Below are 54,668 nucleotides of genomic sequence, written 5' to 3'. Positions count from 1 at the left end.
AGCAGCACGCAGGCCATCATTGCCTCCCCCACCGGGACGGCGCGAATACCCACGCAGGGGTCATGCCGGCCCTTGGTTACGACATCGGTGGCATCGCCCGCGCGGGTGACCGAAGCGCGCGGCGTATGGATGGATGATGTCGGCTTCACCGCAAAGCGCACCACGATGTCCTGCCCTGTCGAAATCCCACCCAGAATGCCGCCCGCCTTGTTCGACCGGTAGCGCGGACCATCTGCGCCCATCTCTATTTCATCGGCATTCTCAACGCCGGTCAGCGCCGCAGCCCCCATGCCCGCGCCGATTTCCACCCCTTTTACCGCATTAATCGACATCATCGCAGCGGCAAGTTCCGTGTCCAGCTTCGCATAAACGGGCGCACCCAGACCCGCAGGCGCGCCTGCGGCGACCACCTCGACAACCGCGCCGACTGAATTGCCATCCTTGCGGATCTGGTCCAGCACCTGCGCCCAGTCCTGCGCGGCCTGCGCATCGGGCACCCAGAAGGGATTGCGCGCAATCTCGGCCAGATCAAAGCGCGCGCGATCAATTTCATGCGGGCCCATCTGCACCATATAGCCGGTAATCGACAGCCCCGGCACCAGCGCATCCAGCACGGCACGCGCCACGCCGCCCGCCGCCACCCGCGCCGCAGTTTCGCGTGCCGACGACCGCCCGCCACCGCGCGGGTCACGCAGCCCGTATTTCTGGAAATAGGTGATGTCGGCATGACCGGGACGGAAGGTATCAAGGATATTGCCGTAATCCTTCGACCGCTGATCGACATTGCGGATCATCAGTTGAATGGGCGTGCCGGTGGTCTGCCCTTCATAGACCCCTGACAGGATTTCAACCGCATCGGGTTCACGCCGCTGGGTTGTATGGCGGTTCTGTCCGGGTTTGCGCTTGTCCAGCCAGTGCTGCAACATCGCTGCATCCAGCGCCACGCCAGGGGGGCAGCCGTCAACCGTGGCCCCAAGGGCGGGACCGTGGCTTTCGCCCCATGTGGTCACGCGGAACAGATGGCCGAATGTGTTAAAGCTCATGCGCGGCACTCCTTTGGGGCAAACACTTAGCGCCAAGCCGCGCGAGGCTCAAGCACCGCACTTGCCGCGGCAGGCGAAAACCCCTAAGTGATGTGTCACCTCGGGGTGCCTGCTTGCAGGCTGAGATGCGACACGCGCGGACCCGTTGAACCTGAACCGGTTAAGACCGGCGGAGGGAAGGTTGCGGGCAAACCTCCCCGTTTCAATCTCCGCCCGTCGTGAATGAAGGAGATTGAACAGATGACACGTTTCCATTTCGCGGCAGTGGCAGCACTGGCAATGACTGGTACGGCGCAGGCCGACACATTGACCGTGCTTGCCCCCGATTATTTCGGGTCCAGCTGGGGGCCTGGCCCCTCGATCAAGCAAGGGTTTGAGGAGCGCTGCGATTGCACGCTGGAATTCCGCACAGGCGACGTTCTGCCCCGCCTGATGCTGGAGGGGGAACGCCTGCAGGCTGATGCGGTCATCGGGCTGGGCACAGATGAATTGCTGCGCGCACGGCAATCGGGCCTGTTTGCAGCGCATGGGCAGGATCTGGCCCCGCTGACGGTGCCGGTTGACTGGCAAGATGACCGTTTCATCCCGTTCAACTGGTCCTATGCGGCCTTTGTCTATGACCGCACACAGCTGGAAAACCCGCCTGCCAGTTTTGCCGAACTGATTGAACGCGACGACATTTCGCTGATCTGGCAAGACCCCCGTTCGTCAGGTGCGGGTCTGGCGCTGATGCTGTGGGTCGATCACCTGTATGGCGATGATGCGCGCGGGATCTGGCAGAACCTTGCAGAAAAAACAGTCACCGTAACCGCTGGCTGGTCCGAAGCCTATGGCATGTTCACCGATGGCGAAGCGGATATGGTGCTGAGCTACACCACATCCCCCGCCTATCACATTGCTGCCGAAGAAGATGACAGCAAGGCCGCCGCAATCTTTGACGAAGGGCATTATTTCATTGCCGAAGCGGCGGGCATTCTGGCGGGCGCGGCACGGCCTGAACTGGCGCAGGACTTCATGGCCTATATCCTGTCGCAGGATTTTCAGTCGATGATCGCAACCGCGAACTGGTCCTACCCGTCGGCCCTGCCGCACGCGGACTGGCCACAGGTATTCCGCGACCTGCCCCTGCCCGAACGGGCCATTTTCCTGACCGAAGACATGGCCGATGACCGCCGCACGCCAGCGCTTGCGCATTGGCTGGACGGCATGACGCGGTGACCCGCGACACGGCCCGGACCGCGCGCCTGTTCACCCTGATCGCAGGCGGCATGGTGGCTGCCTGGCTGGTGGTGCTGAATTTCGGCGCATTGGGGGCCGTGGCGTTCCGGGCCGAAGGGTTCAGCGCGCTGCGGGGCGCTGACTGGGCGGCAGTGCGCTTTACATTGGTGCAGGCCATGTTGTCGGCGGGCCTGTCGGTCCTGCTGGCCATACCGATTGCACGCGCGCTTGCGCGGCGGCAATTCAGGGGGCGCGGGCTGCTGATCACGCTGATGGGGGCGCCGTTCATCCTGCCGACCCTGGTTGCGGTACTGGGGTTGCTGGCGGTATTTGGCCGGTCCGGCCTGATAAATCAGGCGCTGGAATGGGTGGGGCTGGCGCGGTTCAACATTTTCGGGCTGCATGGTGTGGTGCTGGCGCATGTGTTCTATAACCTGCCGCTGGCCACGCGCATTCTGCTTCAGGGCTGGGCCGCCATCCCGGCAGAGCGTTTCCGGCTGGCGGCATCGCTTGGTTTCACCCCGCGCGACACATTTCGCCAGCTTGAAGCCCCGATGCTGCGTGCCCTGTTGCCCGGTGCGTTTCTGGTTATTTTCCTGATCTGCCTGACCAGCTTTTCAGTGGCACTGACCATGGGCGGGGGGCCGCGTGCAACGACCGTGGAACTGGCCATCTATCAGGCATTTCGCTTTGACTATGACATGGGCCGCGCCGCGCTTCTGGCGTTGGTGCAATTCGCGCTTTGCGCGGTGGCGGGGTTGATCGCGTGGCGCGTGGCACTGCCGCAGGCCCTGGGCGGGGGCATGGACCGCGCTGTGCAACGGTTTGACACGGGCGGTGCGGCGCTGCAGATATGGGACAATGCACTGATTGCCTGCGGGGCGCTGTTCCTGCTGATCCCGCTGGCAATGATCACTTTGCGCGGCCTGCCCCATGTCGTGGCCCTACCGGCCGAGGTTTGGCAGGCCGCAGGCCGGTCGCTTGTGGTCGCACTTGGCGCGACGGGCGTGACATTGGCCATGACGCTGGCGCTGGCCCATGCGGTGCTGGCATTCCGGGGCGGCGCATTTCTGGAATGGCTGGGGTTGGCGGCACTGGCGGCCTCGCCGCTGGTTATCGGGACCGGGTTGTTCCTGCTGATCCAGCCGCTTGCCAACCCGCGCGATTTCGCGCTTCTGGTCACAATGCTGGTCAATGCGGGCATGGCCATGCCCTTCGCACTGCGGCTGATCCTGCCTGCCTTGCGCGATATCAGGGCCGCACAAGGCAGGCTGGCTGATGTGCTGGGCCTGCATGGGCTGGCCCGGTTGCGCATTGTTACCCTGCCCCGCCTGCGCCGCCCGCTTGGGTTTGCTGCGGGGTTGACGGCGGCCTTGTCGATGGGGGATCTGGGCGTGATCATGCTGTTTGCCGAACGCGAAGGGGCAACACTTCCAATGCAGCTTTACCGTTTGATGAGCGCTTACCGGCAAGATGATGCAGCGGGTGCCGCGCTGGTCCTGTTGGGAACCAGCCTTGCGTTGTTCTGGGTGTTTGACCAATGGGGGCGCACCAATGCTGAGGCTTGAATCAGTATTCATCCGGCAGGACGATTTCAGCCTGACCATGGACATGTCCGTGCCAGCAGGCACGCGCGCCGCCGTGATCGGGCCTTCGGGGGCGGGCAAATCAACCTTTCTGGGGGCAATCGCGGGGTTTGTGCCCGTTACGGCGGGGCATGTCATATGGGATGGGCAGGACATGACAGGGCAAAACCCGTCGGACAGGCCCATATCGACGCTGTTTCAGGACAACAATCTGTTTCCGCATCTGACGGCCTTCCAGAATATCGCACTGGGTCTTAAACCGTCATTGCGGGTGACCGCGACCGAGCGTGAACAGATTGATCAGGCGTTGGCACGTGTGGGCCTGTCGGGATATGGCGCGCGCAAACCTGCGCAGCTTTCGGGCGGGCAACAAAGCCGCGTGGCGCTGGCGCGGGTGCTGTTACGCGCCCAACCCCTGTTGTTGCTGGACGAACCCTTTTCTGCACTTGGCCCGGCACTGAAATCCGAAATGCTGACACTTGTCAGCGATATTTGCGCGGAAACAAATGCCACACTGCTGATGGTGACCCATGATGTGGGCGATGCGCGGGCGATCGCGGACAAAACCATTCTGGTGGCCGACGGACATGCCAGCGGCCCCTTCCCGACAGCGGAGCTTCTGGACAACCCGCCCCCGGCGCTACGCGCCTATCTGGGGTAAGATTCTGCATTCATGGCAGGATCGGGTCAGACGGGAACATCGCGTTTTCCGGTGGTTCTGAAGTGAAGGGGACGCCCAAAAGCGCGGAATCAAGGCCGCAGGCCGCCGCGCTATCGGTGGGCCGTCCCGCGGCCTGCCGGTTCCGCCAGCGTCAATCCAAGCCGCTGATGTCGGGGTATTCCGCCTGCATAAAGTGAACTTCTCCGGGCGTGGGACCGGCAGTCCCCGGCCCACCGCTGGCGCGGGCTTCGTGCATGGGTCAACGCCCCCCCTTCAGGCCGGGAACCACCAGAAGCTACGTATCACCCCTTGATCTTGCGGCCCAGAAGTTCCAACCGGTGCCCCTGCAAATGATAGCCCAGGCGACGGGCAATCTTTTCCTGCAAGGCTTCGATTTCAGGGTCGCAGAACTCGATCACCTCGCCCGTGTCCATATCGATCAGATGATCATGATGGTCGCGCTGGCTGTCTTCAAACCGGGCGCGGCCATCGCCGAATTCCAGACGGTCCAGAATGCCCATCTCTTCCAGAAGTTTCACAGTGCGATACACTGTTGCCAGCGAAATTCTGGCATCGAGTGCGTTGGCGCGCGCATGCAGTTCTTCAACATCGGGGTGGTCCGATGCCTGTTCGATCACCTGCGCGATGGTGCGGCGCTGGTCGGTCATGCGCAGACCCTGCGCTTCAAGTCGGTCAAGGATTGTCTTGGTCACACTCGGATTCCTGCTTCGCCTGATTATCCGAGTTTAGCCGCAAGCTTGCGCGCTGAAAACCGCCAATCCTGTTACCGTTTGCCGTAATACAGGCCCACGACATGCTCTGCCTCTGCGAAAAACAGCCAGCGCTGAACAAGCATTCCTGCGATATGTGCCATAAGCGCCACCGCGACGGATATATAACTGACCGGCAGCAAAAGCAGCAGCGCGGGCAGCAGCGCGCCCAACGCCAATGCGATCAGACGCAGCTTATGCGCGTGTTTGCGCCCCACGACATGGACCATCTCGCGCAGCAGGTAGTTCCGACCCGAATGTGGCGGTTCCAGCAGGCGCACGCGGCCAAGGGAACCCAACCCTGTGGCAGTGCCGGTACTGGAACCCGATGCGCGAAACTGCCGGTCGCCAGCAACCCAATGCGCAACCATCGCCAGCGACAGGGCCAGCATGCCCCAAAGCGCCAGTGTGACCTGCCCTGCCAGCAGCGCGCCGCCCGCAAGCGCTGCCAGCAAAAAAACGACCGGGGTGCTGCTATGGTGCCAGCGCGGAACGGCCCTGATCTGGGCATAGATCATGGCGGTGGCAAATATCGTGGTCAGCGCCAGCACCGCGCCCGCCCACCCCAGAACCGGCACCCCGTTCCCCAGGAATACGGATGCGGCGGCATGCGGGGCCATAACCAGCAGAGTGGCCACAGCCAGCACCGCTTCGCGCGAAAGCCAGCTTGAACGCCATTGGGTGAATGCTTTCAGCGCGCGTTCAGGGTGGCCAAGATGGAACGCAGCGGCGATCAGCCCTGCACCTGTCAGCGCATATGCCAGCCCGAACAGAATGAATGCCGCCAACCCGGTGGGCGCGCGCAGGCCCAGCCCCAGCCAGACCAGAAGCCCGAATCCAAGTCCAGAAAGCACCGTAAACAGAATAAGCGACGGGGCCGGGTGCATGTCAGAGCTTCTCCAGCGCGCGGTCAAGCCAGCCAAGAAAGCCGGTGGCGGTTTCAGGCGTGGTGTCGCACAGGCTGGCAAGATCGGGGGCCTGCAACATGTCGCGTCCGCGCGGCGGCAAGTATTTGTTCACCGGCTGCGTGCCTTGCTCTGGCATCAGGTCAAACCCGCCCCGCTCAGTCACAAGGCGTGACACGGCGCTGCCGGGGTCACCCAGATCGCCGAAATGGCGCGCACCGGACGGACATGTGCGCACGCAGGCGGGTTCGCGGTCCTCGGGGGCAAGGTTTTCATTATAGATGCGGTCCACGCACAAGGTGCATTTCTTCATGACTTTTGCTGCTGCATCCATTTCCCGCGCGCCATAGGGACAAGCCCATGCGCAAAGCCCGCAGCCGATACAATCGGTTTCATTGACCAGCACAATCCCGTCTTCAGTGCGTTTATAGCTGGCCCCTGTGGGGCAGACAGTCACGCAAGGGGCATCATCGCAATGCAGGCAGGATTTGGGGAAATGCACCACCATGGGCGGGGCCGCGTCGCGTGTCACCTCAAACGTATGGACACGGTTGAGGAAGGTGCCTTCGGGGTTTGCGCCATAAGCGTCCATGTCCGACAAGGCCGCGCCATAGTTTTCGGTGTTCCAGCCCTTGCAGGAAATCACGCAGGCATGGCAGCCCACACAGGTGTCAAGGTCAATGACAAGGCCCAGCTTGCGGGTGGTTTTCGCAGGAAGACTGGTCATCAGGCGCGGCCCTTCACCTGACGCGCAATATCGCGCGGTGCGGGTGGGACCGGCGATATTTGCGCCGGATGGGCCGGGTGGCTGTGCGCCTGCCCTGCCGGGGCTTTTTCAATCCGCACACGCAGGTCATACCACGCCGCCTGCCCGGTAATGGGGTCCGAATTGCCCCAGCGCAGCCCATCCCCCTTCGGGGGTAGCAATTCATGGATCAGATGGTTCAGCAGGGTGGCTTGCGTGGCTTCCGGTGCGGCCGGGTTCAGCGCCCAGGCCCCGCGCCGTTTTGCAATTGCGTTCCATGTCCAGACCGTGTGCGGGTTCAGGGCATCCATACGCGCAACAGGCAATGTGACCTGCCCATGGGGCGAGGTCAGCGTGGCCCAGTCGCCCTGGGTGAACCCATGCTGCACCCATATATCGCGCGACACATAGAGCGGTGTAGTGCCATGGATCTGGCGCAGCCAAGCATTCTGGCTGCCCCATGAATGATAATGCGCCATCGGGCGTTGGGTCAGGGCGTGAAGGGGGTATTCTGCAGGGTCGGTCGCCGCATCTGTGAAGGTGGGATACCAGACAGGCAGCGGGTCCATTGCCCGGATCAGGCGCGCGCGCAAATGATCGGGCGGCTGGCGGTGGCCATACCCTTCGGCGGCAAGCTGGAACTTGCGCAAGGGTTCCAGATACAGGTTGAACAGATAGGGTTGCGGCCTGTCCTGAAGCCCGCGGGCGACCGCCCAGTCCTGATAGGTCGCGTTCCACGGCTTGAAAAATTGCGCCTGGGCGGGGACATGGCAGGTCCAGAAACCACCGTTTTCAATATAGCGCGCGATCTGGTCGGGATTGGGGGTCCCGCGCCCCTGTCCGGTGCCATCAGCATTGCGCCAGCCTGCCAGTGGGCCCACGCCGGGGCGGCGTTGATGATTGGTGATGTAATCGGCATAGTCGCTATATCTGGCGGTGCCATCTTCATTAACCATGCCCGGCAACCCAAGCCTCACGCCAAGATCCAACAGCACGGACTGGAAAGGCCGCACATCACGGTCAGGCGCGACAACGGGCCAGCGAATGGAATCCGCCATCGCATCAGCTTCGCAGATGGGGCGGTCAAGCAGGCTGATGCAATCATGGCGTTCCAGATAGGTGGTGTCGGGCAGAACCAGATCGGCGAAGGCCACCATTTCGGAACTATAGGCATCAGCGCAGATGATGCGGGGGATGCGATAGCTGCCATCGGCGTTCTGGTCCGTCAGCATATCCATCACGGCGCTGGTATTCATCGACGAATTCCACGCCATATTCGCCATGTATAAAAACAACGTGTCGATTTCATAGGGGTCACCCGCATGCGCGTTGGCGATGACCATATGCATCAGCCCATGCGCCGATAGCGGCGCATCCCATGAAAACGCCTTGTCGATGCGTATGGGGCTGTTGTCGTCGTTGATCAACAGGTGTTCAGGCCCCAGCGGATAGCCCAGATGCGGGCCATCCAGTGGTTGGCCGGGGGTGTGGCGTGCATGGGGCCTTGGATGGGCCTCTGGCGGTTTGGGATAGGGCGGCTTGAAGCGGAAACCGCCCGGGGTTTCCACGCTGCCGATCAGGATTTGCAGCAGATGCAGCGCGCGGGCGGTCTGAAAGCCGTTGGAATGGGCCGAAATACCACGCATGGCATGCATGGCGACAGGGCGGCCCACCATTGTTTCATGGCGCTGGCCACGAAAATCCGTCCAGGGCTGGTTCAGGGTGATTTCTTCTTCAAAGGCCACGCGCGCGATTTCGGCAGCGATGGCGCGGATACGCGCGGCGGGAATGCCGCAGCGCCCGGCCACTGCATCCGGCGCATAGTCAGGCGACAGGTAGCGTTCGCTCAGGTGGCGGAAGGCGGGCAGATGGGTCGTGCCGTCGATTTCGACCCCATGCGCCAGATCGGGGGCAATGCCCGGCATGTCCCAGGCCACGGCGCGGCCTGTGCGGCGGTCGCGCACCATGGGCTTGCCGGCCTTGTCGCGCAGAAACAGCCCCTTTTGTGCGCCCTCATCGGCATTTATCAGATAGGGCGCATTGGTATAGCGGATCAGGTAGTTCAGGTCGATCCTGCCTGCGCGCAGCAATTCATGTACCAGCGACAGGATGAACAGCCCGTCCGTGCCGGGTGTGATACCAACCCAGTCATCGGCAATCGCGTTATACCCTGACCGGATCGGGTTGATGCCGATCACCCGCGCGCCACGCGCCTTCAGCTTGCCAAGACCCATCTTGATGGGGTTGCTGTCATGGTCTTCGGCCACGCCGAACAGCAGGAACAGTTTTGTCCGGTCCCAGTCGGGCTGGCCGAATTCCCAGAATGACCCGCCCATGGTATAAATACCCGCCGCCGCCATGTTGACGCTGCAGAAACCGCCATGCGCGGCCCAGTTGGGGGTGCCGAACGCCTGCGCCCACCAGCCCGTCAAGGATTGCGACTGGTCGCGGCCGGTGAAAAAGGCGAATTTTTCGGGTGCGGTTTCGCGCAGGGGGGCCAGCCAGCCGGTGGCGATCTGCAGCGCTTCGTCCCAGCTGATTTCCTGAAATTCGCCCGACCCGCGCGGCCCGACACGCTTCAGCGGCGCGCGCAGACGCGCGGGCGACATGTGCTGCAGGATGCCTGCACTGCCCTTCGCGCACAGTACGCCACGATTGACCGGGTGGTCGCGGTTGCCTTCGATATAGGCGACACGCCCTGCCTTCATATGCACATTGATCCCGCAGCGACAGGCGCACATGTAGCACGTGGTCTTGCGCACTTCATCCGAAGGCGCTGGCGACAGGGGCACATCTGGCTGAACCGACATTCCGTTCCTCAATCCTGTTCCGCGATCATAGGTATTCGCGGAACATTGCTTTCCCTTCAGGAAGCAGGAACAGAACCTTTTTGTCCAGAGGGCAGACAGAACAGAATTTTACAACTCTATGCGGTGGAAGCGCGACACGCCGGTTGAATTGTCGAAAAAGGGAACAGAGGGGGGCATATCCTCGCCCATGATGCGGGCCTGCGCTTCTGCCAGAACCACCTCTGTTATGAAGGGCAGGTTCAGCTTGCGGGCCGTGGCGAAGGGAACCCAGTGCAAATGAGAAAGTTCTTCGCATGCAGCCGAAAAATCATCCAGATCGCCGACAACATGTCCGGCATCGGCCAGAAAGAACCGCGCATCGAATCGCCGCGGTCGCCCCGGTGGGGTGATCGCGCGAAAGATGTAGCGCAGGCCAGATGCATCGGGCAGAAGCCCATGCTCCGCGAAACGCTGCCAATCGGCAGGCGGGGACGGCCACGCCCCGGCAACGCCCAGCATCAGACCGGTTTCTTCCCACAACTCGCGGATGGCAGCAGCGGCCAGCGCCTGCGGTCCGGGGGGATCAAGTGACAGGCGCGCGGCGCATTCAGCGTCCAACGGGCGGGCCAGCGGCACCACGAAGTCGGACGCATCCACCGCGCCGCCGGGAAAGACAAATTTATCGGGCATGAAGGCCGCGCGCGACCCGCGCTGGCCCATCAGAACCTGCGGGCCATCGCTGCCTGCGCGCACCAGCAAAACAGTTGCCGCATGCCGGATGGCGGTCTTGTCAACTGCTGCGGTCATCCCTGTCCCCAAATCCATGCATCCGGCGGGACCATTGGATGGCCACGATCATGCCCTTGAAGCGTGGCAGCAGGAACAGCGACATCAGGACCAGCAACAACGAAAACGCGGTAAACAGCAGGATCGGGTTCGGATCCCAACGGAACATCACCGCCACCATCGCCGGGGTCAGCAATTTCAGCGTGACCAGCATGGTCAGATATGCCGGGCCATCATCGGCGCGTGCATGCGTCAGATCCTCGCCGCAGGCGGGGCAGGTATCGCGCACCTTCAGATAGCTGCGCAACAGCGGGGCAGCGCCGCAGGCAGGGCACTTGCACTGCAAACCGCGCAACACGGCTGGTCCCAAGGGCCTGTCATCAATGTCTTGTGAATGGGCGGCATACATCATCTGGCCTTTCGTTCGCTTGCACCTCACATAGGATGACACTGCAAATATTGCATCAGAAATACCGGATTTGCGACAGCATGTCGCAAGAAAATGCAGCGCTGCGCGACGGAAACCCGGCAATGCCCCGTTTCAGGGACATCAATCGGCACAAAACGCCGCATTCAACCGGAGATGACCCATGACACACCCCCTTATGCTGATGATCGGCGTGACAGCGCTGGGTTTCAGCACCCTGACCGCTGATGCCCGCAGCACCGGACGCCCGGCAATGCCCGGCTTTGAACAACTGGATCACAACCAGAGCGGCAGCATCACGCTTGAAGATTTCCAGACCCATCTGCAAACCATGCGCAGCGACCGGCAGGACCAGATTGTCACAAAGCTGATGGAACACGCGAATGACGATGGCCTGCTGAACGAGTCCGCACTGCGCGCCGGGCTTGATGCACTGGCCGAGGATCGCCGCACCGCGATGACCGGCCAACGCAGGGCACGCGATGCAAGTCCCCGCGGGGACAGTGCGGAATTCGCGGAACGCATGTTCGGGCGTATTGATGCCAATGGCGACGGCGTTGTCGATGCGCAGGAATATGACGCATTCACGGAACGCATGCAGGCGCGTATGATGCGCCATGACGAACACCGCCAGGGCGGGCGCTGGGGTGGTCCGGGTCGGCGCGGACAGGACTGATCACGAACACCCGGCATGCTGAGTGACAGCGGGGACAGACAGGGACAAGCATGGTGCCACGCGATATGGACGCGGCCAGCGAAGACGCCGATCTTCTTATGCAATTCGCGCAGGGTGACCGGCAGGCCGCGCAGATCCTGACAGACAGGCTGGCCCCGCGTATTCTGCGTTTCGCAGCCCGCATGCTGGGTGACAGAACAGAGGCAGAGGACGTCACCCAGGACACCATGCTGCGACTGTGGCGCATCGCGCCCGACTGGCAGGATACCGGCATTCCGCCTGCGGCATGGGTGTTCCGGGTTGCGGCGAATCTTTGCACCGACAGGCTGCGCCGCCGTCGTTCCGGCCCTTCGGAAATGCCCGACCTGCCGGACGGGACACCCGGCGCGGATACGCGCATGATGCAGACAACGCGGGCGGCGGCACTGGAAACGGCGCTGGCCGCCCTGCCCGAAAGACAGCGACAGGCCGTCATCCTGCGCCATCTGGAAGGGCTGTCAAACCCGGAAATCGCGGCCATTATGCTGGTCGGGACAGAAGCTGTCGAAAGCCTGACCGCGCGCGGCAAGCGCAATCTGGCCGCATTGCTGTCGGGGCACAAGGAAAGACTGGGGTATGAAGATGAGCACTGAAAAAGAACACGACACCGGGCGCGACCCGCTGGACGCATTCTTCGCAGCCGCACGCGACCAAGCCCCCGGTCTGTCGCCGGATTTACGGGCGCGTATTCTGACGGATGCGGCAAACACGCTTGAAGACATGAACAGGCCCGCGCAACCGCGACCGGCATTTCCGGGGCGGTTACGCGGCTGGTTCAGCGGCTGGGCAGCCCCGTCGCTGGCGGGCGGGCTGGCGGCGGCGGCGGCCGGTTTCTGGTTCGGGATTGCCGCCCCGATGCCAGTTTCGGCACTGGACGCGCCGCTGTGGTTGCACGACGCGCTGACTTACCTTGATGCGATCAGCACCCCGCTTGTCGGGCTGGATGATCCGCTATTGCTGGGATTTTGACATATGGCACAGCCTGATCCGAAACCGCGCATGCCCGTCTGGGGCAAGATTGTCCTGACGATTTCGCTTATCCTGAACCTTGCGTTCATCGGCCTGATCGGCGGTGTGGCGGCACGGGCCGGGCTGGACGGAACCCCCCTGCGCACGGCAATTTCGGCGCTTCCCTTCAGTGACCAGCGCGCCTTTCGTCGCGACAGCCGCAATGCATGGCGGGATTCCCATCAGCAACCGCGCAGCCCGCATGCGACACAGCAGATGATCGCAAGCCTGCAAGCGGATGAATTTGACGAAGCGCAATTTACCGCCGCCCTGATAGAAGCGCAGCAACACCTGATCAACATAAGCAACCGCATGCAAAGCCGCCTTGTTGCGCGCGTCGCCGCCATGACACCGCAGGAAAGACACGATTATGCCGCGCAGTTGCAACAGCGCATCGAGAACCGGCGCGGGCCGGGATGGTGGCGGTCGCGCCAGCGTGAATGATACCCGCCCGGACAAGCAGGTGGGTGATCGCGTCAGGCGCAACCATCAGGCTGGCCGGAAGCCCGCGCCGGCAATGTGCCGGGGACTGCCGGTTCCGTACCCGGAAACGTTCACCTTATGCAGGTGACACAATCCGCAGTTCCAAGGCCTGGTGCGACACTGGCGTAACCGGCAGGCCGCAGGACAACCGGGCCTATGGCACCGTCATCCATGTGCCGCGCCATCACGCGGCGGCGTTCTGACCGGATACCACACGGTTGCGCCCGCCTGCTTTCGCCGCTCGCAATGCGTCATCCGCCCTGCCGACAATCGTTTTCGCGAAATCCCCGCACCCGGCAAAACCCGCATGCTCTGCGGCAACACCGATTGACACCGACAATTGCAGCGCAGCATCACTGCCCCGGACATCATAGCCGCGGGAATGAACGGTCCTGCAGATCCGCTGCGCCACGCGCCGCGCCGCCCTTACATCTGCCCCCGGCATGACCACCACGAATTCCTCTCCGCCATAGCGGACCAGAATATCGCTGCTGCGCAAGGCCGCGCGTAACCGGCGGGCAACTTCGGTCAGGACATCATCCCCCGCGTTATGCCCGAAACGGTCATTGACCGATTTAAAATGATCCAGATCGATGACCAGAACCGCGCAATCCGACAAGGCCCCCGTTTGCATATCCGCAGCGATCCGGGCCATTTGCGCACAAAGATAGCGCCGGTTGAACAACCCCGTCAGGGGGTCACGGACCGCCTGATCAAGCTGGGTTTCAAATGCCTGCTGCAGCGCATCCCGCTGCTGTTTCTGCTGGAGTATCTTGGCAAGGCGCAGATTGGCTTCTTCCGCATCCAGAGGCAGATGTAGAACTTCCCTTGCGCCAAGATCAAGCGCCATTGCCCCCAGCAATTCCTGCCCTTCTGGTAAAATGATGCACAATTCTGCCTGCCGGGTCTGATTGCGTGACAGCAAGTCCGGAATGACCTGCAACCCCTTTTGCAGAATGACATCGGCGGAAACCAGAAACAGATCCGGCATCGCCGTACCGGTGTCCAGCCGCAGCGCCTGTTGCAGGCTAAGGCAGGTGCATGTCATCTCCGGCATAACCCCGCGCAGATCATTGCAGAACCCGTCACAGGCCGCACCGCCATTGCAAATGACCATCATGCGCGATTGCAGCGTAAAAGCTGCCGCGCCTTCGGCCATGCCGGTAACAGCGGGCATGGCGACAGGCATGGCATGCCGTGCCCGATGGTCCTGTGTGCGCAGCAAGCTGCGGATCCGCCCCATAAGATAGGATTCATCCAGTGGCTTGGACAGGAAATCATCTGCGCCCATGCGCAACGCCGTTAGCCGCTGCTGACGATCCGCTGTTGCGGAGAACAGCAGAATCGGAATGTCGCGGGTCGCGGGGTTGCCGCGCAGTCTCTGGCAAATGTCTATACCGTCGATATCGGGCAAACGATAATCCAGCAAAATCAGGTCGGGGTTTTCATCCTGCGCCAGCAGCAGCGCCTGTTCCCCGCAATCAGCCATCAGGCAATCATAGCACGCCGCCTGCAATTTAGCGCGCAGGATGGTCCGGTTAATTGAAAGATCATCGACAATAAGTATGAGTCCTGACATACGTGTCACCCTATGCATGGTTAATCACAGGTTAGCGTGCATTCGTTAACAAACCCTTTAACACCTCAATGCCCGGCAACCCGACAGGATGGCTTGCATGAACCACAGCGCCGCCGAACGAATTGCACTGGATGCATTTACATGGCTTTGCGCTGAGCAGGACTTGCTGCCGGTTTTCCTGAATGCAAGCGGCGCATCGGTCGGTGACCTGCGCGCCGCGCTGTCCAGTGCCGAGGGGCCGGACCAGGCGCTTCTGGGGGCGGTGCTGGATTTCATCCTGATGCGCGATGACACGGTTATTGCCTGCTGCGCCGCGCAAAACCTGCCAAATGACCGGCTGGCACAGGCGCAGGCGGTTCTTGCCGGTCATGCGGGAATGCACTGGACCTGACGCGCTATCAGGGCATATTCACCGACTTGCCCTTGACTTCCGCCCCGCCAGATTGTGTATCCGCGACAAGCCTTGCACCACTGCAACCAAGGGAACAGCCCATGCACGCCTATCGCAGCCATACCTGCGCAGACCTGACCGCCGCCCATGTGGGTGAAACCGTGCGCCTGTCCGGCTGGGTGCATCGCATCCGTGACCATGGCGGTGTGTTGTTCATTGACCTGCGCGACCATTTCGGCATCACGCAGGTTCTGGCCGACAGCGACAGCCCCGCATTCGCCGATATCGAAAAGCTGCGTGCGGAATTCTGTGTCCGCATCGAAGGCACGGTCAAAGCGCGCGATGCATCGCTGGTCAATACCAAGCTGAAAACCGGCGAGATCGAAGTCTATGCCCGTAGCATGGACATTCTGGGCGCCGCAGATGACCTGCCGCTGCCGGTCTTCGGCGAACCCGACTACCCGGAAGAAACCCGCCTGTCCTACCGGTTCCTTGACCTGCGGCGCGACGGTTTGCATGGCAACATGATGCTGCGCTCCAACGTGGTGCGGTCCATGCGCCAGCGGATGTGGGGCACAGGCTTCACCGAATTCCAGACGCCGATCATCACTGCGTCATCCCCCGAAGGCGCGCGCGATTTTCTGGTGCCGTCACGCCTGCACCCCGGCAAGTTCTATGCGCTTCCGCAAGCGCCCCAGCAGTTCAAGCAACTGATCATGGTGTCGGGCTTTGACAAATATTTCCAGATAGCACCCTGTTTCCGCGACGAAGACCCGCGCGCCGACCGCTCGCCCACCGATTTCTACCAGCTTGACGTGGAAATGAGCTTTGTCGAACAGGAAGACGTGTTTTCGGCTGTCGGGCCAGTGCTGCAGGGCGTGTTTGAGGAATTCGCGGATGGGAAAAAGGTTGATCCCTGCGGCGAGTGGCCGCGCATTCCCTATGCGGAATCGTTGTTGAAATACGGCACCGACAAGCCGGATTTGCGCAACCCGATTGAAATGCAGGTCGTGTCGGAGCATTTCCGCGGTTCCGGCTTTGCGATCTTTGCGAAATTGCTGGAAAATGACGGCACAGAAATCCGCGCCATTCCCGCGCCCACGGGCGGGTCGCGCAAGTTCTGCGACCGGATGAACGCTTTTGCCCAAGCGCAGGGGCTGCCGGGGATGGGGTATATTTTCTGGCGTGCAGGAGATGACGGACTGGAAGCCGCAGGCCCCCTTGCCAAGAATATCGGCCCAGAGCGCACCGAAGCCATCCGCCAGCAACTGAACCTTGGCGAGGGTGACGCCGCCTTCTTCCTCGGCGGCAAACCTGCGCAGTTCGAAGGCGTGGCCGCGAAAGCGCGCGATGAAATCGGCCGCGAACTGAAGCTGCTGGATGAAAACCGCTTCGCTTTCGCCTGGATCGTCGATTTCCCGATGTATGAGGCTGACGCAGAGTCCGGCAAGGTCGATTTCAGCCATAACCCGTTTTCCATGCCCCAGGGCGGTATGGACGCACTGTCGGGCGATCCGCTGAAGGTGCTGGGCTATCAGTATGATCTGGCCTGCAACGGCTATGAATTGCTGTCAGGGGCCATCCGCAACCACAAACCGGAAATCATGTATCGCGCGTTTGAAATCGCGGGCTACCCGAATTCCGAAGTGGACAAGCGCTTCGGTGGCATGGTCAAGGCGTTCAAATACGGCGCCCCCCCCCATGGTGGCTGCGCGGCAGGCATTGACCGTATCGTCATGCTGCTGGCAGGCGAGCAGAACATCCGGCAGGTCATCATGTTCCCGATGAACCAGCGCGCCGAAGACCTGTTACTGCACGCACCATCTGACCCCACGAATGATCAGTTGCGCGATCTGGGCCTGCGGCTGGCCCCAAAAACCTGATCTGTCACGCCCCCCCCGGTCATGGGGGGCGTGTAACATCCGGGGCGACTGCAGCGAACAGATCAGGGTAAGTCAATGCAAAGGACCGCACCCATGATCACCCGCCGCCACCTGATCCTGTCGGGGCTTTCACTGCCGCTGCTGCCTGCCACGCTGTCGGCGCAATCCGTCTTCACCGAAAACGGTGTGGCGCTGCGTGGCTATGACCCGGTTGCCTATTTCACCGAAGGGCAGCCCCGGCGCGGGGATGCCGCCCATGCTGCCGACTGGGGCGGGGCCATCTGGCATTTCGCAAATCCGGAAAACCGCGCTGCGTTTCTCGCCGATCCGGTGCGCTTTGCCCCGCAATATGGCGGGTACTGCGCCTGGGCCGTGGCCGAAGGCTACACTGCCCCCATCGACCCGCAGGCATGGCGCATTGTTGACGGGCAGTTGTATCTGAACTTCTCGCCCCGCGTGCAGCGCCAATGGGAACGCGACATTCCCGGCAATATCTTACGGGCCGACAGCAACTGGCCGGAACTGCGCGGCTGAATTGCCTGCCCGCTTTGCCTGGTGCAGCTTTCATTCTGGTCTAAATATCCAATAAGTCCTGCCTCAAGGGGGCTTGCCCCCCTGAGGCAGGACAGACTTGACCTGCATATCACAACGGCGTGCCGGTATAGTTTTCCGCAAACAGCTTGCGCGCAGTCGGGTCTGTGGCCAACATGTCCAGTTCCACGCGCTGCATCTGCCGGTCATACTCCGAATGTTCCGGGAAGCGGTGCATCATCGTCGTGACCGACCATGAAAACCGCATCGCCTTCCAGATACGCGCCAACGCCTTTTGCGAATAGCTGTCCAGCCCACTGGGGTCATTGTCGTTATAATGGGCCAGAAGCCCCTGTGACAGATAATGAACATCCGATGTTGCCAGATTCAGCCCCTTGGCCCCGGTCGGCGGCACAATATGGGCCGCGTCCCCGCACAGGAACAACGCGCCCCAGCGCAGCGGCTCGGACACGAAACTGCGCAATGGTGCGATGGATTTCTCGATCGACGCTCCGGTGACCAGATCGGCGGCAACATCCTGCGGAAGGCGCGCTTTCAGTTCCGTCCAGAATGCGTCGTCGGACCAGTCCTCTGCCTTGTCACTCAGGGGCACCTGAATATAGTAGCGCGACAACATCGGGTTGCGCATCGATGCCAGTGCAAATCCGCGCGGGTGGTTTGCATAGATCAGTTCATCGCGCACGGGCGGCGTTTCCGACAGGACACCCAGCCAGCCGAACGGATATACCTTTTCATATTCACGGCGCATATTATCCGGAATTGACCGGCGGCTGACACCGTGGAACCCGTCACAGCCTGCAATGAAATCACATTCCAGACGGAATGACTCGCCGTCCTTGTCCCAAGTGACACTGGGCGCAGCGCCTTTCAGGTCATGCAGGACCACGTTTTCCACACCATGAATATGGGTCGCGCCCAGTGCATCCTGCGCATCATACAGATCGCGCGTTACCTCTGTCTGGCCATAGACCATGACCGTGTGGCCGCAGGCTTCCTGAAAATCAACGCGGATCATTTTCTGATCGCTGCTCAGGTAACAGCCGTCATGCGGGTACCCTTCGCGCTGCATCCGCGCGCCTGCGCCGGCCTGATTGAGCAGATCAACCGTGCAGCGTTCCAGCACACCTGCGCGGATGCGCGACAACACATGGGCGCGGCTTTGGCGTTCCAGCACCACGGTTTCAATTCCCGCGCGGTTCAGCAATTGCGACAGCAACAACCCCGAGGGGCCACCCCCGATTATGGCGACCTGCGTGCGCATGGGTTTTCCTTCCCTGATTTTCTTCATCTGATGGTCATATTAAGGATGCAGCGCATCTGTGGAATGGATTCCGCAGGCCAATTATGGTACTATCCGGACATGATTCCGCAAAATCCCCCCCCTCCCGAAATTCCCGCCTGGCATCTTTATGGTGAACGCGCGCCATTTCCGGATATCGCGCATATGGAACGGATAGTCGACCGCGCCGCCGGGCTGGACTGGCAGATAAAGCCGCATCGCCACACACATCTTTTGCAGATATTTCTGTTGCTTTCCGGCCAGATCACCTTTCATCTGGAAGGGCAGCAGCGCTGCCTTACCCCCCCTGTGGCGCTATGTCTGCCGCCGACAGTGGTTCATGGCTTTGACTTTTCGGCCGAGACAGAGGGGTGGGTCCTCAGCCTGCCTGTGCAGAATTTTCCGGAATTTCTGGCGGATGGTGCGGAACTGGCATTCATTTTGCGGGGGCCAGAAATATTAGCCCCGGCCGCTGCAGTTCAGGATAATTTTAGCCGGTTGTTTGATGTCTGGTCCGAAAACCGACGCTTTCGCAGTACCGCCTTGCGCTGCCTGCTGGGACAGATTCTATGCGCATTATTCAGGGATCACGCCACATCACCCGCCGCACATCCGACAAGAACCGATCCCCGGATTGCCAGATTCCAGTCACTGATTGCGCAGCATTTCAGCGCGCATTGGCAGGTCTCGGATTATGCTGCAACGCTGGGTATGTCCGCGCGCAATCTGGGCCGGTTGTGCAAACACCAGACCGGGCTTTCCCCGCAGGCCATGATCGAAGCGCATCTGATGCGCGAAGCCGCGCGCTTGCTGGCCTATACCCGCATGAGTGCGCAATCCGTCGCGCACCGTCTGGGGTATGACGACCCCAGCTATTTCAATCGGCGTTTCCGGGCGTTTGCCAATATGTCACCGGGGGCATATCGTCGCCGGTTGGACCAATAGCATGATCAGCTCACATCGAACGAGGGTGGAAGATTTTTGGCCTGAAGCAGTCACCCAAAGGCGCGGAATCAAGGCCGCAGGCCGCCGCGCCATCGGCGGGCCGTCCCGCGGCCTGCCGGTTCCGCCAGCGTCATACCAAGCCTTTGATGCCGGAGTATTTCGCCTGCATAAAGTGAACTTCTAGAACGTGGGACCGGCAGTCCCCGGCCCACCGATGGCGCGGGCTTGTGCATAGGTCAACGTCCGCAATAGGCCAGAACCCAACGGCATCGGAAAATTTACGTGCGTTGCGCAAATATTCGGGTGCGCATCGCCTCGGACGCAGCAAGTTGGGATTGCGCCGACAGTGTTACGGCCCAGTCCGCCAGACCCTTGGCACCGTCCAGCCGGTCCAGTGCTTGTGGCAGTGAAATTCCGTCTGCCTGCGCCAGTGCCAGCGCGTTCTTGACCAGTTCCTGCGCTTTGGGGCGGGGCATATGGGCGGCCAGTGCGAAACTTGCGGCCTCTGCCAGGGCCGCGCCATGCCCTGCGTCCAGTTGCATGGACATGCTTGCGGGATCGGCCTTCAGGCTTGCCATTAACTCGGTCGCATGGCGCAACGCGGCCGCAGTTGCCATGCCCATTTGCGGCAGGGCCAGCCATTCCAGCGCCCATGCCGCGCCATCGCGTTCTTCCAGCGGGCTGGCCGCACGGGCAAGGGCGGGCTGCAGACAGGTGGTCCAGTCGGCCAGCGTGATGATTGCTTCCGCCCCGACGGGGTTTGATTTCTGCGGCATGGTGGATGACCCGCCGCCCTGGCCTGCGCGGGCTTCGGCTATTTCGGACCGGCCCATGATGACCAGATCGCGCGCGGCTTTCGCCAGCGCCGCCGACACTGCGGTCAGCCAACCCCCAAGGGCAATGATGGCAGAACGGTCAGTATGCCAGCACGGGGCGTCCGCCAGATGCAATTCCTGCGCCAATGCGGCGGACAGCGCCGCGCCATGCCCCCCCACAGCGCTGGCAGAACCGGACGCGCCACCAAACTGGACACGCAGCAAACGCGCGCGCAGGTCCGGCAAGGCCGCTTCCAGCGCGATCAGCGGCTGCGCCCATGTTGCGATGCGCAACCCGAAACTGATGGGGGTTGCCACCTGACTGCGCGTGCGCCCCGCCATCAGGGTTCGGGCATGCGCCGTGCTGGCGGTCTGCATCAGGTCCAGCACCTGCGTAACCCGTGTGGCCAACAACGTCAGCGCATCGCGCCATTGCAGAATATGTGCGCAATCAACGATATCCTGACTGGTTGCGCCCCAATGCAGGAACTGACCATCCGGCCCCAGTTCCGCCTGCAAACGCTTGACCAGCGCGGGCACCGGCACACCGGCAGCGGCGGTTCCTGCGCCCAGATCGCGCGGCGCGACATGGGTTTGCAACAGCGCGTCCGATATGCGCGCGGCACTGTCCTGCGGGATCAGCCCGACAGTGCCGCAGGCGCGGGCCAAGGCCCCCTCGACCGCGACCATATGCGCGGTGAAGCGGGTTTCAGACAGGATTTCAGCCATATCTGCGTCGCCCAGCAACGGACCCAGAAGCGCGCTGTCAAAAGGGCTGGGCGTCATGACCGCAGCGGCAGGTTCAGAATGTCGCGCGCCTGTTGCCATGTCGCCACTGGCCGGTCATATTTCGCGCATAAATCGGCCGCGCGCGCCACAAGGGCCGCATTGGACGGGGCCAGCCGGTCGCGGTCCAGCCGCACATTGTCTTCCAGTCCGGTGCGGGTATGGCCGCCGCGCGCAATGGCCCATTCATTGACCACAATCTGGTTCGGGCCAATGCCCGCCGCGCACCAGTTCGCATCGGGGGCAAAACGTTTCAGGGTTTCGATATAGATATCCAGAATACGCTCATCCGCGATCATGGCGTTTTTCACGCCCATAACGAACTGAACATAAAGCGGCTGTTTCAATCGCCCGTCACCCGCCATTTTCGCGGCCTGAATGATATGCGACAGATCAAAGGCCTCTATCTCTGGCATGACGTCGTATTTCAGCATTTCGGATGCCAGCCAATCCACCAGATCCGGCGGGTTTTCATAAACCCTCGTCGGGAAGTTATTCGACCCCACCGAAAGCGACGCCATGTCAGGGCGCAGCGGCAGCATTCCGCCGCGTGCCTGCCCGGCACCGGAACGCCCACCCGTGGAAAGCTGGATAATCATTCCAGGGCAGTGTTTTTCCAGCCCCTCCTTCAGGCGCGCGAATTTTTCGGGGTCCGATGACGGGGTTTCATCATCATTGCGCACATGGCAATGCGCGATCGTGGCACCTGCTTCGAATGCTTCCTGCGTGCTTTCAATCTGTTCCGGAATGGTGACCGGCACAGCGGGATTATTGGCCTTGGTCGGCACCGAGCCGGTGATCGCCACAGCGATGATGCAAGGATTTGTCATGACGGGTATGGTCCTTCTCGCGCGCGTTGTGCCCCCCTACCTGCCCGGCTGAGAGATCAGCGCGGGCGGGGGGGGCGGTCTGTATCACATGTCCAGAAACACGGTTTCACCCGCGCCCTGCAAGCGAATATCGAACCGGTATTGCCCCGGACCGGTCTTTTTCGCGATCAGCGTGTCGACGCGCGGGCGCTGTTCGATACGCGCCAGAACGGGGTCGTTGCTGTTATCCTCATCTTCAAAATAGATGCGGGTCTGCAGGCCGATATTGATACCACGCGCCACGATCCACAGCGCGATATGGGGGGCCTGCAAGGTGCCACCGGCTGTTGCGACCGCGCCGGGTTTCACTGTGCGCAGGCAGAACTCGCCCGATTCCGCATCCGCCGCGAACCGGCAGAACCCCGACACGTTGGGGTCCGCACCATCCTGCCCTGCGAATTTGCCCTGCGCATCCGGTTGCCAGCTTTCGATCAGGGCATCGCGCATGGCCCAGCCCGTGCCATCATAGACCGAGCCTGTAATCTCGATCACGTCGCCTTGCGCACCGTCGGAAATGGGGCTTGTGCCGATTTCATCATCAAAAGTTCCGGCATTGCCTGCATAGGTTGGCATCATTCCTATATGGACATAGGGACCGGCAGTCTGCGACGGGGTTTCCTGCAGCATGTCAAGTTTCTGCACCATGATCACATCCCCTCAGGTTTGTTTTCGAACATGCTCTGGCGGCGGCCCCGCAGCACAATGTCGAATTTATAGGCCAGATAATCCAGCGGTTTGGAGGCCGCCATGTCCAGCGGTGCCACCAAACGGTCAAGCTGCGCGCGGTTCTTGATGGTTGCGGCAATCGGGCAAAGCGGGATCAGCGGGTCACCTTCGAAATACATCTGGGTGATCAGGCGCTGCCCGAAGCTATGGCCGAAAACCGAGATGTGAATATGCATGGGCCGCCAGTCATTCGCGCGATTGGGCCATGGATAGGCACCGGGGCGAATGGTCAGGAACTGATACCGCCCGTATTCGTCGGTCAAGGTACGGCCAGCGCCGCCAAAATTGGGGTCAAGGGGCGCAAGATAGCCGTCCTTCTTGTGGCGGTAACGCCCGCCCGCATTGGCCTGCCAGATTTCAACCAACGTGTTGGGCACCGGGCGGCCATGTTCGTCCAGAACGCGCCCATGCATCAGGATACGTTCGCCGACAGCAGGTGCCGCGCCGCGTGTCCAGTTCAGAATCAGGTTGTTGTCCAGCGCGCCCAGACGGCTGTGGCCGAAAGTTGGGCCGGTTTCTTCGGACGGGGTTGAATCCAGCGACAGAAGCGGCAGGTTGGGGGACCGGGGCACGCTGGTCTTGTAGCCCGGATCATATGGGTCGGGGTGTATCGCGCGGTTGCGCGGGATCAATGGTCCATCAAGCATTGTCTGCCGCCTCCATCTCGGCAAAGGTGGCTTTCGCCAGTTTTATCGCATGATTTGCACGCGGAACGCCTGCATAAATCGCAACATGTTGAAAGGCTTCCATCACATCGCGCTGGCTTGCACCGGTATGCGCGGTTGCCCGGATATGCATCGGGATTTCCTCGAAATTGCCAGTTGCGGCCAGCAGGGCCAGCGTCAGCATGGACCGTTCGCGGCGGCTGATCGCATCTGATGCCCAGACAGTGCCCCAGGCCCCTTCGGTGATCAATGTCTGAAAGGGTGTGTCCAAATCGCTGCGCGCGGCTTCTGCACGGTCCACATGGGCATCGCCCAGAACGCTGCGCCGCACAGCCATTCCGGTGTCAAAACGGTTGGTCATGCTGTCTCCTTCAGGAATGCCGTGATCAGGTCTGCCACGCGCGCGGGGGATTCGACGCAGGGCAGATGCCCTGCCCCGTCAATCAGATGGAACTGTGCCCCCAGAAGGCTGGCGGTTGCCCGCACCAGTTCAGGCGGGGTCGCGCCATCCTCGCTTCCGGCCATGGCGATCGCGGGCAGGTCCAGCGCACGGGTTGTGTCAGTCAGGTCCGCGCCCGCAATGGCGGCGCAGCAGCCTGCATACCCGTCGCGCGTTGTACGACACAGCATGTTGCGCCACAGTGCCAGTTCAGCCGCGTTGTCACGGTGAAAGGCGGGGGCGAACCAGCGCGCCATGACTCCATCAGCAAGGGGCGCGATGCCATGCTCCTGCACGGCCTTGATACGGTCCTGCCACATCTGCGCAGGGCCAATCCGCGCCGCCGTATCCATCAGCACAATGCCGCGCACCAGATCGGGGCGCGCATGCGCCAGCCCCTGTGCGATCATCCCGCCGATGGACAGACCGACAACAACCGCTTTCGTGACCTGCAATGCATCCAGAACCGCTGCCGCATCGGCAATCAGATCATCCATCGCATAGGGCGCGGGCGGCGCATCGGACAGCCCATGCCCCCGTTTGTCATAGCGGATCAGACGCAGCCCGTCCGGCAGCAGCGGCAAAACCGCGTCCCACACCCGCAAATCTGTTCCCAATGAATTGGCGAACAGCACAGGCGCGCCATCGCGCGGACCTTCATCGCGGATATGCAGGACAGTACCATTATGTATGACTGTTTTCATGGGCCCATCTTACATAGCACAGGCGACGGAATAAATTATAATCTTGTGCAAAATTCATAACCATGGGGTTAATTATCGCCCGAACGCCCGCCCATATACGGGCGGCGCCGTGCGGAGCGTCCCGAAGCCGGACGTAGCGCTTGACTATTCCGATTATTTTGCTAGGTTTTGGCCAGCAACCAAGCCAACCAACAGGTCAGCCCGGTATACGCATGAATTCGGTATCACTGCCGATCTGTTTCGGACCAAGCACATGACCTTTTCTGCATTGTCGGCACCAGAAAACCCGACACCGCGCAGGGCCACAAACCCCCAGGCCGGGTGCGCTGACGCCACATGCCGTTCGGAATTGCTTGAACGGGTCTGCGAAACCCCTTGCACGTGTCTGACGGAACACGCCGCCCTGACAGATTTTCTGTTGTTCCAGCGTTCAGACCCGTCGCAGCCATCATGACTGAAAAGCACCTGCATTCCAACGGCCCCTTGCACCATGACGCGCAGAACTTCCCCGTCGCCGCGCACATGGACACGGATTTGCCCTGCCATGACGCCGCGATACTGACCAATGGGGGCGTAACTGCGCATATCGCACTTGACGGACAGGTCTATACGCTGCGCATTACCCGGACACGCAAACTAATCTTGACCAAATAACAGCCCAGCCAGTTGCCCTGCCACAGGGCCAGTCAGGACAACACAGCAATGAGCAAGATCCCCTCGCCCTGCATCGACGTGTGCAAATTCAAGCGCGAAGGTCATTGTATCGGATGTTCGATGACCAAAGCGCAGAAATCCATGTTCAAGAAACTGAAAAAAGAAAAACACCAGAAGGCCTTTCTGGACCTTCTGGTGCATCAACAAAACGATCTTGGCAGATATCGCCACTGGGCCGAAGCTTTTCGCAAACGCTGCGAGAAGAAAGGCGTCAAGCCACCGCTGTAGCGTGCATCAGCCCAGATGCGCGCGCAGAAGCCACGCGAATTTTTCATGCACCTGTCCACGCCCGATGGCCAGATCCTGCGTCAGCAGGTCGCCATGCTCTTCGGCAATCGCGGCAGCGCCCGCAAGGGTTGCCGCCAGCGTATCCTGCGCCTTGGCCATGGTTTCGATCATCGCTTCGGCAGTGGCGTGGCCGTCATGTTCCATCACCTTGGAGCGTTTCAGCATGCCCGCAAGCTGCCCTTCCGCGTGTCCGCCAAGTGCTTTCACACGTTCGGCCAGCTCATCCTGCGCGGTGAAGTGATCCTCATATATATTCTGGAACATCGCATGCAGCGGGCCGAAGGCCATGCCGGTGACATTCCAGTGAAAATTCTGTGCAAGCATGGTGGTCACGGCCGTTTCCGCCACGCATTGGTTCAGCGCCTCGCAAATGGCTTCCTGTGCGCTGGGGGTCAATTGTTGTGCTGTCTGGGTCATGAGAACCCTCCTGTCATCTAACAAATCATGGATTGTGCAACACGGGACTGGCTTGCGACACTGCTGGCTACCCGCTTGCAATGAAGATAGGCGAGGCCGGGGTGTGTTTCAAGCTTTTTTAGAAAGATTCTAAATCCTACGGATTCAATCGGATTTCAGACCGGGGCGGGTTTCAGACCGGGCAAGCGGTCTATCATCTGCGCGGTCAACCAGCCCACATGACGGCGCAAATGCAAGGGCAGCCGCGCACGCAACAGAAAGGCCGTGCTGGCGCGGTCATCATGCGAAATTGCATCCATCAGCGCCAACAGCCAGCTTTCATCAAACGAACATTCCTGCGCGCCGGCGCGGTGAATAACCGGACCATGGGCCAACCCCTGTGCCAGAACGCGCAGCAATGCATCAGCATAGGGTTGCGCGCCTTCATGCGGGGCATTTTGCAGGATTGCGCAGGCCTCGAACGGTTCCAGACGGGCCTTGGCGCGGCACTGGCGCATCAACACGCGCAGCAACGTCAATGCCGCCACATGTTTTTCATTCCTGACCCGCTGCTGTGGTGCATGCGGTGCAACGAACTGCTTTTGCAAACCCATCACGATACTCCATTTATTCCCGACTGATATAGTATGGAATAAAGCCTCTGACCAGAGGCTATGTGCATCACCCGCTTCGAAACAGTTGTTCAGGCCCGCTTGCCAAGCTGCGCAACACCCAGCACCGACAGAATCCTGGCTTCGATATCGGGCGCGTTCATTGCCGCAGACGCATACATGTCGTGGGGGTTCGCCTGATCAATGAACGTATCGGGCAGTACCATGGACCGGTATTTCAACCCTGTATCAAACACGCCTTCTTCTGCCAGAAGCTGCGCCACATGGCTGCCAAAGCCGCCAATGGCCCCTTCTTCGATGGTGATCAACGCTTCATGTTCTGCCGCCAATTGCAGGATCAGGTCACGGTCCAGCGGCTTGGCAAAACGCGCATCCGCAACTGTCGGGGTAATCCCCCTGGCCGCCAGGGATTCGCAGGCCAGCAACACCTCTGCAAGGCGCGTGCCAAAGGACAGGATCGCCACGCGCGCCCCTTTGCGGATCATGCGGCCCTTGCCGATTTCCAGCACCTGCCCACGTTCGGGCATTTCAACGCCGGTCCCTTCGCCGCGCGGAAAACGGAACGCAATCGGCCCGTCATCATGGGCGGCGGCGGTGGCAACCATATGCACCAGTTCGGCCTCGTCCGCGGCGGCCATCACCACCATGCCGGGCAGATTGGCCAGAAACGCCACGTCAAAACTGCCCGCATGGGTTGCGCCATCGGCGCCCACCAGCCCCGCGCGGTCAATTGCAAAACGCACCGGCAGGCGCTGAATCGCCACGTCATGCACGACCTGATCATACCCGCGTTGCAGAAACGTGGAGTACATGGCGCAAAACGGTTTCATTCCGCCAGCGGCCAGCCCTGCACAGAATGTCACGCCATGCTGTTCGGCAATGGCCACATCAAACATGCGATTGGGGAACTGGCGCGCAAACAGGTCCAGCCCAGTACCATCGGGCATGGCGGCGGTCACCGCGACGATCTTGTCGTCATGGCGGGCTTCGGTAATCAGCGCTTCGGCAAAGACCTTGGTATAACTTGGCGCATTGGACGGTGCTTTATGCTGCTTGCCAGACACCATGTCGAACTTGGCGCGCGCATGCCCGCGATCTGCCGCCCCTTCGGCGGGCGCATAGCCCTTGCCCTTCTTGGTCAGGACATGAATCAGCATGGGTTCATCCGCGCGGTCGCGCAGGGTGCGCAACACCCACAGCAACTGGTCCAGATCATGGCCATCGATCGGACCAAGATAGTTGAAGCCCAGTTCCTCGAACAAGGTGCCGCCGACGGTGACATGTTTCAGCAGATCCTTGGCGCGGCGCGCCCCTTCCTGAAATGGCCCCGGCAGCAGGCTGAAGGCATTTTTCACGGCATGTTTGATGTCCTGCACCGGCTTGTCGGCGTAAAGCCGTGACAGATAGCTGGACATCGCCCCTGTGGGGGGCGCAATCGACATTTCATTGTCGTTCAGAATGACAAACATGCGCCGCCCCAGATGGCCGGCATTGTTCAGCGCTTCATAAGCCATGCCCGCGCTGATGGCCCCGTCGCCGATAACGGCAATCGCGTCACCCAGCGCCGGGTCGGGCGCACCGCCCAGTTCGCGCGCCATGGTAAAGCCCAATGCGGCGGAAATGCTGGTCGAACTATGGGCCGCGCCGAACGGGTCATAGGGGGATTCCGATCGCTTGGTGAAGCCCGACAGCCCATCCTTCTGGCGCAGCGTCCGCATCCGGTCGCGCCGCCCCGTCAGAATTTTATGCGGATAGCTTTGATGCGACACGTCCCAGATCAGCCGGTCGCGGGGGGTGTCGAATACGGCATGCAGCGCCACGGTCAGTTCCACCACGCCCAGACCAGCGCCCAGATGACCGCCGGTTTCGGAAACAACCGCAATGGTTTCCGCGCGCAATTCATCCGCAAGCTGGCGCAATTCGCGGTCGCTCATCCTTTTCAGATCAGCGGGCGAGGTCACTTTATCCAGAAGCGGTGTCTGCGGCATGGTGATCCCTTTTCCTGCGCGGCGCATTCCCTGAAGAAACGCCCTTCAGGTTTGTCGTGCGATAACGAATTGCGCGGCCTGCCGCAACACATCACCCTGCGCACCATATGGGTCAAGGGCCGCTTGTGCCTGCGCGACAAGATCACGCGCACGCGCACGCGCCCCGTCCAGCCCCAGCAAGGACACGAACGTCGCCTTTCCCGCCGCAGCATCCTTTTGCAACCGTTTGCCCGCAAGGGCCGGGTCGCCTTCGACATCCAGAATATCATCGGCGATCTGAAAGGCCAGCCCCAGCGCACGGGCATAGGCGGTAAGTGGCCCGGTATCAGCGCCAGCCATACGCGGCCCCGCACAGGCCGACCATGCGATAAGCGCACCGGTCTTGCCCGCCTGCAAGGCGGTGATCTGGTCCAGCGTCAGGGGCACGGGCGCGGTTTCGGCCGCGATGTCCAGCGCCTGCCCCAGAACCATGCCCGCCGCCCCTGATGCATGCGCAAGAGTGGTCAGTAATTCCAGCCGCGCCTGCGCTGTCGGCGCGGCAGCGTCCCGCGCCAGCAACCCGAACGCCAGTGCCTGCAACGCATCACCCGCCAGAATCGCGGTCGCTTCGTCCCATTTCACATGCACTGTGGGCTGACCACGGCGCAGGCTGTCATCATCCATTGCGGGCAAATCATCATGCACCAGCGAATAGGCGTGAATCGCCTCTATCGCGGCGGCGGCATGAACTGCCGTTTCCGGTGCCAGCCCGTGCAGACGCGCACTTTCCAGCACCAGAAATGCACGCAGCTTCTTGCCGCCGCGCGTGGCATAGGCCATCGCATCGCGCACAGTGCTGGCAGGCTGGGCCGCGATTTCGGCCTGCAAGCATACATCTGTCAGTGCGGCGGCATCAGCCAGACGGGCGGCAAAGCCGGTCATGCGGTAAACGGCTCCGTCCCTTCGGGCGTCCCGTTTTCCGACAGGCGGATCGCTTCAACCCGCATCTGCGCTGCGTTCAGCCGTTCTTCGCATTGCTTCTTCAGCTTTGCGCCGGTTTCATAAAGCGTGATCGACTGTTCCAGCGGGACATCACCGCGTTCCAGCCGGGTGACGATATCTTCCAGCGCGCGCAGGGCTTCTTCAAAACTCATTTCGGAAACCGGTTTGTCTGTCGTCATGCCTGCTGCTCCATCAAGACTGCCACATGCGCCGCGACTGACGCGCCCAGCGCGGCCAGATCATAGCCCCCTTCCAGCACCGACACCACCCGCCCGTCACAGTGGCGCGCGGCAATATCGCACAGCGCCCCGGTCACCCAGGCAAAATCCTGTTCCACCAGATCAAGCTGGGCCAGCGGGTCATCGCGATGCGCATCAAACCCCGCCGAAATCAGCACCAGTTCAGGCGCGAAACGGTCAAGCTGCGGCAATACCATATCTTCATAAACACGCCGGAATGCCGCGCCGTCGGTGCCCGGCGGCAGTGGTACATTCATGACATTCCCATGTCCGCCACGTTCACCCGCAGCACCCGTGCCGGGCCATAGCGGCATCTGGTGGCTGGAAATGAACAATGCGCGGGGTTCGTCCCATAGCAGGTCTTGTGTGCCGTTGCCGTGATGAACATCGAAATCCACAACAGCCACGCGCGACAGACCGTGCTGTTCCATGGCGTGGCGCGCGGCAATTGCGGCAGTGCCAAACAGGCAAAACCCCATTGGCGTGGCCGTTTCGGCATGGTGCCCCGGCGGGCGCATCCCGACAAAGGCATTACGCGCATCACCGCGCAGCACCAGATCAACCCCCAGACAGGCCCCGCCCGCAGCCCGCAACGCGGCATTCAACGACCCGTTGGACACATGCGTATCCGCGTCCAGCTGGTAAATTCCCGCGGCCGGAATCGATTTGCGGATACGGTCCAGATAGGGTTCGGGGTGACAACGCAGCAATTGCGCGTCACTGGCCATGGGGGCATCATGGCGGACAAGGGCTGCAAATGCGGGGGTATCCAGCGCGGCTGCAATCGCGGCCATGCGGTCAACCTGTTCGGGGTGACCGGCGGGCGTCAGGTGCAAAAGCGCGGCGGAATGGGTAATATATGCTGTTGTCATGGCCAAAAGCTAGACGATTGCCCGCCCCGGGGAAAGAGCGATTTTGCCACCCGACACCGCTTGTCCACAGGCCACGTCAATGGCACTGTAACGAAAACCGACCACAGGCATAATGCAGGAAGGCAGACCACTGGCATGACCCGATCACCCGCTATCCTGACACCACCACAGCATGATCACCGTTTTTTCTCCGATCCGGAACAGGCGGTCGCCTTCCTTGAATATCTGTATACTGAAGCGCTGGATTTTCTGGTGCAGGGGTTCAATCATACCGCCAGCAGCCTGAGGGCGGAGACACGCTACCGCGCATTCTATCCCGAAATACGGCTTGTCACGACGCGCTTTGACCGCATCGATTCCCGGTTGAGTTTTGGGCATGTTGCGGAACCGGGCACCTATTCAACCACCGTGACACGCCCTGATCTGTTCCGCCATTACCTGAAGCAGCAGATCGGTTTGCTGATCCGCAACCATAATGTGCCTGTCAGCATCGGCCCTTCTGACACCCCGATCCCGCTGCATTTCGCCATGGCGGGGCGCGGTGACATCGTGCTGCCCGAAAACGGGGAGATGGCGCTTTCGCTGCGCGACATATTCGACGTGCCGGACCTGTCGACCACCAATGATGATATCGTCAGTGGCGACCGCGTTCTGAATCGTGACGGGTCGCGCCCGCTGGCAATGTTCACAGCCCAGCGGGTGGACTACTCGCTTGCGCGGCTTGCCCACTATACGGCCACCACGCCCGAGCATTTCCAGAACCATATCCTGTTCACCAACTACCAGTTCTATGTCGATGAATTCGAGGCATTTGCCCGCGCGCAACTGCGCGACCCCGACAGCGGCTACACATCCTTCATTGCCCCCGGCAATGTGGAACTCACTGACCCTGATGCGGAAATCCCCGCGCTTGCACGGCTGCCGCAAATGCCGACCTATCACCTGAAACGCCGGCACAGCGCGGGTATCACGCTGGTCAATATTGGGGTCGGCCCGTCCAACGCAAAAACCGCCACGGACCATATTGCCGTGCTGCGCCCGCATGCCTGGCTGATGGTCGGCCATTGCGCGGGCCTGCGCAACAGCCAGGCCCTGGGGGATTTCGTTCTGGCCCATGCCTATTTGCGCGAAGACAATGTGCTTGATGCGGATTTGCCCGTCTGGGTGCCCATTCCCGCGCTGGCCGAAATTCAGATCGCGCTTCAGGACGCGGTGGCAGAGATTACACAACTGGAAGGCTACGCGCTGAAGCAGATCATGCGCACCGGCACTGTCGCAACAATCGACAATCGCAACTGGGAGTTGCGCGACCAGTCCGGCCCTGTTCAGCGCCTGTCACAGTCGCGCGCCATCGGGCTGGATATGGAAAGTGCAACGATTGCCGCGAATGGATTCCGATTTCGTGTGCCCTATGGGACATTACTGTGTGTATCAGACAAGCCCCTGCACGGCGAACTGAAGCTGCCGGGCATGGCGTCCGACTTCTATAAGACGCAAGTGTCGCGCCATCTGCGCATCGGCATCCGGGCAATGGAGTTGCTGCGCGATATGCCGCTGGAGCGGATTCACAGCCGGAAACTGCGCAGTTTCAGCGAAACTGCCTTTCTGTAACCGGCAAATTTAAGCTTTTCCGCCACTAAGTTTGTTTTTTCTTGCCCATTGGTGATTGTCAGCGGGCGTAAACTCGGGCTAGATGCGCAGCGAAAACTGCCGTGCCAAGGCCATTCCCGCCAGGCACTCAATTATCAGGAGAGTAAGATGACGACCAAACCGATGACCAAGACCCAGCTTGTCGCAGCACTTGCAGAAGAAATGGGCGCCGACAAGAAAACCGCATCCGCAGCAATTGATGCTGTTTCGGCGGTTGTCCTGCGTGAGGTCGCGGCAGGCGGTGCAGTTACGCTGCCGGGGATCGGCAAAATCATGTGCCGCGCACGCCCCGAGCGTCAGGTGCGCAACCCGGCGACTGGCGAAACCATGACCAAGCCCGCCGACAAGGCCGTCAAGGTGACCGTGGCAAAAGCCCTGAAAGACGCCGTTAACGACTAAGGCCCCGCGCCAGAGATCGCATATCCGGGCGCGGCTGATGCATGGCGTCCGGATATGCCAAAACGGCTGAAGCTGTTTCAGGAAAAGCCGACAGGTTTTTCCGCGCATAAAATGCGACAAGACAATACCACACAGCTTTTTCGTGTTTCTGGCAAATTCCAAAAAGCTGCAGGCAGCCCCGGAAGCGGTTCAGCGCCATGTGACCGACAGTATACCCTTTATGTCCGGTCGGGGTTGGCCTTCGCGCGCGCTGTACGACCGCCGCGCCGTTTGCCGATCTGCACCTGACGAGCAGGCAGTTTTGCCATGATGTCCTGACGCTCTTGCGGTGACATCTGCGTCCATGCCGAAATTTCATCCAATGTCCGCAGGCACCCTGCGCATAAACCTGATTGCGGGTGAATGACGCAGATCTTGATGCAGGGGCTTTCAATTTCGTTGCGTTTCCAAACTGCGTCACTCATACGAATAGGCCTCTGGCAAAATCAGCTTCTGGCGCCATGTAACCCGGCAAGCGGCGCTGACCAGTGCGGCCGCACATGCCCGTCACACCCCCCGCCGCAAGACCGATAACCGGTCCAGCGCGCCTTGCAGGATAACGCCGGCCGCAACATGGTCAATCACCTCTGCGCGGCGACGGCGCGATGTGTCGGCTTCCAGCAACGCGCGCTCTGCCGCGACCGTTGACAGCCGTTCATCCCAGAACCCGATGGGCAAGTCCGTCAGCGCCGACAGGTTGCGGGCGAACGCACGGGTCGACTGGCAGCGCGGCCCCTCGGACCCGTCCATGTTGCGCGGCAAACCCAGCACCAGCCCGCCCAGATCGCGCCCTGCCGCAATTTCCAGCAATGCCTGCGCATCCAGCCCGAACTTGCGCCGCCGGATGGTCTGTAGCGGGCTTGCGACCGACAGCATCCTGTCTGACACGGCAACGCCAATGGTTTTCTCACCCAGATCAAGCCCCGCCACCGCCTGTCGCACCGGGAGTGCCGCCACGAACGCTTCAAAGTCGCTGAACACAGCCATTATGGTGCCTCCGCCGACAATCCGGCCTCCTCCGCGACACGGTTAAGCAGTGCCAGGTCTTCGGCCCGCGCGGCAAACACTGTGCGCGCTTCCTGCAGGATGGCCAGCGCCTGATCGCGCTGTTCCAGTACCGCCAGCGCGCGCACAAGCTGCGCCCAGTCCTCGGCGCTGCCCCCGTCATTGGCCAGCCGCGCTGATAATGACGCCACCATATCCTCAATCATCTGCGCGCGTTCCTCCGGACTCAGGTCCATCGCGGCATCAATATCCGCAGCCACCGGCCCGCGTGCCGATGCTGGCGCCGGGCGTGGTGGCAACTGATAACGCGGCTCGCCCGAAATTCGCGACAGTTCCGGCAACATCGCGCGGATTTCCGACATCCAGGGCGCATCGCCCACGCTTTGGTCATGCAGCCTGCGCCACACACGGAAGGTCAGATCAGGCCGCCCCGTCTGCACATACATCCGCCCCGTATAATAGAGTGCGACACCATTCATCGGATCACGCCGCAGGATATGCTCGATCACCTTTTCCGCCTCCGGGGAGACCATGCCCCCCGCGGCCAGCACCAGCAGGTCCAGCAGGAACGCATGGTCCTGCACGCCCGCATCATCCCCGCGAATCGCAATCACCCGCGCTTGCGCCTGTGCCGCAGCCGCAAAATTGCCCAGCCGCGATTCGTTCTGCGCCAACAAGGAAAAGCCGTGCGCATCATCGGGGCGGCTGACAAGCGCCGCGCGCAACTGCGCCACCATCGGTTCCAGTTCGGCGCGGTCCTCGAATTCCGGCGCATCAGGCATCACCGCGGCAAACTCCGCTTCGAACTCTGCTTGTGCCGGGCGGTTTGCGCGCGTGGCCGCGGCTTCAGCATGGCGCGCGGCCAGCGGCTGATCAGGATAGCCGAAGGCTCCATACTGCATATACAGCACTGCGCCCCCCGACAGCAGCACCGCAATCACCCCCACCATCACAGCATGCGCCCGCGTGGATGACGGCACACCGGCACTGCGCCCGCCCTTGTCCAGATCCAGCACCCGGCGCTGGATTTCCAGACGCAGGCGTTCTGCCTCATTCTCCGACAGGGTGCCGCGCGCAATGTCGCGTTCCACTTCGCGCAACTGGTCGCGGTACACCCGCATCGCGCGTTCGGTGCCATCTGCCGCGCGGCCCACCCGCGCGCGCATCACCGCCCGCAGCAGCACAGCCGCCACCATAACCCCGATGACGACGAATCCTGCAATCTGGCCGATGCCTGCCATATGGCCCCCTATATATAAACGCATGCGCGCGCCCCTGTCATAACGTCAACCCTGCGGTGGAAAAAGGGCTAAACCCGGCCATTCGCCCCCGTATGCCATCAAAACAGGGTCATCGCGGCACTTGGTCGCAAACACTGCGCGCGCCGCGATTCGCAAACACGGCCAGCGCCCGCACATGCAAAACGGCATGCCACGGCGCAGCATCCCGCAAAACGCCGGTCAGCAACGCTTTTTTCGCTATGTTACAAAGGGGTTACATGCGCCCCGGCCGCCCCGATGCAGATTGGGCGACATCCCGCCACGGCCCCAAGGCGTGGCAAAACTGCACCATTTTCGCGGGCATGGCAGGGGGGGCATTCGCTTTGGCTTGAATTACAGGGGCAAAAGTCAGAAACAGGCTCAGACCTTGCCTGAGTGGTAAGGCGAGGAACTCCTTAGACAACGAGGGAAAAACAAATGAAAAAGCTTCTTCTTGCTTCGACCGCTCTGGTCATGACAGCAGGCGCAGCCGCCGCACAAGTCAACATGACCGGTTCGGCACGCATGGGTATCATCTATGACAACCTTACCGTAAATGATGGCGTGACAAACAACGCAAAACTGCAATTCACCAGCCGTATCCGCGTAGCCTTCTCCATGTCGGGTGAAACCGATTCCGGTCTGGCATTCGGTGCAAGCATCCGTGGCGACCAGTTCGGCGTAGGTAACGCTGGCAACAGCACCATGACCGGTGGTACCGTGTATATCAGCGGCGAATTTGGTAAACTGACATTCGGTGACGTTGCTGGCGCTGCACGCGCAGCCGTTGGTGACCTGTATGCTGTTGGCCTGACCGGCATCGGCGACCTGAACGAAATGGGCTACCTGGACCGTACGTTCTCGGTTGGCCTTGCAACCAACCTGAACCGCCGCACCGCCGTTCTGTATGAGTACAGCCTGGAAGGCTTCACCTTCTACGCATCGCTGGGCCAAAACCGTCGCACTGACGACCTGGTCAACGGCCGCGATACAGACCAGTTGGCAGCAATTGGTGCGAAGTACACCTTCGACGGGTTCACCGTTTCGGCTGGTTACGAAATGGGCGAAGCAAAAAATGTTCTTGGTGGTGTGACCACAAAACTTGATGCGAACCACCTGATCATCGGCGCTGAATACGCCATGGACAACTTCAAGGTCAAAGCAATCGCTGGCCGCGTTGGTGGCGATCTGGGCACCGCGCTGTCCGCAGCGCCGGGCTTTAGCCGCAGCCAGTACGGTCTGTCGGTTGAAGGCGAATTCGACGCAACCACCGTCACCGCTTTCGTTAACCGTAACTTCGAAACCACTGACTACGGTATCGGCGCAAGCTACGATCTGGGCGGCGGCGCAGCACTGGTTGGCGGCATCAGCCGCAGCGGTTCGAACTCGACCACCGGTGCGACCAACCGTACCCGTGCAGACCTGGGTCTGAACTTCAGCTTCTGATCTGATACAGATCATTGGTTACGGAAAGAGCGGGCTTTTGCCCGCTCTTTTCTTTTTGATTGGTTTTTGGTTCAGTTCACCGGGGTATTTCTGTTATCATCCGCAGCAACAGCAAAAAACCAATTGAGGTGAGCAACATGACACGCAGAAAAACCGCCCTGATCGGGGCGCTGATGGGGGCAATCATGCTGACAGGGTGCGAAACCACTTCCGCCGCATTGGATGGCGTTGGCGGGGTGTTCATGGGCGCAGGTCAGGACGTGCGCCGTGTCAGCGGGCGCTGAATGCGGGCACTCCCTATCATATCGCTGATTCTGGCGGGCACCCTGCTCGCCGCCCCCGCCATGGCGCAAAACCGTGACTGGCGCGAAAACCCCGGCCTGCAGATTTCCGGCGACGCGCGCATGGGCGTTATCTGGACCGACCGCCCCGACACCCCCAATACCAGCCGCGCAAAACTCATCAGCCGCGCAAGGGTGAAGTTCCGCTTTGCCGCGGAAACCGATGGCGGGACGCAATTCGGGTTCGGGTTCGACGCCGAGAAAGCAGACGCGCGCCCGCGCGGGCAACATGTATTCATTGGCAATTAGCACAGGCGCGCCATGTCCCTGACTGACATCACCACCCGCGTCGCGCGGGCCGAAGCAGCCGCTGGACGGCCGGGCGGCAGCGTCCGGCTGATTGCCGTGTCCAAGGAACAGCCCCATGACCGCGTTCTGCCCGTGCTGCGCGCCGGGCATCGGTTGTTCGGGGAAAACCGTGTGCAGGAAGCGGCAGATAAATGGCCCGGATGGCGCGACGAATTCGGACCGGTGGATGTGCATCTGCTTGGCCCCCTGCAAAGCAACAAGGCCCGCACCGCGATGGAGTTGTTTCAGGCCATCCACTCACTGGACCGCCCGAAACTGGCCCGCACGCTGGCCCGGCTGGCGCAGGAACTGGGCCAATGCCCCGCCCTGTTCATACAGGTCAACACCGGGGCCGAACCGCAAAAGGCGGGTATACTGCCCGATGATGCCGACAATTTCATTGCCGAATGCCGCGCGCTGGACCTGCCGGTGATTGGCCTGATGTGCATCCCCCCTGTCGATGAAGACCCCGCCACGCATTTCACCGCCCTTGCGCAGATCGGCGCACGTAACGGGCTGGACGCGCTGTCCATGGGCATGAGCGATGATTTCGAAACCGCGATCGCGATGGGGGCAACCCATGTGCGTGTCGGCTCCGCACTGTTCGGGGCGCGGCGCTAGGGCCTGCCTGCATTCTGTCGCATTCACACGCCCGGCCTGATCTTTTGACAACGCCCGGCCGGCGGGCATAACCCAACATCACCCCGGATCGTTACAGCTGGCTGTGCTGGTACGGTTGCGCCCTTGATCCTTGGCCAGATACAGCGCCTGATCCGCGGCTTTCAAAACCTCCTCCAGCGTGCGGCCATTTTCCGGGAACATGGCCACCCCCGCCGATGCGGTCACTTCCGGCAGACCGACCCCGCCATGCGACAGGCGCAGCACCTGCAGCGCCGCGCGTATCTGGTCCGCCTGCGCGGCGACGTCCTGCGCGGGCATATTTGGGCACAGGACAACAAACTCTTCGCCGCCAAGGCGACAGGGGTACATCATTTCCGTTGCGGTTCGTGTCAGTATGCCTGCTGCTTCGCGCAAGACCAGATCACCCGCATCATGGCCAAACTTGTCGTTGAATGCCTTGAAATGATCAATATCCAGCATGATCAGGCCAATTTCACGCCCCTCGCGTTCGGCCATGGTGAATTCCCGCATCGCGCGTTCCACAAACCAACGCCGGTTCCAGAGATCCGTCAGCGCGTCACGCATGGATTTGTCATGCAATTCCTGACGCAAACGGACATTCGCAATCGCAAGGCTTATCTGTTCCGCGCAGATCAGGGAAACATCCCAGCGGTTGCGCAGAACGTCTTCGCGCATGTGGCGCATCAACCCTTCTTCTTCGAAACCGTCAAAAATGATGTGCAGCAACCCAATGGTTTCACCATGCGCGATGATCGGCAGGCAAAAGAACGGCGTCCCCGGTTTGGCTACATGGTCGCAGGCGAACTGAATAGGCTTCAGTCCATAGGCATAGGCCCGCCCGCGCCGCAATGCCCAGCATTCATCCGGCAACATATGCGCCGGGAATTCCGGAATCGTGCCCCAACTGGTCGCCAGATCCAGCGTGCTGCGCGACGCACCATAGATATACAGCGCCCCGTCCGCTTCGGGGATCAGGGTGTGCATGGCCCGCTGCACCACCATCAGCAATTCATCGAAGGATTTGGCCGAATACAGCCATTCACTTGTCAGCGCCAATAAATGGCGTTCGGACTGCCGCAATTCTTCGGCCTGGCGCATCTGATCATTCTGATCTTCGAGTTTCTTGCGCGCGGTAATATCGCGCATGTTCAATATGAAATGCGTATGCACGCCAGCGCCGTCGAATATTGGCGTGACTTTCAGATCCACCCAGAAAACCCGCCCGTCGCGCGCCTGAAGCTGAAGTTCGGTCTGGGTTTCGCGCCGCTGTGCGCAGGCGGAACTGATGGTCTGCACATGATGGCGGCAGGTTTCGGCCCCGCGCAACACGTCAATCGCCATTTTATCGCGCAGGTCTTCAATCCCGTAGCCGGTCAGCGTGGTGAAGGCAGGATTGACCCATAGCGCCAGCCGGTCAGGGCCGCTGATAACCACCCCGTCCGGCGCATGACGCGCAACCATTTCCGCATAGGCGTGTTCAGAAACGGCACTGTCGTCATTTCCGGCAAGATCTTTTGCACACATATGGCCCACACCTGAATAAGTTCCCTGCCCCGGGTGCAAAAAACCCTGAACCCATGACCAACACCCGTCACAGTGTCGCAATCTGTTTAAAACATCATTACCATGGGCGCATATATGTTGCCGGAACGGCAAATAACCGGAACAGGCCACACCAAGGAGTTGGGAAGCGACATGACTGACACAACAACCAAACTTGAACACTTGCTGCGCGATCCGTCGCTTCTGGAAACCCGCGCATTTGTCGCGGGTGAATGGATCAGCGCAGATGACGGTGCCCTCTTCGATGTGCGCAACCCCGCGCGTGGCGATGTCATCGCCCAGGTTGCGGATGTAGGCCGAGGAGAGGCCGCGCGCGCGATTGCCGCCGCTGAAAAGGCCCGCCACCCATGGGCTGCACGTACCGGCAAGGACCGCGCAGGCGTATTGCGCAAATGGTTCGATCTGATGATGGAAAATCAGGAAGATCTGGCGCTTATTCTAACCGCGGAAATGGGCAAACCCCTGTCAGAGGCGCGCGGCGAAATCGCCTATGGGGCCAGTTTCGTTGAATGGTTCGGCGAAGAGGCCAAGCGCGTCTATGGCGAAACGATCCCCGGTCACCAACCTGACAAGCGCATTACAGTGCTGCGCCAGCCCATCGGGGTTGCGGCGTCGATCACGCCATGGAATTTTCCCAATGCGATGATCGCACGCAAGGTCGCCCCCGCGCTGGCGGTGGGTTGTGGGTTTGTCGCGCGGCCCGCGACGGAAACGCCGCTTTCGGCGCTGGCCATGGCGGTGCTGGCGGAACGCGCGGGGGTACCCAAGGGGCTGCTGTCGGTCATTCCGTCCAGCCGTGCGTCCGACATTGGCAAGGAATTCTGCGAAAACCCGGTCGTGCGCAAACTTACCTTCACTGGGTCGACCGAAGTGGGGCGCATTCTGCTGCGTCAGGCCGCCGATCAGGTCATGAAATGTTCAATGGAACTGGGCGGCAACGCCCCTTTCATTGTGTTTGATGACGCCGATCTGGACCGCGCGGTTGAGGGGGCAATGACGTCCAAGTTCCGCAATAACGGCCAGACCTGTGTCTGTGCGAATCGCATCTATGTGCAGGCGGGTGTCTATGATGCCTTTGCCGCGAAACTGGCCGCCGCAGTGTCGAAACTGAAGGTCGGGGATGGTATGGATGACGGTGTATCCACTGGCCCGCTGATCAACGAAAGCGCGGTTGAGAAGATCGAAGACCATATCCGTGACGTGCTGGACAACGGCGGCAGCATCACGACCGGCGGGAAGCGGCACGAACTGGGCGGCACCTTCTTTCAACCGACTGTCGCAACCGGGGTGACCCAATCCATGAAGGTGGCGAAGGAAGAAACCTTTGGCCCGCTGGCACCGCTGTTCAGATTCGACACTGAGGAGGACGCCATCGCCCTTGCCAATGACACGATATTCGGACTGGCGTGCTATTTCTATGCCCGCGATATGGGGCGCATTACCCGCGTGCAGGAAGCGCTGGAATACGGGATCGTGGGGGTTAATACTGGCATCATCTCAACGGAGCTGGCGCCATTCGGCGGGGTCAAGCAATCCGGGCTGGGGCGCGAAGGGTCGCGCCACGGGATCGATGATTTCCTTGAAATGAAGTATATCTGCCTGAGTATCTGACGGGCAGGAAGTTCTGACCGGGCAGCATGGCATGCTGTCCGGGTTTGACAACGGAGCGGCTTGGCCGTAAATCACCCCTGTCAGTGACACTCGCTGACGCAACCAATCGGGACCAAAATGGACGGCAGTTCTAGGCGGGCGCAAATCATGCGCCCGAAACAGAAATCCAGCCTTCGGGCTGATATACGACCGCGCAAGGCGCGGGCTGCTATCCGGGGCTGACCCGGCCCGCCGCCCCTGCCGTGCGACGCAGGCAAGGGGGTCGGCCATGACGATTCAAACACCACTTTCGGAATACCGCTTCGATCCGGACGCCGAAAATGCGGGCATTGATGCTGCGTTGATCGCAATCGAAGTGGCGCGCCTGCTGAAAGAAGACCGGACCGACGAAATCCGCCAGTTTCTGGAAACACTGGAACTGGCCGATACCGCAGCTCTGATCGAAGAACTGGACGAGGCCAGCGACCTGACAGTGATGCACCTGCTGCCACTGCATGATCAGGCCGAACTGATCGGCTATCTGCGCCCGTCATCACAGGTCAGCGTTGCAACCCGCATTCGCAAACGCGATCTGGTGGCCCTGATGACCGCCATGAGCCATGACGAACGCGCCGACCTGTTCAAGCAACTGGATGAAGAAGCGCAGGAAGCCATCCTGCCGGCCCTGTCCAAGGCAGAACGCGAAGATCTGCGGCGACTTGCATCCTATGAGGAATGGACCGTGGGGTCGGTCATGACATCCGACTACGCGGTTGTCAGACCGGAGATGACCTCCAGTCAGGCGATAGAGGCTTTGCGCACGCAAGCCCTTGATGCCGAAACAATTTACTACGCATTTATTGTTGGCGAATCGCGCGAATTGCTGGGCGTTGTCAGCCTGCGCGACATCCTGACCGCGCGCCCCCGTCAGCGCGTGTCTGAGATCATGGATACCGAACCCGTTTTCGTGCGTGTGACCGAAGAACAGGAAGAAGCCGCCCGCCTGATTGCACGCTATGACCTGCTGGCCCTGCCGGTACTGGATGAAAACGACCGTCTGGTGGGCATTGTGACCGCAGACGACGCCATGGACGTGTCCGAAGAGGAAGTGACCGAGGATTTTCACAAAGGGTCTATCGTGCAACCGCTGGACATGTCGGTTGCCGAAGCCACGATTGCCACGCTTTACCGCGCGCGCATCTTCTGGCTGGTGCTGCTGGTCTTTGGCAACATCTTTTCCGGGGCGGGGATTGCCTATTTCGAAGAAACGATCGCCGCGCATCTGTCGCTGCTGTTCTTTCTGCCGCTGTTGATTGCATCCGGGGGCAATGCAGGCACGCAATCGGCCACGCTGATGGTGCGTGCATTGGCCACCGGGGATGTGCGCCCGACCGATTTCGGGCGCTTGCTGGCGCGCGAAACGCTGATCGCACTGGCGCTTGGTCTGACAATGGCCTTTGCGGTGTCAGTTATCGGTGTCTGGCGGGGCGGTCCTGAAATTGCGCTGGTCGTGGCCTCGGCCATGGTGACCATCGTGTTGATGGGGGCCTTGATCGGAATGTGCCTGCCCTTCATCTTTGCCAGAATCGACCGTGACCCGGCAGCCGCATCCGGGCCACTGGTGACATCGATTGCCGATGTGCTGGGGGTTGTCATTTATTTCACCATCGCGGCCCGTTTGCTGGAACTGTAACCCCGTATAGGCGTGCGGGCCTGACTTGCATTCGCGCGCGGGGCACACTATCCCAGCGCGGAACGCATAAAGCGCAAAAAGGGCATGTCATGGACGCAATCGCAACGCTTCGCGGCAAATATCTGGAACAGATCGGCGCGGCCCCTGATGCGGACGCGCTGGAAACCGTGCGACTGGCCGCTTTGGGCAAGAAGGGCGAGATCAGCCTGAAAATGCGCGAACTGGGCCAGATGAGCGCCGAAGAACGCCTGATTGCAGGGCCAGCACTGAACGCCCTGAAAACCGAAGTGGACGCCGCGTTGAAAGCGCGCAAGGCCGCACTGGAAGATGCAGCCCTTGATGCGCGCCTGAAATCGGAATGGCTGGACGTCACGCTGCCCGGTCGCCCGCGCCCCATGGGCACCATTCACCCCATCAGCCAAGTCATGGACGAACTGACCGCCATTTTCGCCGATATGGGGTTTGCCGTCGCCGAAGGTCCGCAGATCGAATCCGACTGGTATAATTTCGACGCGCTGAATATCGCGCCCGAACACCCGTCCCGTCAGGAAATGGACACGTTCTATCTGCACCGCGCGGCTGGCGACAACCGCCCGCCCCATGTGCTGCGCACCCATACCAGCCCCGTGCAGATCCGCGCGATGCAGGCGCAGGGCGCGCCCATCCGCGTTATCGCGCCGGGCCGCGTCTACCGTATGGACATGGACCAGACCCACACGCCGATGTTCCATCAGGTCGAAGGGCTGGCCATCGACCGCGACATTTCCATGGCGCAGCTGAAATGGACGCTGGAAGAATTCTGCCGCGCGTTCTTCGAGGTGGATGAGGTGGAACTGCGCTTCCGCGCCAGCCATTTCCCCTTCACCGAACCATCCGCCGAAGTGGACATTCGTTGTTCATGGGAAGGCGGGCAGTTGAAAATCGGTGAAGGCAAGGACTGGCTGGAAATTCTGGGCTCCGGCATGGTGCATCCGCATGTTCTGCGCGCAGGCGGGATCAACCCCGATGAATGGCAGGGCTTCGCCTTTGGTATGGGGATCGACCGGATTGCCATGCTGAAATACGGCATCCCCGATCTGCGCGCGTTTTTTGAATCCGACCTGCGCTGGCTGCGCCACTATGGATTCACATCCCTTGACCAGCCATCGCTGGCGGCCGGGCTGTCGCGTTAGGCATTGTGATGATTGACCGGCCCTGCAAGTCATGAATATCTGACATCATGGCCCGCAAATCCGCAAAACCCCGCAAATCCACCAAAGCGCCGCGGCGCACTGCCGCGAATGGTATCCTTATGACTTTCGCCGCAATGCTGCGCCGGTTGCGCTGGTGGGCGTTCCGGGTGCTGGCGGTTGTGTTGCTGGTTTCGGTGGTGTGGGTGCTGCTCTATCGGCTTATCCCTCCGCCTGGTGGCATCTATATCTTTCAGGAATACCGTCGCCTTGGCGAAATACAGCGCCAATGGGTGCCGATGGACCAGATTACACCGGTCATGGCGCGGTCTGTCATCGCGGCAGAGGATGCGAATTTCTGCCTGCACTGGGGGTTTGACATGGCGGAAATCCGCAAGGTCATTGCCGCAGGCAGCACGCGCGGTGCATCCACCCTGTCGCAACAGACCGCCAAGAACGTATTTCTGTGGCATGGCCGCGACTGGACCCGCAAGGCGCTGGAATCCGGTTTCACCCTGCTGATAGAACTACTCTGGCCCAAAACCCGCATTCTTGAAATTTACCTGAATGTCGCCGAATTTGATGAAGGCATCTTCGGGGTGGAAGCAGCGGCGCAGCACTATTTCCGTGTTCCTGCAGCGAACCTGACGCCCACGCAAGCCGCGCGCCTTGCCGCCGTACTGCCCGCGCCCAAAACCCGCAATGCCGCCAATCCCAGCGATTTTTTGCGCAGGCGCACGGCGTCCATTGTGGACGGGGCGGCAACCATTGACCGGGATGGCCGCGCGGATTGTATAAGCGGTTGAACTTCTGCCACCCCGGCAGCTACAGATGGGCAAACCCCGACAGAAGGCATATTCACATTCATGGCACGCCTGTATCACGTCCCGCTTTCCCCCTTTTGCCGCAAACTGCGCCTGACATTGGCGGAGAAGCGTATCGACGTTGAACTGATAGAGGAACGCTTCTGGGAACCCAGCGCCGAATTCATGCGCCGCAATCCGGCAGGCAAGGTGCCGGTGCTGCGTTATGAAGGGAAACTGCTGACCGAAAGCCACGCCATTTGCGAATATATCGAAGATCTGGTGCCCCAGCCCCAGCTGATTCCGAAAGCCCCCGAAGCACGCTATGAAATGCGCCGCCTGTGCACATGGTTTGACGATAAATTCCATGCCGAAGTGACGGCCAATCTGCTGTATGAGCGGGTAAACAAGAAGATCATGAAGCGCGGCTATCCGGATTCGCAGGCCATCAAGACCGGATCGGCCCGGATCAAGTTTCATCTGGATTACATGGACTGGTTACTGGGCCAGCGCCGCTGGCTGGCGGGAAATGACATGACGCTGGCGGATTTCACCGCAGCCGCACATCTGTCCTGTCTGGATTACATTAATGATGTGGACTGGCAGCGTTCGGCACTGGTGCATGAATGGTATGCCAAATTGAAATCACGCCCCGCCTTTCGCACGCTGCTGGCCGACCAGTTGCCGGGCTTTCCGCCGCCCGCGCATTATACAGATCTGGATTTCTGAGACGATTTAGCCCATCTGGGGCATATGACCGCAGAGCTCAAATCCGAAATCCGGCATATGGCACAGGAAATGGGCTTTACAGCCTGTGCCGTGACAACGCCTGCGTCCATCCCGGCGGCACCTGAACGGCTGGCTGAATTCGTGGATCAGGGGCGGCATGGCCAGATGGGCTGGATGGCCGAGCGCATGGAATGGCGCGGCAATCCCTCAGCATTATGGCCAGCGGCGCGATCCGTCGTGATGCTGGCAGAAACCTATACGCCGGATTACAACCCGCTTGATCTGCTGGACCTGCGCGACCGGGGCGTGATTTCCGCCTATGCGCTGGGGCGCGATTATCATGATGTGGTCAAGAAACGCCTGAAACGGCTGGGGCGGTGGCTGATTGACCGCGAGGGCGGCGAAATCAAGGTATTCGTGGACACGGCCCCGGTGATGGAAAAACCGCTGGCTGCGGCCGCCGGGCTGGGCTGGCAGGGCAAACATACCAATCTGCTGTCGCGCGAGTTGGGCAACTGGTTTTTTCTGGGCGCGATTTTCACAACGCTGGAATTGCCGCCTGATACGCCCGCGCGGGAAAATTGCGGATCCTGCCGTGCCTGTCTGGACATTTGCCCCACTGCCGCCTTTCCCGCGCCTTTCCAGCTGGATGCACGGCGCTGCATTTCATATCTCACAATCGAACATCACGGCCCTGTGCCGCTGGAACTGCGCGCGAAACTGGGCAACCGCATTTATGGCTGCGATGATTGCCTTGCCGTATGCCCGTGGAACAAGTTTGCGCAAACCGCTGCAGAAACGAAATACGCGGCGCGTGATGGCATGATTGCCCCGGATCTGGGCGTGCTGGCGGGCCTGGATGACGCGGCATTCCGGGACCGGTTTTCAGGCTCTCCCATCAAGCGGATCGGGCGTAACCGCTTTGTGCGCAACGTGCTCTATGCCATCGGGAATTCCGACACGCCACAGCTGTTGCCCACGGCGCAGGCCCTGTGCAATGACCCCGACGCGACAGTTGCCGACGCCGCGCGCTGGGCCGTGGGGCGATTGCGCGCAACATCTGCGGCGGGGACGGGCGCGTGAAGCGCGCCCACGATCCTGCCCCCTTCGATGGGGGGCGGGATCGTTCCCCCCGACAGGTCAGGCTGCGCCCCAACCCGCGCCCTGCATTTCGCGCAGGCGGCTGGCAGTGCGTTCAAATTCAAACGCGCCCGTCCCCTCGCGATATAGTTGCTCGGGCATAGCCGCAGCAGATGCAATCAACCGCACCTGCGCTTCATAAAGCGTGTCGATCAATGTGACAAATCGCTTGGCTTCATTATAGTTCGCGGCCGTCAGATAGGGGATGTCATCCAGCATCAGCACCCGCAGCGCGCCCACAATCGCCAGATAATCCGCAGCCCCCAGCGGCTGGCCGCATAATTCCCAGAAACTAGCGCGCCCGACACCATTATGCGCGCGCGGGATCACGACATCCCGCCCCTTGACCGTCAGTTTCAGCGGCTGGCCCCCGTCATGCCCGGTCAGTTCATCCCAGATCCGCGCCATCTCTGCGCGCGCGGCACTGTCAGCGGGGCTGAAATAAACCTGCGCACCTGCCAGTCGGTGCTGGCGGTAATCTGTTTCCGATTCCAGTTCATGCACGGTCATGCGGGTGTTGATCATTTCGATGAAGGGGACAAACAGCGCGCGGTTCAACCCGTTCTTGTACAGATCATCCGGCACCCTGTTCGACGTGACGACAATCGCCACGCCTGCCGCCATCAACCGTTCAAACAGGCGCCCGACGATCATCGCATCGGTGATATCGGTAATCTGCATCTCGTCAAAGGCCAGCAAACGCACCTGCTGCGCAACCTTGTCGGCCACGGGCGCAAGCGCGTCAGGCGCACCGGTCTTGCGGGCGGCATGCATCCCTTCGTGAATTTCCTGCATGAAGGCGTGAAAATGCACCCGCCTTTTGGGTATATCACCGACATGGTCCACAAACAGGTCCATCAGCATGGATTTCCCACGCCCCACCCCACCCCATAAATACAGGCCCGGTGGCGGTTCCGGCTTGCGCCGCCCCAGCAACCCCAACAACCCCGCTTTGGGGGCAGGTTTGCGCAGATAGGCCAGCACCGGGTCAAAACAAGGCATCGCCGCGCGCTGTGCGGCATCGGGGCGCAGCGCGCCTTGTTCGACCATACGGTCATAGATTGTGATCAGACTATCATTCATGCGAATCTGCATATCCAATGCCGCAGCCGGGGAAAAGCCCCGCCTGTATGCTTGCAACGCGGTCGCGCCCTCGCTAGGTGTTACACATATGCTTTCTGGCTTGGGGGATTTCATGGCCGATGATCCAAGAACGCGTGTGTCGACCGACTGGCTTGCCGCACATCTGAATGACCCTGACCTGCGCATTCTGGATGCAAGCTGGTATATGCCCGCGCAAAACCGCGATGCCCGCGCGGAGTTTGATGCAGGCCATATTCCCGGCGCACGGTTTTTCGATATTGACGATATCAGCGACCACCGGTCCGCATTGCCCCATATGGCACCCCCTGTGGAAAAGTTCATGTCACGTCTGCGGGCGATGGGGGTTGGCGACGGTCATCAGGTGGTCATCTATGATGGTGCAGGGCTGTTTTCCGCCGCGCGCGTCTGGTGGCTGTTTCGCCTGATGGGCAAGACCGATGTGGCTGTTCTGGACGGTGGTTTTCCGAAATGGCAGGCCGAGGGCCGCGCCGTAGAGGACCTGCCCCCCCTGTTGCGCGAACGGCACATGACCGTCCAACGGCAGGCGCATCTGGTCAAGGATGTCTCGCAGGTGGCGGCAGCCGTAAAACTCGGGGACTGGCAGATTGTCGACGCACGTTCCCCCGCCCGCTTTCGCGGCGATGAACCCGAACCCCGCGAAGGGTTGCGTGCAGGTCATATGCCGGGCGCGCTGAACCTGCCGTTTTCAACCCTGCTGAAACCCGATGGCACCCTGAAAACCGGCGATAGCCTGCGCGCGGCATTTCATGACGCGGGCGTTGATCTGGAACGCCCTGTCATAACCACATGCGGGTCCGGCATTACGGCTGCGGTGCTTAGCCTTGGGCTGGAAATACTGGGACACCGCAATCATGCGCTTTATGACGGGTCATGGGCGGAATGGGGCATGTTCCCCGACCTGAAGGTGGAAACGGGATGACCACCTACCGCGCGGGCGACACGGTGCCTTATACTGTCACCTTTCTGGAAATGACGGAACGCCCCACCTATGGCTGGCCGCACACCCCGAACGGCATGTCAGGCGCGTTGCTGAAAGCCGAACACCCGCCGGTATGGTATTTTCGCGCGCTTTATGACGCGGTCGGGCGGGATTATGCATGGACAGATATTCACGCCAGCGAAGATGCCGAGCTTGCGGACTGGCTGAATTCACCCGATATCGCCCTCTGTTCGCTGATCGACAAGGGCTGGCCGCAGGGCTTTTTCCTGCTGGACTGGCGCGAAGCGGGCGAATGCGAATTATGCTATTTCGGGCTGGTACCCGGAAGCGTGGGGCGCGGCCTGGGGACATGGATGTTGCGCACTGCCATTCTGACCGCATGGGAGCGTGAGGGCCTGACCCGGCTGACCATAAACACCTGCACGCTGGACCATCCCCGCGCCTTGATTCAGTATCAGAAACACGGATTCACCCCGATCCGGCAGGAAGACCGCACTCGTGTTCTGCTGCGTGACTGGTCCCCCGCCCTCAGCTAAGGTCCGCAAGATGTTCGAAACCCTGCCCCAGCCCGGACTTGATGGAATCATCGCCCTGATGCAGGCATTCGCTGCCGATCCGCGCATGGGCAAGATTGACCTTGGCGTGGGCGTCTACCGTGATGAAGCGGGGCGCACGCCTGTCATGCAGGCCGTGAAACAGGCCGAGTCGCATATCGTCGCCACACAGGAAAGCAAGACCTACCTGTCACTGGCCGGTGACCCGGCATATCTGGACGCGATGGAAGGGCTGTTACTGGGGGGGGCGGTACCACAGGCGCGCGTCGCCGCTGTCGGCACGCCGGGCGGCACAACCGCCGTGCGCCAGATTGCCGAACTGATACGCCGTGCGCGTGCTGATGCCACTATCTGGATAAGTGCGCAGACATGGCCGAACCATGCCCCCCTGATTGCCGCAGCGGGCGTGAAATCGCGGCCCTACCGATATCAGGATGCAAGCAGCGGCATGCTGGACCGCGACGGCATGTTCGCCGATCTGGCACAGGCGACAGCGGATGATGTGGTGCTGTTGCACGGCTGCTGCCATAACCCCACCGGCATAGACCTGAGCGTGCAGGATTGGTCAGATATGGGCGCAGTGCTGGATCGCACCGGCGCTGTTCCCTTCATCGATATGGCCTATCAGGGCTTTGGCGAAGGGTTGAATGCCGATGCGGGCGGGCTGCGCCATCTGGCCGCGCGCTTGCCTGAAGTGCTGGTCGCGGCCAGTTGTTCCAAGAATTTCGGCCTGTACCGCGAACGTGTGGGGCTGGCGATGGCAATTGTCCCCGAACCGCAAAAGCCCAGGCTGGCGGGCGCATTGGCCAGCCTGAACCGCCAGAATTTCGCCTTTCCGCCCGACCATGGCGGGCGCGTTGTCAGCACGATTCTGAACGACCCGGCGCTGAAGCACATCTGGCAGAGCGAACTGGACAGCATGCGCGCGCGCGTTGCCGAAAACCGCCGCGCCCTCGCGGATGCGCTACGCAGCGAAACGGGGACCAACCGCTTTGACGTTATCGCGCGGCAACAGGGTATGTTTTCGCTGCTGCCTGTGACAGCGGAACAGGTTGAATCCCTGCGTGCGGATCATGGCATCTATATGCTGTCGGACGGGCGCACGAATATGGCGGGGCTGAACGGCCAGACAGTGCCGGTCGTGGCGCATGCCATCGCGCAGGTCATTGCCTGACAACAGACCTGATTACATTTCAATGCCAAGGCGGCCAATCATCCGGTCCCGTTCCGCCAAGGCAGCCTTGGCGGTGTCGGGGTCGGCGGCTGCGCAACCATTGATCAGGCATTCTGCCGCCAGAATGAAAGTTGACAGCGAATTCGACAGGAAACTGGTTTCATGCGGGACCAGCAATGCCGCCTTGGACGCCATGATCAGGGGTGAATCCGCGCGGTCGGTAATCGCCACAACCGAAACCGGCTTGTCCACCGCCGCGCGCGCCACGTCGACAACCTGCCGCGAATAGGGGGCGCAGCTGGAAATGATCAGCACATCCTGCGGTGACATGGAGGCAATGCCTTCGGCCACGCCCAGCGCGTTCGAATCCAGCAGATGCACATCTGACCGGATCATCCGCAGCCCATAGACCAGAAAACTGGCGAATGCGTGAAACTGCCGTATCCCATAAACCATGACACGCGGCGCGCCCGCAATAAGTTCGGTGGCATGGCGAAACTGGCTTTGATTGCACGTATCCAGAAACCGGTCGATATTGGCCTGACTTTCCCGACACAATGCGGCCACGCCATTCAGACCGGTCCCGTCCCCGCCACGCAATGCCGTTTCCGCCTGCCGGCTGTAGAACGACCCCGGCGGCGCCATGGACGCATTCAGCAACACCTGCTGGAACGCGCCAAAACCGGAATACCCCAGATTGCGCGACAGCCGCGTCAGCGTGGACGGGTTGACCCCCAGTTTGTCGGCCAGCGTGGTGATTGACAGCAACGCCGGGTCGCCCTGCAGGTCCAGGATACGGGCCAGCGCCTCTCGCGCTTTGGGGCCAAGGGTAATCGCCCCTTCGCCCTTGGCGATGCGCAGCATCATCTCGCGCAGCCCCGCAACTGTCTGCGGCACGCTATCTGGCGATGTCTGATCCGGCATGGACTGGCCCTGTGGACTTTTGGTCATAGACTTTCCAGCTTAAACCACCCTTTTCGACGTGAATGATAGCCGTGGCAAGGGTGTTTTCATGATCCGGGTCATCAGGCTGGCAGCGATGAACAGGCAGTCCCTGCTCGCCTGTGTCGCGTAACATGGCCAGCACATTCCGCGCGCCCGCGTCAATCAGGTCAGTCACGCGGCGCTGCCTGTCAGCCGATGATTGGGTAACGATCTGCCCCTGTGCGTGATCAAGATGCAGCGCGTGATTGGCATGTGCAGACGGTGTATCGATCTGCCGATGCACCATGCCACCACCCCCGAATTCAACGCTATGGACCACCCCTTCCCCCGCTTGCGCCAGCGTAAAATGAAACCCGCCGCTGTTGTTTTCGCGCGCCAGCAGGTCAATCGCCGCGCGGACGGAGCGACACGCCAGCACGGCACGACCAAGCACCATGCGCGGGATCTGCGGGCGAACGTCGCGCAGGCGCAGGTTATTGACCGCCTGCACCAGCCCCGCGCCGGTGACGGAAAATGTATGGCCCGGAATTGAACCGGGGTAGCACAAGGCCGTGAAATCCGGCGCATCCAGCGGCGCGGCATCAACCAGCAGGACGTGCCCCCGGAAATCCGGCAGCCCGTCTTCGTTATGGGCAATGACAGGCACATCACCGGGAAACTGAAGGGTGGTGCAGCCATCGGGCACATTCGACATCAGATCACCACGGCAGTTCCAGGCCATGACCTGCGCGAATGGCAACCCAAGCCCATCAGCAAGCCCTTGTAATTCTTCAAATATCCATGGAAACAGGGCCTTCGTGCGCAGGGCCATGCGCGCAACTACATGGTCATGGGCAGGGCTATTCACGGCCACCCAATAATCCAGCGGCCGCAACACATCATGCACCGCATCACGGCCAGCGCGGCCCAGTGCATGGCCTATATCATGCGGTGCTCCGGCCATACGCACCCGGCGCAATTCGGACGGCGCATCTTCAGACATGCTGCAGGAAATCCTTCATCCGGTCATTGGGCGGCGTGTCAATCACGTCACCCGGGCGGCCATCAACTGCGATCTTGCCGTGTTCCATGAAGATCAGCCTTGTGCCGACTTGCTTGGCAAAGCACATTTCATGGGTCACCACCACCATTGTCATGCCTTCGGCCGCCAGCGCGCGCATGACATTCAGCACCTCCTGCTTCAGTTCGGGGTCCAGTGCCGATGTCGGTTCATCAAACAGCATCACCTTTGGCTTGATCGCCAGCGCACGCGCAATAGCCACGCGCTGCTGTTGCCCGCCCGACAATTCAGCGGGTTCATGATCCGCCTTGTCGGCCAGCCCCACTTTGGCCAGCAATTCGCGGGCCAGTTCGCGGGCCTGACGCGCGGACATGCCGCGCACCTGCTGCGGACCGAAGGCCACATTCTGCAGGGCGGTCATCTGCGGAAACAGATTGAACTGCTGGAACACCATGCCCGCTTCCTGCCGGATTTCGCGCAGAACCTTGTTGCCGCCCAGAACGCTCATGCCGTTGACGACCAGATCACCGCCGGTGATTTGTTCCAACCCGTTGATGCAGCGCAGAAGTGTGGATTTCCCCGACCCCGAAGGGCCGATCAGCACGACCACTTCACCCTTGTGGATGTCCAGATCAACTTCATCCAGCACCTTCAGCTGGCCAAAATGCTTGGACACGCTGCGGAATGTAATGATTGCATCGGTCATAGGATCCTCATGCGTTTTTCGATCATCCGCAGCATCAGCGACAGCACACCGGTCATGATCAGATACATCACCGCAACGGCTGTCCATATTTCGACCGCGCGGAAATTGGCCGCCATGATTTCCTGCCCGGTGCGCGTCAACTCACCCACACCGATGACAATGAACAAGGACGTGTCCTTCAGGCTGACAATAAACTGGTTGCCAAGGGGCGGAATCAGGCGGCGGAATGCCAGCGGCCCGACAATATAGCGAATGACCTTCCAGCGCGGCAGACCGATGGCCAATCCTGCCTCGCTCAGCCCTTTGGAAATGGACAGCACCGCCCCGCGCACGATTTCGGCGATATAGGCACCTGCATTGATGACAATCGCCAGAACCGCAGTGGTCATCGGGTCAATGCGGATCGAGGCCAGAACCGGCAGCGCGAAATACAGAAACATCACCTGCACGACAATCGGCGTGCCGCGGATAACTTCGATATAGACAAAGGCAATCGCATTTATCACGGAATTGCCATAGGCCCGCATCAACCCGGCTATAGCGCCAAGGATGACACCGCCCAGCAGGCCGACAACGGTAATATGAACCGTGACCTGCGCCCCTTTCAGAAGTTGCGGGATGAAATCCCAGATGATCAGCCAGTTAACTTCCATTATCCGCCCCCGCGTGATTTGCGCGCCAGTGTCGGCAGGACCAGTGCCGGTCCCGCCCCGCCAGTTTCATGATATGTGCAAGATCAGTTGCCGGGCGGTGTGGTGCCAAACCATTTCATGTAGATTTCGTCATAGCGGCCATCTGCGCGCATATTCGCCAGCACCTGATTGACCGGTTCCACCAGATCCGACCCTTTGGGAAAACCGATGCCATATTGATGTGCCATCATCTGTTCGCCCACGGCCTTGACCTGCCCGTCGCCAGCGGTGGCGATGTAATACAACACATTGGGGGTGTCATGCATGGCGGCGTCAACGCGACCAGTGCGCAATTCCAGATAGGCGTTGTCGATATTGGGGAACAGGCGCAGTTCAGTGTCGGTGAAATTCTCGCGCGCATAATCTGACGCCGACGTACCGGTGCGCACAGCCAGCGTTTTCCCGGCCAGATCAGCGGAGCTTTCGACATCACTGTCCGCAGGCACCATGATCAGGAACCCACTGTCATAATACCCGTCCGAGAAGTCGATAACTTCGGCACGGTCATCACGAATGGTGATACCCGCCAGCGCAACATCAACCTGTCCGGTCTGAAGGCCCGGAATAATGCCGTTGAAATCCATCGGGCGCAGGTCGAATTCCAGATCGAGTTCCGCGGCGATCATCGTCCACATGTCGATATCGAAACCGACATATTCGCCGTCCTGCATAAATTCAAACGGGACAAAGGCGGTATCGGTGGCGACAACCAGCTTATCCGCTGTCGCGGCGGTTGCACCAAGGGCGAATACCGCAGCGGCGGTAATGCGAAGAATGTTTTTCATGTCATCTCCCTGCGAGTTTGACGTGCGTGCAATTTTATCGTGCTTCTTATAGTCACGATGCAAATATATTTGCATACTTACCTATATCCAGCAAGTATTTTTGAACGCCCTT

General features: G+C 60.9%; 59 protein-coding genes and 1 riboswitch (1 of these 60 only partly in view). Of the genes, 28 read left to right on the top strand and 31 right to left on the bottom strand.

Annotation, left to right across the window (positions count from 1 at the left end):
* Window positions 1-1,043, bottom strand: the 5' portion of a protein-coding gene (aroC, locus tag PUT78_RS00625) for a chorismate synthase (protein WP_274350057.1). Its footprint begins 73 nt before the window's first position; 1,043 of the gene's 1,116 nt are visible here — the first part of the coding sequence; the start codon lies at window positions 1,041-1,043; its stop codon lies beyond the left edge, outside the window.
* A gap of 91 nt (window positions 1,044-1,134) precedes the next feature.
* Window positions 1,135-1,238, top strand: a riboswitch (TPP riboswitch).
* Window positions 1,239-1,283: 45 nt separating this feature from the next.
* Here aroC and PUT78_RS00620 point away from each other — a divergent pair.
* The 3 genes from PUT78_RS00620 to thiQ are packed head-to-tail and all read left to right on the top strand — an operon-like array spanning window position 1,284 to window position 4,508.
* Entirely contained in the window at window positions 1,284-2,261 is a 978-nt protein-coding gene (locus PUT78_RS00620) for a thiamine ABC transporter substrate-binding protein (RefSeq protein ID WP_274350055.1), read from the top strand.
* Between the two features lie 50 nt (window positions 2,262-2,311).
* On the top strand, window positions 2,312-3,829 hold the full coding sequence (locus tag PUT78_RS00615) for a thiamine/thiamine pyrophosphate ABC transporter permease ThiP (protein WP_274350461.1): 1,518 nt from the start codon (window positions 2,312-2,314) through the stop codon (window positions 3,827-3,829).
* On the top strand, window positions 3,816-4,508 hold the full coding sequence (thiQ, locus tag PUT78_RS00610) for a thiamine ABC transporter ATP-binding protein (RefSeq protein ID WP_274350054.1): 693 nt from the start codon (window positions 3,816-3,818) through the stop codon (window positions 4,506-4,508). Before PUT78_RS00615 ends, thiQ begins: the two co-directional genes overlap by 14 nt.
* Before the next feature lie 302 nt (window positions 4,509-4,810).
* Here the strand turns inward: thiQ and PUT78_RS00605 are convergent, their stop codons facing one another.
* The 6 genes from PUT78_RS00605 to PUT78_RS00580 all read right to left on the bottom strand — a co-directional run bounded on the left by PUT78_RS00605 (window position 4,811) and on the right by PUT78_RS00580 (window position 10,915).
* Window positions 4,811-5,221, bottom strand: a complete 411-nt coding sequence (locus tag PUT78_RS00605) for a Fur family transcriptional regulator (protein ID WP_274350053.1) — start codon at window positions 5,219-5,221, stop codon at window positions 4,811-4,813.
* Window positions 5,222-5,292: 71 nt separating this feature from the next.
* Window positions 5,293-6,165 carry a dimethyl sulfoxide reductase anchor subunit family protein gene (locus PUT78_RS00600; RefSeq protein WP_274350052.1) on the bottom strand — a complete coding sequence of 291 codons (873 nt, stop codon included), beginning with the start codon at window positions 6,163-6,165 and terminating at the stop codon, window positions 5,293-5,295.
* Window position 6,166: 1 nt separating this feature from the next.
* Window positions 6,167-6,910, bottom strand: coding sequence for a 4Fe-4S dicluster domain-containing protein (locus PUT78_RS00595; protein WP_274350051.1), 744 nt, complete (start codon window positions 6,908-6,910; stop codon window positions 6,167-6,169).
* Window positions 6,910-9,738, bottom strand: a complete 2,829-nt coding sequence (locus tag PUT78_RS00590; protein WP_274350049.1) for a molybdopterin-dependent oxidoreductase — start codon at window positions 9,736-9,738, stop codon at window positions 6,910-6,912. Before PUT78_RS00590 ends, PUT78_RS00595 begins: the two co-directional genes overlap by 1 nt.
* Before the next feature lie 108 nt (window positions 9,739-9,846).
* Entirely contained in the window at window positions 9,847-10,524 is a 678-nt protein-coding gene (locus tag PUT78_RS00585) for an NUDIX hydrolase (protein WP_274350048.1), read from the bottom strand.
* On the bottom strand, window positions 10,508-10,915 hold the full coding sequence (locus PUT78_RS00580) for a DUF983 domain-containing protein (RefSeq protein ID WP_274350047.1): 408 nt from the start codon (window positions 10,913-10,915) through the stop codon (window positions 10,508-10,510). Before PUT78_RS00580 ends, PUT78_RS00585 begins: the two co-directional genes overlap by 17 nt.
* 178 nt (window positions 10,916-11,093) lie before the next feature.
* Here PUT78_RS00580 and PUT78_RS00575 point away from each other — a divergent pair, with 178 nt between their 5' ends.
* From PUT78_RS00575 to PUT78_RS00560, 4 genes are read left to right on the top strand one after another with little or no spacing between them, the layout of a single operon-like run.
* Window positions 11,094-11,606: an EF-hand domain-containing protein gene (locus PUT78_RS00575; protein WP_274350046.1), complete on the top strand. Its 513-nt coding sequence runs from the start codon at window positions 11,094-11,096 to the stop codon at window positions 11,604-11,606.
* Window positions 11,607-11,656: 50 nt separating this feature from the next.
* Window positions 11,657-12,238 (top strand): RNA polymerase sigma factor, encoded by a 582-nt coding sequence (locus PUT78_RS00570; protein WP_274350045.1) that lies wholly within the window; start codon window positions 11,657-11,659, stop codon window positions 12,236-12,238.
* Entirely contained in the window at window positions 12,228-12,614 is a 387-nt protein-coding gene (locus tag PUT78_RS00565; protein ID WP_274350044.1) for a hypothetical protein, read from the top strand. The genes PUT78_RS00570 and PUT78_RS00565 overlap by 11 nt, the downstream gene beginning before the upstream one ends.
* Before the next feature lie 3 nt (window positions 12,615-12,617).
* Window positions 12,618-13,097 carry a periplasmic heavy metal sensor gene (locus PUT78_RS00560; protein WP_274350043.1) on the top strand — a complete coding sequence of 160 codons (480 nt, stop codon included), beginning with the start codon at window positions 12,618-12,620 and terminating at the stop codon, window positions 13,095-13,097.
* 223 nt (window positions 13,098-13,320) lie between these two features.
* Here the strand turns inward: PUT78_RS00560 and PUT78_RS00555 are convergent, their stop codons facing one another.
* On the bottom strand, window positions 13,321-14,715 hold the full coding sequence (locus tag PUT78_RS00555) for a diguanylate cyclase (protein WP_274350042.1): 1,395 nt from the start codon (window positions 14,713-14,715) through the stop codon (window positions 13,321-13,323).
* Between the two features lie 97 nt (window positions 14,716-14,812).
* Between PUT78_RS00555 and PUT78_RS00550 the strand changes: the two genes are divergently transcribed.
* The 3 genes from PUT78_RS00550 (at window position 14,813) to PUT78_RS00540 (ending at window position 17,523) form a co-directional block, all read left to right on the top strand.
* Entirely contained in the window at window positions 14,813-15,106 is a 294-nt protein-coding gene (locus PUT78_RS00550) for a DUF3572 domain-containing protein (protein WP_274350040.1), read from the top strand.
* A gap of 101 nt (window positions 15,107-15,207) precedes the next feature.
* Window positions 15,208-16,989: an aspartate--tRNA ligase gene (gene aspS / locus PUT78_RS00545; protein ID WP_274350039.1), complete on the top strand. Its 1,782-nt coding sequence runs from the start codon at window positions 15,208-15,210 to the stop codon at window positions 16,987-16,989.
* A gap of 75 nt (window positions 16,990-17,064) precedes the next feature.
* Window positions 17,065-17,523, top strand: coding sequence for a YHS domain-containing (seleno)protein (locus tag PUT78_RS00540; protein ID WP_274350038.1), 459 nt, complete (start codon window positions 17,065-17,067; stop codon window positions 17,521-17,523).
* A gap of 109 nt (window positions 17,524-17,632) precedes the next feature.
* On the opposite strand, the gene pobA is transcribed toward PUT78_RS00540, so the two are convergent.
* On the bottom strand, window positions 17,633-18,802 hold the full coding sequence (gene pobA / locus PUT78_RS00535; protein ID WP_274350037.1) for a 4-hydroxybenzoate 3-monooxygenase: 1,170 nt from the start codon (window positions 18,800-18,802) through the stop codon (window positions 17,633-17,635).
* A gap of 183 nt (window positions 18,803-18,985) precedes the next feature.
* On the opposite strand from pobA, the gene PUT78_RS00530 reads away from it, so the two are divergent.
* The gene (locus tag PUT78_RS00530; RefSeq protein ID WP_274350036.1) at window positions 18,986-19,765 is read left to right on the top strand and encodes a helix-turn-helix domain-containing protein; all 780 of its coding nucleotides are present in this window, start codon (window positions 18,986-18,988) and stop codon (window positions 19,763-19,765) included.
* Between the two features lie 278 nt (window positions 19,766-20,043).
* Here PUT78_RS00530 and PUT78_RS00525 read toward each other — a convergent pair whose 3' ends face one another.
* The 6 genes from PUT78_RS00525 to pcaD form a co-directional block, all read right to left on the bottom strand.
* Window positions 20,044-21,366, bottom strand: coding sequence for a lyase family protein (locus PUT78_RS00525; protein WP_274350035.1), 1,323 nt, complete (start codon window positions 21,364-21,366; stop codon window positions 20,044-20,046).
* Entirely contained in the window at window positions 21,363-22,196 is an 834-nt protein-coding gene (locus PUT78_RS00520) for a 3-oxoadipate:acetyl-CoA acetyltransferase (protein ID WP_274350034.1), read from the bottom strand. The genes PUT78_RS00525 and PUT78_RS00520 overlap by 4 nt, the downstream gene beginning before the upstream one ends.
* Before the next feature lie 84 nt (window positions 22,197-22,280).
* Window positions 22,281-22,880, bottom strand: a complete 600-nt coding sequence (gene pcaG / locus PUT78_RS00515; protein WP_274350033.1) for a protocatechuate 3,4-dioxygenase subunit alpha — start codon at window positions 22,878-22,880, stop codon at window positions 22,281-22,283.
* A gap of 2 nt (window positions 22,881-22,882) precedes the next feature.
* Entirely contained in the window at window positions 22,883-23,608 is a 726-nt protein-coding gene (gene pcaH / locus PUT78_RS00510) for a protocatechuate 3,4-dioxygenase subunit beta (RefSeq protein ID WP_274350032.1), read from the bottom strand.
* Entirely contained in the window at window positions 23,601-23,987 is a 387-nt protein-coding gene (gene pcaC / locus PUT78_RS00505) for a 4-carboxymuconolactone decarboxylase (RefSeq protein ID WP_274350031.1), read from the bottom strand. The genes pcaH and pcaC overlap by 8 nt, the downstream gene beginning before the upstream one ends.
* Window positions 23,984-24,769: a 3-oxoadipate enol-lactonase gene (pcaD, locus tag PUT78_RS00500; RefSeq protein ID WP_274350030.1), complete on the bottom strand. Its 786-nt coding sequence runs from the start codon at window positions 24,767-24,769 to the stop codon at window positions 23,984-23,986. The genes pcaC and pcaD overlap by 4 nt, the downstream gene beginning before the upstream one ends.
* Before the next feature lie 450 nt (window positions 24,770-25,219).
* On the opposite strand from pcaD, the gene hemP reads away from it, so the two are divergent.
* Both hemP and PUT78_RS00490 read left to right on the top strand, forming a co-directional pair.
* A complete protein-coding gene (gene hemP, locus PUT78_RS00495) occupies window positions 25,220-25,423 on the top strand; it encodes a hemin uptake protein HemP (RefSeq protein ID WP_274350029.1) in 204 nt (67 codons plus the stop codon).
* A gap of 48 nt (window positions 25,424-25,471) precedes the next feature.
* Entirely contained in the window at window positions 25,472-25,711 is a 240-nt protein-coding gene (locus tag PUT78_RS00490) for a DUF1289 domain-containing protein (RefSeq protein ID WP_274350028.1), read from the top strand.
* A gap of 6 nt (window positions 25,712-25,717) precedes the next feature.
* On the opposite strand, the gene PUT78_RS00485 is transcribed toward PUT78_RS00490, so the two are convergent.
* The 6 genes from PUT78_RS00485 to PUT78_RS00460 form a co-directional block, all read right to left on the bottom strand.
* Complete coding sequence (locus PUT78_RS00485; RefSeq protein WP_274350027.1) at window positions 25,718-26,188, bottom strand: Dps family protein; 471 nt, start codon at window positions 26,186-26,188, stop codon at window positions 25,718-25,720.
* 155 nt (window positions 26,189-26,343) lie between these two features.
* Entirely contained in the window at window positions 26,344-26,781 is a 438-nt protein-coding gene (locus PUT78_RS00480) for a hypothetical protein (RefSeq protein WP_274350026.1), read from the bottom strand.
* A gap of 89 nt (window positions 26,782-26,870) precedes the next feature.
* The gene (gene dxs / locus PUT78_RS00475) at window positions 26,871-28,787 is read right to left on the bottom strand and encodes a 1-deoxy-D-xylulose-5-phosphate synthase (RefSeq protein ID WP_274350025.1); all 1,917 of its coding nucleotides are present in this window, start codon (window positions 28,785-28,787) and stop codon (window positions 26,871-26,873) included.
* Window positions 28,788-28,832: 45 nt separating this feature from the next.
* Window positions 28,833-29,708: a polyprenyl synthetase family protein gene (locus tag PUT78_RS00470; RefSeq protein ID WP_274350024.1), complete on the bottom strand. Its 876-nt coding sequence runs from the start codon at window positions 29,706-29,708 to the stop codon at window positions 28,833-28,835.
* Window positions 29,705-29,947: an exodeoxyribonuclease VII small subunit gene (locus tag PUT78_RS00465; protein ID WP_274350023.1), complete on the bottom strand. Its 243-nt coding sequence runs from the start codon at window positions 29,945-29,947 to the stop codon at window positions 29,705-29,707. Before PUT78_RS00465 ends, PUT78_RS00470 begins: the two co-directional genes overlap by 4 nt.
* Complete coding sequence (locus PUT78_RS00460) at window positions 29,944-30,879, bottom strand: histone deacetylase family protein (RefSeq protein WP_274350022.1); 936 nt, start codon at window positions 30,877-30,879, stop codon at window positions 29,944-29,946. The genes PUT78_RS00465 and PUT78_RS00460 overlap by 4 nt, the downstream gene beginning before the upstream one ends.
* A 135-nt stretch (window positions 30,880-31,014) precedes the next feature.
* Between PUT78_RS00460 and PUT78_RS00455 the strand changes: the two genes are divergently transcribed.
* Both PUT78_RS00455 and PUT78_RS00450 read left to right on the top strand, forming a co-directional pair.
* Entirely contained in the window at window positions 31,015-32,490 is a 1,476-nt protein-coding gene (locus tag PUT78_RS00455; RefSeq protein WP_274350021.1) for an AMP nucleosidase, read from the top strand.
* Between the two features lie 147 nt (window positions 32,491-32,637).
* Window positions 32,638-32,928, top strand: coding sequence for an HU family DNA-binding protein (locus PUT78_RS00450; protein WP_274350020.1), 291 nt, complete (start codon window positions 32,638-32,640; stop codon window positions 32,926-32,928).
* Window positions 32,929-33,146: 218 nt separating this feature from the next.
* On the opposite strand, the gene PUT78_RS00445 is transcribed toward PUT78_RS00450, so the two are convergent.
* The 3 genes from PUT78_RS00445 to ccmI all read right to left on the bottom strand — a co-directional run bounded on the left by PUT78_RS00445 (window position 33,147) and on the right by ccmI (window position 35,237).
* Window positions 33,147-33,392 (bottom strand): DUF1289 domain-containing protein, encoded by a 246-nt coding sequence (locus tag PUT78_RS00445; protein ID WP_274350019.1) that lies wholly within the window; start codon window positions 33,390-33,392, stop codon window positions 33,147-33,149.
* Between the two features lie 82 nt (window positions 33,393-33,474).
* The gene (gene ruvX, locus PUT78_RS00440; protein ID WP_274350018.1) at window positions 33,475-33,954 is read right to left on the bottom strand and encodes a Holliday junction resolvase RuvX; all 480 of its coding nucleotides are present in this window, start codon (window positions 33,952-33,954) and stop codon (window positions 33,475-33,477) included.
* Window positions 33,954-35,237 carry a c-type cytochrome biogenesis protein CcmI gene (gene ccmI, locus PUT78_RS00435; RefSeq protein WP_274350017.1) on the bottom strand — a complete coding sequence of 428 codons (1,284 nt, stop codon included), beginning with the start codon at window positions 35,235-35,237 and terminating at the stop codon, window positions 33,954-33,956. Before ccmI ends, ruvX begins: the two co-directional genes overlap by 1 nt.
* Before the next feature lie 432 nt (window positions 35,238-35,669).
* On the opposite strand from ccmI, the gene PUT78_RS00430 reads away from it, so the two are divergent.
* The 4 genes from PUT78_RS00430 to PUT78_RS00415 all read left to right on the top strand — a co-directional run bounded on the left by PUT78_RS00430 (window position 35,670) and on the right by PUT78_RS00415 (window position 37,927).
* On the top strand, window positions 35,670-36,677 hold the full coding sequence (locus PUT78_RS00430; protein WP_274350016.1) for a porin: 1,008 nt from the start codon (window positions 35,670-35,672) through the stop codon (window positions 36,675-36,677).
* Window positions 36,678-36,814: 137 nt separating this feature from the next.
* A complete protein-coding gene (locus PUT78_RS00425; protein WP_274350015.1) occupies window positions 36,815-36,961 on the top strand; it encodes a hypothetical protein in 147 nt (48 codons plus the stop codon).
* A complete protein-coding gene (locus PUT78_RS00420) occupies window positions 36,962-37,267 on the top strand; it encodes a porin (RefSeq protein ID WP_274350014.1) in 306 nt (101 codons plus the stop codon).
* A 12-nt stretch (window positions 37,268-37,279) separates the two neighbouring features.
* Window positions 37,280-37,927, top strand: a complete 648-nt coding sequence (locus tag PUT78_RS00415; protein WP_274350013.1) for a YggS family pyridoxal phosphate-dependent enzyme — start codon at window positions 37,280-37,282, stop codon at window positions 37,925-37,927.
* 78 nt (window positions 37,928-38,005) lie between these two features.
* On the opposite strand, the gene PUT78_RS00410 is transcribed toward PUT78_RS00415, so the two are convergent.
* Complete coding sequence (locus PUT78_RS00410) at window positions 38,006-39,472, bottom strand: sensor domain-containing diguanylate cyclase (RefSeq protein ID WP_274350012.1); 1,467 nt, start codon at window positions 39,470-39,472, stop codon at window positions 38,006-38,008.
* Between the two features lie 171 nt (window positions 39,473-39,643).
* On the opposite strand from PUT78_RS00410, the gene PUT78_RS00405 reads away from it, so the two are divergent.
* From PUT78_RS00405 to queG, 6 genes are all read left to right on the top strand, one after another.
* A complete protein-coding gene (locus PUT78_RS00405) occupies window positions 39,644-41,122 on the top strand; it encodes an NAD-dependent succinate-semialdehyde dehydrogenase (RefSeq protein WP_274350011.1) in 1,479 nt (492 codons plus the stop codon).
* A 268-nt stretch (window positions 41,123-41,390) separates the two neighbouring features.
* The gene (gene mgtE / locus PUT78_RS00400; RefSeq protein ID WP_274350010.1) at window positions 41,391-42,794 is read left to right on the top strand and encodes a magnesium transporter; all 1,404 of its coding nucleotides are present in this window, start codon (window positions 41,391-41,393) and stop codon (window positions 42,792-42,794) included.
* Window positions 42,795-42,883: 89 nt separating this feature from the next.
* Complete coding sequence (gene pheS, locus PUT78_RS00395; protein ID WP_274350009.1) at window positions 42,884-43,966, top strand: phenylalanine--tRNA ligase subunit alpha; 1,083 nt, start codon at window positions 42,884-42,886, stop codon at window positions 43,964-43,966.
* A 47-nt stretch (window positions 43,967-44,013) separates the two neighbouring features.
* Window positions 44,014-44,769 (top strand): monofunctional biosynthetic peptidoglycan transglycosylase, encoded by a 756-nt coding sequence (gene mtgA, locus PUT78_RS00390; protein WP_274350008.1) that lies wholly within the window; start codon window positions 44,014-44,016, stop codon window positions 44,767-44,769.
* Window positions 44,770-44,829: 60 nt separating this feature from the next.
* Window positions 44,830-45,495, top strand: a complete 666-nt coding sequence (gene fzlA / locus PUT78_RS00385) for an FtsZ-binding protein FzlA (RefSeq protein ID WP_274350007.1) — start codon at window positions 44,830-44,832, stop codon at window positions 45,493-45,495.
* A 24-nt stretch (window positions 45,496-45,519) separates the two neighbouring features.
* Window positions 45,520-46,578 carry a tRNA epoxyqueuosine(34) reductase QueG gene (gene queG, locus PUT78_RS00380; protein ID WP_274350006.1) on the top strand — a complete coding sequence of 353 codons (1,059 nt, stop codon included), beginning with the start codon at window positions 45,520-45,522 and terminating at the stop codon, window positions 46,576-46,578.
* 57 nt (window positions 46,579-46,635) lie between these two features.
* Here queG and zapE read toward each other — a convergent pair whose 3' ends face one another.
* The gene (gene zapE, locus PUT78_RS00375; RefSeq protein ID WP_274350005.1) at window positions 46,636-47,718 is read right to left on the bottom strand and encodes a cell division protein ZapE; all 1,083 of its coding nucleotides are present in this window, start codon (window positions 47,716-47,718) and stop codon (window positions 46,636-46,638) included.
* 112 nt (window positions 47,719-47,830) lie between these two features.
* Here zapE and sseA point away from each other — a divergent pair, with 112 nt between their 5' ends.
* From sseA to PUT78_RS00360, 3 genes are read left to right on the top strand one after another with little or no spacing between them, the layout of a single operon-like run.
* Window positions 47,831-48,679: a 3-mercaptopyruvate sulfurtransferase gene (sseA, locus tag PUT78_RS00370; protein WP_274350460.1), complete on the top strand. Its 849-nt coding sequence runs from the start codon at window positions 47,831-47,833 to the stop codon at window positions 48,677-48,679.
* Window positions 48,676-49,236 (top strand): GNAT family N-acetyltransferase, encoded by a 561-nt coding sequence (locus PUT78_RS00365; RefSeq protein WP_274350004.1) that lies wholly within the window; start codon window positions 48,676-48,678, stop codon window positions 49,234-49,236. The genes sseA and PUT78_RS00365 overlap by 4 nt, the downstream gene beginning before the upstream one ends.
* Before the next feature lie 10 nt (window positions 49,237-49,246).
* Window positions 49,247-50,428: an amino acid aminotransferase gene (locus tag PUT78_RS00360; RefSeq protein ID WP_274350003.1), complete on the top strand. Its 1,182-nt coding sequence runs from the start codon at window positions 49,247-49,249 to the stop codon at window positions 50,426-50,428.
* A 12-nt stretch (window positions 50,429-50,440) separates the two neighbouring features.
* Here the strand turns inward: PUT78_RS00360 and PUT78_RS00355 are convergent, their stop codons facing one another.
* The 5 genes from PUT78_RS00355 to glnH all read right to left on the bottom strand — a co-directional run bounded on the left by PUT78_RS00355 (window position 50,441) and on the right by glnH (window position 54,556).
* On the bottom strand, window positions 50,441-51,379 hold the full coding sequence (locus tag PUT78_RS00355) for a MurR/RpiR family transcriptional regulator (protein WP_274350002.1): 939 nt from the start codon (window positions 51,377-51,379) through the stop codon (window positions 50,441-50,443).
* Complete coding sequence (locus PUT78_RS00350; protein WP_274350001.1) at window positions 51,327-52,355, bottom strand: C45 family autoproteolytic acyltransferase/hydrolase; 1,029 nt, start codon at window positions 52,353-52,355, stop codon at window positions 51,327-51,329. The genes PUT78_RS00355 and PUT78_RS00350 overlap by 53 nt, the downstream gene beginning before the upstream one ends.
* The gene (glnQ, locus tag PUT78_RS00345; protein ID WP_274350000.1) at window positions 52,348-53,079 is read right to left on the bottom strand and encodes a glutamine ABC transporter ATP-binding protein GlnQ; all 732 of its coding nucleotides are present in this window, start codon (window positions 53,077-53,079) and stop codon (window positions 52,348-52,350) included. Before glnQ ends, PUT78_RS00350 begins: the two co-directional genes overlap by 8 nt.
* Window positions 53,076-53,732, bottom strand: coding sequence for a glutamine ABC transporter permease GlnP (glnP, locus tag PUT78_RS00340; protein ID WP_274349999.1), 657 nt, complete (start codon window positions 53,730-53,732; stop codon window positions 53,076-53,078). The genes glnQ and glnP overlap by 4 nt, the downstream gene beginning before the upstream one ends.
* 83 nt (window positions 53,733-53,815) lie before the next feature.
* The gene (gene glnH, locus PUT78_RS00335; protein WP_274349998.1) at window positions 53,816-54,556 is read right to left on the bottom strand and encodes a glutamine ABC transporter substrate-binding protein GlnH; all 741 of its coding nucleotides are present in this window, start codon (window positions 54,554-54,556) and stop codon (window positions 53,816-53,818) included.
* Window positions 54,557-54,668: the final 112 nt, after the last annotated feature.

The sequence above is a fragment of the Roseinatronobacter alkalisoli genome, from assembly GCF_028745735.1.
Classification (GTDB): Bacteria; Pseudomonadota; Alphaproteobacteria; order Rhodobacterales; family Rhodobacteraceae; genus Roseinatronobacter; species Roseinatronobacter alkalisoli.
The sequence above is the reverse complement of the archived record's forward strand: the minus strand, read 5'-3'. Positions and strand labels throughout refer to the sequence as shown.

What these genes read in the sequence shown, in the direction of transcription:
- PUT78_RS00620 (WP_274350055.1), top strand. Translation starts at nt 1,284, where the DNA reads ATGACACGTTTCCATTTCGCGGCAGTGGCAGCACTGGCAATGACTGGT.
- PUT78_RS00615 (WP_274350461.1), top strand. Translation starts at nt 2,312, where the DNA reads ATGGTGGCTGCCTGGCTGGTGGTGCTGAATTTCGGCGCATTGGGGGCC.
- thiQ (WP_274350054.1), top strand. Translation starts at nt 3,816, where the DNA reads ATGCTGAGGCTTGAATCAGTATTCATCCGGCAGGACGATTTCAGCCTG.
- PUT78_RS00600 (WP_274350052.1), bottom strand. Translation starts at nt 6,165, where the DNA reads ATGCACCCGGCCCCGTCGCTTATTCTGTTTACGGTGCTTTCTGGACTT.
- PUT78_RS00595 (WP_274350051.1), bottom strand. Translation starts at nt 6,910, where the DNA reads ATGACCAGTCTTCCTGCGAAAACCACCCGCAAGCTGGGCCTTGTCATT.
- PUT78_RS00590 (WP_274350049.1), bottom strand. Translation starts at nt 9,738, where the DNA reads ATGTCGGTTCAGCCAGATGTGCCCCTGTCGCCAGCGCCTTCGGATGAA.
- PUT78_RS00585 (WP_274350048.1), bottom strand. Translation starts at nt 10,524, where the DNA reads ATGACCGCAGCAGTTGACAAGACCGCCATCCGGCATGCGGCAACTGTT.
- PUT78_RS00580 (WP_274350047.1), bottom strand. Translation starts at nt 10,915, where the DNA reads ATGATGTATGCCGCCCATTCACAAGACATTGATGACAGGCCCTTGGGA.
- PUT78_RS00575 (WP_274350046.1), top strand. Translation starts at nt 11,094, where the DNA reads ATGACACACCCCCTTATGCTGATGATCGGCGTGACAGCGCTGGGTTTC.
- PUT78_RS00570 (WP_274350045.1), top strand. Translation starts at nt 11,657, where the DNA reads ATGGTGCCACGCGATATGGACGCGGCCAGCGAAGACGCCGATCTTCTT.
- PUT78_RS00565 (WP_274350044.1), top strand. Translation starts at nt 12,228, where the DNA reads ATGAGCACTGAAAAAGAACACGACACCGGGCGCGACCCGCTGGACGCA.
- PUT78_RS00560 (WP_274350043.1), top strand. Translation starts at nt 12,618, where the DNA reads ATGGCACAGCCTGATCCGAAACCGCGCATGCCCGTCTGGGGCAAGATT.
- PUT78_RS00555 (WP_274350042.1), bottom strand. Translation starts at nt 14,715, where the DNA reads ATGTCAGGACTCATACTTATTGTCGATGATCTTTCAATTAACCGGACC.
- PUT78_RS00550 (WP_274350040.1), top strand. Translation starts at nt 14,813, where the DNA reads ATGAACCACAGCGCCGCCGAACGAATTGCACTGGATGCATTTACATGG.
- aspS (WP_274350039.1), top strand. Translation starts at nt 15,208, where the DNA reads ATGCACGCCTATCGCAGCCATACCTGCGCAGACCTGACCGCCGCCCAT.
- PUT78_RS00540 (WP_274350038.1), top strand. Translation starts at nt 17,065, where the DNA reads ATGCAAAGGACCGCACCCATGATCACCCGCCGCCACCTGATCCTGTCG.
- pobA (WP_274350037.1), bottom strand. Translation starts at nt 18,802, where the DNA reads ATGCGCACGCAGGTCGCCATAATCGGGGGTGGCCCCTCGGGGTTGTTG.
- PUT78_RS00530 (WP_274350036.1), top strand. Translation starts at nt 18,986, where the DNA reads ATGGAACGGATAGTCGACCGCGCCGCCGGGCTGGACTGGCAGATAAAG.
- PUT78_RS00525 (WP_274350035.1), bottom strand. Translation starts at nt 21,366, where the DNA reads ATGACGCCCAGCCCTTTTGACAGCGCGCTTCTGGGTCCGTTGCTGGGC.
- PUT78_RS00520 (WP_274350034.1), bottom strand. Translation starts at nt 22,196, where the DNA reads ATGACAAATCCTTGCATCATCGCTGTGGCGATCACCGGCTCGGTGCCG.
- pcaG (WP_274350033.1), bottom strand. Translation starts at nt 22,880, where the DNA reads ATGGTGCAGAAACTTGACATGCTGCAGGAAACCCCGTCGCAGACTGCC.
- pcaH (WP_274350032.1), bottom strand. Translation starts at nt 23,608, where the DNA reads ATGCTTGATGGACCATTGATCCCGCGCAACCGCGCGATACACCCCGAC.
- pcaC (WP_274350031.1), bottom strand. Translation starts at nt 23,987, where the DNA reads ATGACCAACCGTTTTGACACCGGAATGGCTGTGCGGCGCAGCGTTCTG.
- pcaD (WP_274350030.1), bottom strand. Translation starts at nt 24,769, where the DNA reads ATGAAAACAGTCATACATAATGGTACTGTCCTGCATATCCGCGATGAA.
- hemP (WP_274350029.1), top strand. Translation starts at nt 25,220, where the DNA reads ATGACTGAAAAGCACCTGCATTCCAACGGCCCCTTGCACCATGACGCG.
- PUT78_RS00490 (WP_274350028.1), top strand. Translation starts at nt 25,472, where the DNA reads ATGAGCAAGATCCCCTCGCCCTGCATCGACGTGTGCAAATTCAAGCGC.
- PUT78_RS00485 (WP_274350027.1), bottom strand. Translation starts at nt 26,188, where the DNA reads ATGACCCAGACAGCACAACAATTGACCCCCAGCGCACAGGAAGCCATT.
- PUT78_RS00480 (WP_274350026.1), bottom strand. Translation starts at nt 26,781, where the DNA reads ATGGGTTTGCAAAAGCAGTTCGTTGCACCGCATGCACCACAGCAGCGG.
- dxs (WP_274350025.1), bottom strand. Translation starts at nt 28,787, where the DNA reads ATGCCGCAGACACCGCTTCTGGATAAAGTGACCTCGCCCGCTGATCTG.
- PUT78_RS00470 (WP_274350024.1), bottom strand. Translation starts at nt 29,708, where the DNA reads ATGACCGGCTTTGCCGCCCGTCTGGCTGATGCCGCCGCACTGACAGAT.
- PUT78_RS00465 (WP_274350023.1), bottom strand. Translation starts at nt 29,947, where the DNA reads ATGACGACAGACAAACCGGTTTCCGAAATGAGTTTTGAAGAAGCCCTG.
- PUT78_RS00460 (WP_274350022.1), bottom strand. Translation starts at nt 30,879, where the DNA reads ATGACAACAGCATATATTACCCATTCCGCCGCGCTTTTGCACCTGACG.
- PUT78_RS00455 (WP_274350021.1), top strand. Translation starts at nt 31,015, where the DNA reads ATGACCCGATCACCCGCTATCCTGACACCACCACAGCATGATCACCGT.
- PUT78_RS00450 (WP_274350020.1), top strand. Translation starts at nt 32,638, where the DNA reads ATGACGACCAAACCGATGACCAAGACCCAGCTTGTCGCAGCACTTGCA.
- PUT78_RS00445 (WP_274350019.1), bottom strand. Translation starts at nt 33,392, where the DNA reads ATGAGTGACGCAGTTTGGAAACGCAACGAAATTGAAAGCCCCTGCATC.
- ruvX (WP_274350018.1), bottom strand. Translation starts at nt 33,954, where the DNA reads ATGGCTGTGTTCAGCGACTTTGAAGCGTTCGTGGCGGCACTCCCGGTG.
- ccmI (WP_274350017.1), bottom strand. Translation starts at nt 35,237, where the DNA reads ATGCGTTTATATATAGGGGGCCATATGGCAGGCATCGGCCAGATTGCA.
- PUT78_RS00430 (WP_274350016.1), top strand. Translation starts at nt 35,670, where the DNA reads ATGAAAAAGCTTCTTCTTGCTTCGACCGCTCTGGTCATGACAGCAGGC.
- PUT78_RS00425 (WP_274350015.1), top strand. Translation starts at nt 36,815, where the DNA reads ATGACACGCAGAAAAACCGCCCTGATCGGGGCGCTGATGGGGGCAATC.
- PUT78_RS00420 (WP_274350014.1), top strand. Translation starts at nt 36,962, where the DNA reads ATGCGGGCACTCCCTATCATATCGCTGATTCTGGCGGGCACCCTGCTC.
- PUT78_RS00415 (WP_274350013.1), top strand. Translation starts at nt 37,280, where the DNA reads ATGTCCCTGACTGACATCACCACCCGCGTCGCGCGGGCCGAAGCAGCC.
- PUT78_RS00410 (WP_274350012.1), bottom strand. Translation starts at nt 39,472, where the DNA reads ATGTGTGCAAAAGATCTTGCCGGAAATGACGACAGTGCCGTTTCTGAA.
- PUT78_RS00405 (WP_274350011.1), top strand. Translation starts at nt 39,644, where the DNA reads ATGACTGACACAACAACCAAACTTGAACACTTGCTGCGCGATCCGTCG.
- mgtE (WP_274350010.1), top strand. Translation starts at nt 41,391, where the DNA reads ATGACGATTCAAACACCACTTTCGGAATACCGCTTCGATCCGGACGCC.
- pheS (WP_274350009.1), top strand. Translation starts at nt 42,884, where the DNA reads ATGGACGCAATCGCAACGCTTCGCGGCAAATATCTGGAACAGATCGGC.
- mtgA (WP_274350008.1), top strand. Translation starts at nt 44,014, where the DNA reads ATGGCCCGCAAATCCGCAAAACCCCGCAAATCCACCAAAGCGCCGCGG.
- fzlA (WP_274350007.1), top strand. Translation starts at nt 44,830, where the DNA reads ATGGCACGCCTGTATCACGTCCCGCTTTCCCCCTTTTGCCGCAAACTG.
- queG (WP_274350006.1), top strand. Translation starts at nt 45,520, where the DNA reads ATGACCGCAGAGCTCAAATCCGAAATCCGGCATATGGCACAGGAAATG.
- zapE (WP_274350005.1), bottom strand. Translation starts at nt 47,718, where the DNA reads ATGAATGATAGTCTGATCACAATCTATGACCGTATGGTCGAACAAGGC.
- sseA (WP_274350460.1), top strand. Translation starts at nt 47,831, where the DNA reads ATGGCCGATGATCCAAGAACGCGTGTGTCGACCGACTGGCTTGCCGCA.
- PUT78_RS00365 (WP_274350004.1), top strand. Translation starts at nt 48,676, where the DNA reads ATGACCACCTACCGCGCGGGCGACACGGTGCCTTATACTGTCACCTTT.
- PUT78_RS00360 (WP_274350003.1), top strand. Translation starts at nt 49,247, where the DNA reads ATGTTCGAAACCCTGCCCCAGCCCGGACTTGATGGAATCATCGCCCTG.
- PUT78_RS00355 (WP_274350002.1), bottom strand. Translation starts at nt 51,379, where the DNA reads ATGACCAAAAGTCCACAGGGCCAGTCCATGCCGGATCAGACATCGCCA.
- PUT78_RS00350 (WP_274350001.1), bottom strand. Translation starts at nt 52,355, where the DNA reads ATGTCTGAAGATGCGCCGTCCGAATTGCGCCGGGTGCGTATGGCCGGA.
- glnQ (WP_274350000.1), bottom strand. Translation starts at nt 53,079, where the DNA reads ATGACCGATGCAATCATTACATTCCGCAGCGTGTCCAAGCATTTTGGC.
- glnP (WP_274349999.1), bottom strand. Translation starts at nt 53,732, where the DNA reads ATGGAAGTTAACTGGCTGATCATCTGGGATTTCATCCCGCAACTTCTG.
- glnH (WP_274349998.1), bottom strand. Translation starts at nt 54,556, where the DNA reads ATGAAAAACATTCTTCGCATTACCGCCGCTGCGGTATTCGCCCTTGGT.